The 57,671-nt window shown below is 37.5% G+C and carries 56 protein-coding genes, 2 pseudogenes and 1 riboswitch (1 of these 59 cut by a window edge); of the genes and pseudogenes, 39 read left to right on the top strand and 19 right to left on the bottom strand.

The genetic code is table 11. The annotated features are described in order from the left end of the window. Window positions 1–71 precede the first annotated feature (71 nt). From AN957_RS16980 to AN957_RS16970, 3 genes are all read right to left on the bottom strand, one after another. Window positions 72–1,196: an amidohydrolase gene (locus tag AN957_RS16980; RefSeq protein ID WP_053476628.1), complete on the bottom strand. Its 1,125-nt coding sequence runs from the start codon at window positions 1,194–1,196 to the stop codon at window positions 72–74. 80 nt (window positions 1,197–1,276) lie between these two features. Then, a complete protein-coding gene (gene uptA / locus AN957_RS16975; protein WP_053476627.1) occupies window positions 1,277–1,858 on the bottom strand; it encodes an undecaprenyl phosphate transporter UptA in 582 nt (193 codons plus the stop codon). A gap of 25 nt (window positions 1,859–1,883) precedes the next feature. Further along, window positions 1,884–2,663 carry an undecaprenyl-diphosphate phosphatase gene (locus AN957_RS16970; protein WP_053476626.1) on the bottom strand — a complete coding sequence of 260 codons (780 nt, stop codon included), beginning with the start codon at window positions 2,661–2,663 and terminating at the stop codon, window positions 1,884–1,886. A 241-nt stretch (window positions 2,664–2,904) separates the two neighbouring features. Here AN957_RS16970 and AN957_RS16965 point away from each other — a divergent pair, with 241 nt between their 5' ends. The 5 genes from AN957_RS16965 (at window position 2,905) to AN957_RS16945 (ending at window position 6,166) form a co-directional block, all read left to right on the top strand. Next, a complete protein-coding gene (locus AN957_RS16965; protein ID WP_053476625.1) occupies window positions 2,905–3,228 on the top strand; it encodes a DUF4870 domain-containing protein in 324 nt (107 codons plus the stop codon). A 108-nt stretch (window positions 3,229–3,336) separates the two neighbouring features. Continuing rightward, window positions 3,337–3,546 carry a PLD nuclease N-terminal domain-containing protein gene (locus tag AN957_RS16960; RefSeq protein WP_053476624.1) on the top strand — a complete coding sequence of 70 codons (210 nt, stop codon included), beginning with the start codon at window positions 3,337–3,339 and terminating at the stop codon, window positions 3,544–3,546. After that, the gene (locus AN957_RS16955) at window positions 3,546–4,454 is read left to right on the top strand and encodes an ABC transporter ATP-binding protein (RefSeq protein WP_053476623.1); all 909 of its coding nucleotides are present in this window, start codon (window positions 3,546–3,548) and stop codon (window positions 4,452–4,454) included. Before AN957_RS16960 ends, AN957_RS16955 begins: the two co-directional genes overlap by 1 nt. Then, complete coding sequence (locus tag AN957_RS16950; protein ID WP_053476622.1) at window positions 4,451–5,227, top strand: ABC transporter permease; 777 nt, start codon at window positions 4,451–4,453, stop codon at window positions 5,225–5,227. Before AN957_RS16955 ends, AN957_RS16950 begins: the two co-directional genes overlap by 4 nt. Window positions 5,228–5,323: 96 nt before the next feature. Beyond that, window positions 5,324–6,166: a patatin-like phospholipase family protein gene (locus tag AN957_RS16945; RefSeq protein WP_231690094.1), complete on the top strand. Its 843-nt coding sequence runs from the start codon at window positions 5,324–5,326 to the stop codon at window positions 6,164–6,166. Window positions 6,167–6,224: 58 nt separating this feature from the next. Here the strand turns inward: AN957_RS16945 and AN957_RS16940 are convergent, their stop codons facing one another. Next, window positions 6,225–6,785: a YdcF family protein gene (locus tag AN957_RS16940; protein WP_056685305.1), complete on the bottom strand. Its 561-nt coding sequence runs from the start codon at window positions 6,783–6,785 to the stop codon at window positions 6,225–6,227. Window positions 6,786–6,912: 127 nt separating this feature from the next. Between AN957_RS16940 and AN957_RS16935 the strand changes: the two genes are divergently transcribed. Both AN957_RS16935 and AN957_RS16930 read left to right on the top strand, forming a co-directional pair. Then, window positions 6,913–7,686 (top strand): hypothetical protein, encoded by a 774-nt coding sequence (locus tag AN957_RS16935; protein WP_053476619.1) that lies wholly within the window; start codon window positions 6,913–6,915, stop codon window positions 7,684–7,686. A gap of 122 nt (window positions 7,687–7,808) precedes the next feature. Next, a complete protein-coding gene (locus AN957_RS16930; RefSeq protein WP_056685303.1) occupies window positions 7,809–8,378 on the top strand; it encodes a TlpA disulfide reductase family protein in 570 nt (189 codons plus the stop codon). A 40-nt stretch (window positions 8,379–8,418) separates the two neighbouring features. Here the strand turns inward: AN957_RS16930 and AN957_RS16925 are convergent, their stop codons facing one another. Next, the gene (locus AN957_RS16925; RefSeq protein WP_053476617.1) at window positions 8,419–9,213 is read right to left on the bottom strand and encodes an EcsC family protein; all 795 of its coding nucleotides are present in this window, start codon (window positions 9,211–9,213) and stop codon (window positions 8,419–8,421) included. Between the two features lie 177 nt (window positions 9,214–9,390). Here AN957_RS16925 and AN957_RS16920 point away from each other — a divergent pair, with 177 nt between their 5' ends. From AN957_RS16920 to AN957_RS16890, 6 genes are all read left to right on the top strand, one after another. Further along, window positions 9,391–10,692, top strand: coding sequence for an NCS2 family permease (locus AN957_RS16920; protein ID WP_053476616.1), 1,302 nt, complete (start codon window positions 9,391–9,393; stop codon window positions 10,690–10,692). A 110-nt stretch (window positions 10,693–10,802) separates the two neighbouring features. Continuing rightward, window positions 10,803–10,947, top strand: a riboswitch (FMN riboswitch). A 128-nt stretch (window positions 10,948–11,075) separates the two neighbouring features. Continuing rightward, complete coding sequence (ribD, locus tag AN957_RS16910) at window positions 11,076–12,167, top strand: bifunctional diaminohydroxyphosphoribosylaminopyrimidine deaminase/5-amino-6-(5-phosphoribosylamino)uracil reductase RibD (RefSeq protein ID WP_053476614.1); 1,092 nt, start codon at window positions 11,076–11,078, stop codon at window positions 12,165–12,167. A gap of 4 nt (window positions 12,168–12,171) precedes the next feature. Beyond that, window positions 12,172–12,828, top strand: a complete 657-nt coding sequence (gene ribE / locus AN957_RS16905; RefSeq protein WP_053476613.1) for a riboflavin synthase — start codon at window positions 12,172–12,174, stop codon at window positions 12,826–12,828. Between the two features lie 25 nt (window positions 12,829–12,853). Beyond that, window positions 12,854–14,047 (top strand): bifunctional 3,4-dihydroxy-2-butanone-4-phosphate synthase/GTP cyclohydrolase II, encoded by a 1,194-nt coding sequence (locus AN957_RS16900; RefSeq protein ID WP_053476612.1) that lies wholly within the window; start codon window positions 12,854–12,856, stop codon window positions 14,045–14,047. Between the two features lie 15 nt (window positions 14,048–14,062). Then, window positions 14,063–14,530, top strand: a complete 468-nt coding sequence (ribH, locus tag AN957_RS16895; RefSeq protein WP_053476611.1) for a 6,7-dimethyl-8-ribityllumazine synthase — start codon at window positions 14,063–14,065, stop codon at window positions 14,528–14,530. Between the two features lie 183 nt (window positions 14,531–14,713). Continuing rightward, entirely contained in the window at window positions 14,714–15,958 is a 1,245-nt protein-coding gene (locus tag AN957_RS16890) for an EAL and HDOD domain-containing protein (RefSeq protein WP_056685296.1), read from the top strand. Between the two features lie 41 nt (window positions 15,959–15,999). Here AN957_RS16890 and AN957_RS16885 read toward each other — a convergent pair whose 3' ends face one another. Then, on the bottom strand, window positions 16,000–17,826 hold the full coding sequence (locus AN957_RS16885; protein WP_056685293.1) for a DNA ligase D: 1,827 nt from the start codon (window positions 17,824–17,826) through the stop codon (window positions 16,000–16,002). Between the two features lie 150 nt (window positions 17,827–17,976). Here AN957_RS16885 and ku point away from each other — a divergent pair, with 150 nt between their 5' ends. From ku to AN957_RS16860, 5 genes are all read left to right on the top strand, one after another. Next, the gene (gene ku, locus AN957_RS16880; RefSeq protein WP_053476608.1) at window positions 17,977–18,807 is read left to right on the top strand and encodes a non-homologous end joining protein Ku; all 831 of its coding nucleotides are present in this window, start codon (window positions 17,977–17,979) and stop codon (window positions 18,805–18,807) included. A gap of 125 nt (window positions 18,808–18,932) precedes the next feature. Continuing rightward, window positions 18,933–19,481 (top strand): glycerol-3-phosphate responsive antiterminator, encoded by a 549-nt coding sequence (locus AN957_RS16875; RefSeq protein WP_053476607.1) that lies wholly within the window; start codon window positions 18,933–18,935, stop codon window positions 19,479–19,481. A gap of 164 nt (window positions 19,482–19,645) precedes the next feature. Then, window positions 19,646–20,470 carry an MIP/aquaporin family protein gene (locus AN957_RS16870; RefSeq protein ID WP_053476606.1) on the top strand — a complete coding sequence of 275 codons (825 nt, stop codon included), beginning with the start codon at window positions 19,646–19,648 and terminating at the stop codon, window positions 20,468–20,470. A 35-nt stretch (window positions 20,471–20,505) separates the two neighbouring features. Beyond that, on the top strand, window positions 20,506–21,996 hold the full coding sequence (glpK, locus tag AN957_RS16865) for a glycerol kinase GlpK (RefSeq protein WP_053476605.1): 1,491 nt from the start codon (window positions 20,506–20,508) through the stop codon (window positions 21,994–21,996). A gap of 230 nt (window positions 21,997–22,226) precedes the next feature. Next, window positions 22,227–23,891, top strand: a complete 1,665-nt coding sequence (locus tag AN957_RS16860; protein WP_056685290.1) for a glycerol-3-phosphate dehydrogenase/oxidase — start codon at window positions 22,227–22,229, stop codon at window positions 23,889–23,891. Window positions 23,892–24,071: 180 nt separating this feature from the next. Here the strand turns inward: AN957_RS16860 and AN957_RS16855 are convergent, their stop codons facing one another. From AN957_RS16855 to AN957_RS16845, 3 genes are all read right to left on the bottom strand, one after another. Beyond that, complete coding sequence (locus tag AN957_RS16855) at window positions 24,072–24,866, bottom strand: nucleotidyltransferase domain-containing protein (RefSeq protein ID WP_053476603.1); 795 nt, start codon at window positions 24,864–24,866, stop codon at window positions 24,072–24,074. Between the two features lie 96 nt (window positions 24,867–24,962). Then, window positions 24,963–25,223, bottom strand: a complete 261-nt coding sequence (locus AN957_RS16850; protein WP_053476602.1) for a DUF3006 family protein — start codon at window positions 25,221–25,223, stop codon at window positions 24,963–24,965. A gap of 2 nt (window positions 25,224–25,225) precedes the next feature. After that, window positions 25,226–26,431, bottom strand: a complete 1,206-nt coding sequence (locus AN957_RS16845) for an MBL fold metallo-hydrolase (protein WP_056685287.1) — start codon at window positions 26,429–26,431, stop codon at window positions 25,226–25,228. A gap of 813 nt (window positions 26,432–27,244) precedes the next feature. Here AN957_RS16845 and AN957_RS16840 point away from each other — a divergent pair. From AN957_RS16840 to AN957_RS16820, 4 genes are all read left to right on the top strand, one after another. After that, on the top strand, window positions 27,245–27,445 hold the full coding sequence (locus AN957_RS16840; RefSeq protein ID WP_053476600.1) for a cold-shock protein: 201 nt from the start codon (window positions 27,245–27,247) through the stop codon (window positions 27,443–27,445). Between the two features lie 327 nt (window positions 27,446–27,772). Continuing rightward, window positions 27,773–29,227: a degradosome RNA helicase CshA gene (cshA, locus tag AN957_RS16830; RefSeq protein WP_053476598.1), complete on the top strand. Its 1,455-nt coding sequence runs from the start codon at window positions 27,773–27,775 to the stop codon at window positions 29,225–29,227. A 123-nt stretch (window positions 29,228–29,350) separates the two neighbouring features. Next, the gene (locus AN957_RS16825; RefSeq protein WP_053476597.1) at window positions 29,351–29,551 is read left to right on the top strand and encodes a cold-shock protein; all 201 of its coding nucleotides are present in this window, start codon (window positions 29,351–29,353) and stop codon (window positions 29,549–29,551) included. 129 nt (window positions 29,552–29,680) lie between these two features. Then, window positions 29,681–30,088 carry a hypothetical protein gene (locus tag AN957_RS16820; protein WP_053476596.1) on the top strand — a complete coding sequence of 136 codons (408 nt, stop codon included), beginning with the start codon at window positions 29,681–29,683 and terminating at the stop codon, window positions 30,086–30,088. A 46-nt stretch (window positions 30,089–30,134) separates the two neighbouring features. Here the strand turns inward: AN957_RS16820 and AN957_RS16815 are convergent, their stop codons facing one another. Continuing rightward, on the bottom strand, window positions 30,135–30,422 hold the full coding sequence (locus AN957_RS16815; RefSeq protein ID WP_053476595.1) for a DUF6509 family protein: 288 nt from the start codon (window positions 30,420–30,422) through the stop codon (window positions 30,135–30,137). 587 nt (window positions 30,423–31,009) lie between these two features. On the opposite strand from AN957_RS16815, the gene AN957_RS16810 reads away from it, so the two are divergent. After that, complete coding sequence (locus AN957_RS16810) at window positions 31,010–31,222, top strand: cold-shock protein (protein WP_053476594.1); 213 nt, start codon at window positions 31,010–31,012, stop codon at window positions 31,220–31,222. Window positions 31,223–31,291: 69 nt separating this feature from the next. Here AN957_RS16810 and AN957_RS16805 read toward each other — a convergent pair whose 3' ends face one another. Continuing rightward, on the bottom strand, window positions 31,292–31,471 hold the full coding sequence (locus AN957_RS16805; RefSeq protein WP_053476593.1) for an H-type small acid-soluble spore protein: 180 nt from the start codon (window positions 31,469–31,471) through the stop codon (window positions 31,292–31,294). Window positions 31,472–31,619: 148 nt separating this feature from the next. On the opposite strand from AN957_RS16805, the gene AN957_RS16800 reads away from it, so the two are divergent. Continuing rightward, the gene (locus tag AN957_RS16800; protein WP_053476592.1) at window positions 31,620–32,966 is read left to right on the top strand and encodes an amino acid permease; all 1,347 of its coding nucleotides are present in this window, start codon (window positions 31,620–31,622) and stop codon (window positions 32,964–32,966) included. A gap of 41 nt (window positions 32,967–33,007) precedes the next feature. On the opposite strand, the gene AN957_RS16795 is transcribed toward AN957_RS16800, so the two are convergent. Beyond that, entirely contained in the window at window positions 33,008–33,637 is a 630-nt protein-coding gene (locus tag AN957_RS16795; RefSeq protein WP_053476591.1) for a LysE family transporter, read from the bottom strand. 186 nt (window positions 33,638–33,823) lie between these two features. Here AN957_RS16795 and AN957_RS16790 point away from each other — a divergent pair, with 186 nt between their 5' ends. From AN957_RS16790 to AN957_RS16770, 5 genes are all read left to right on the top strand, one after another. After that, window positions 33,824–34,498, top strand: a complete 675-nt coding sequence (locus AN957_RS16790) for a response regulator transcription factor (RefSeq protein WP_053476590.1) — start codon at window positions 33,824–33,826, stop codon at window positions 34,496–34,498. Further along, a complete protein-coding gene (locus AN957_RS16785) occupies window positions 34,495–35,871 on the top strand; it encodes a sensor histidine kinase (protein WP_056685284.1) in 1,377 nt (458 codons plus the stop codon). The genes AN957_RS16790 and AN957_RS16785 overlap by 4 nt, the downstream gene beginning before the upstream one ends. A gap of 107 nt (window positions 35,872–35,978) precedes the next feature. After that, complete coding sequence (locus AN957_RS16780; protein WP_056685281.1) at window positions 35,979–36,365, top strand: hypothetical protein; 387 nt, start codon at window positions 35,979–35,981, stop codon at window positions 36,363–36,365. Window positions 36,366–36,487: 122 nt separating this feature from the next. Further along, window positions 36,488–37,147, top strand: coding sequence for a TVP38/TMEM64 family protein (locus tag AN957_RS16775; RefSeq protein WP_053476587.1), 660 nt, complete (start codon window positions 36,488–36,490; stop codon window positions 37,145–37,147). A 335-nt stretch (window positions 37,148–37,482) separates the two neighbouring features. Continuing rightward, complete coding sequence (locus tag AN957_RS16770; protein WP_056685278.1) at window positions 37,483–39,144, top strand: peptide ABC transporter substrate-binding protein; 1,662 nt, start codon at window positions 37,483–37,485, stop codon at window positions 39,142–39,144. Between the two features lie 57 nt (window positions 39,145–39,201). On the opposite strand, the gene AN957_RS16765 is transcribed toward AN957_RS16770, so the two are convergent. Then, entirely contained in the window at window positions 39,202–39,708 is a 507-nt protein-coding gene (locus AN957_RS16765) for a DoxX family membrane protein (RefSeq protein WP_056685275.1), read from the bottom strand. A gap of 259 nt (window positions 39,709–39,967) precedes the next feature. Here AN957_RS16765 and AN957_RS16760 point away from each other — a divergent pair, with 259 nt between their 5' ends. From AN957_RS16760 to AN957_RS16725, 8 genes are all read left to right on the top strand, one after another. After that, window positions 39,968–40,195, top strand: coding sequence for a hypothetical protein (locus tag AN957_RS16760; protein ID WP_053476584.1), 228 nt, complete (start codon window positions 39,968–39,970; stop codon window positions 40,193–40,195). A 194-nt stretch (window positions 40,196–40,389) separates the two neighbouring features. Beyond that, window positions 40,390–41,475, top strand: coding sequence for a SpoIIE family protein phosphatase (locus AN957_RS16755; protein WP_056685272.1), 1,086 nt, complete (start codon window positions 40,390–40,392; stop codon window positions 41,473–41,475). Then, window positions 41,476–41,922, top strand: a complete 447-nt coding sequence (locus tag AN957_RS16750) for an ATP-binding protein (RefSeq protein WP_056685269.1) — start codon at window positions 41,476–41,478, stop codon at window positions 41,920–41,922. A gap of 13 nt (window positions 41,923–41,935) precedes the next feature. Continuing rightward, window positions 41,936–43,621 (top strand): methyl-accepting chemotaxis protein, encoded by a 1,686-nt coding sequence (locus AN957_RS16745; protein WP_056685266.1) that lies wholly within the window; start codon window positions 41,936–41,938, stop codon window positions 43,619–43,621. 15 nt (window positions 43,622–43,636) lie between these two features. Continuing rightward, window positions 43,637–43,948 (top strand): STAS domain-containing protein, encoded by a 312-nt coding sequence (locus AN957_RS16740; protein ID WP_197282531.1) that lies wholly within the window; start codon window positions 43,637–43,639, stop codon window positions 43,946–43,948. 226 nt (window positions 43,949–44,174) lie between these two features. After that, window positions 44,175–48,758 carry a glutamate synthase large subunit gene (gltB, locus tag AN957_RS16735; protein ID WP_082446626.1) on the top strand — a complete coding sequence of 1,528 codons (4,584 nt, stop codon included), beginning with the start codon at window positions 44,175–44,177 and terminating at the stop codon, window positions 48,756–48,758. A gap of 16 nt (window positions 48,759–48,774) precedes the next feature. Beyond that, window positions 48,775–50,253, top strand: coding sequence for a glutamate synthase subunit beta (locus tag AN957_RS16730; protein WP_056685264.1), 1,479 nt, complete (start codon window positions 48,775–48,777; stop codon window positions 50,251–50,253). 26 nt (window positions 50,254–50,279) lie between these two features. Then, window positions 50,280–51,581 (top strand): ammonium transporter, encoded by a 1,302-nt coding sequence (locus AN957_RS16725; RefSeq protein ID WP_053476579.1) that lies wholly within the window; start codon window positions 50,280–50,282, stop codon window positions 51,579–51,581. A 14-nt stretch (window positions 51,582–51,595) separates the two neighbouring features. Here AN957_RS16725 and AN957_RS16720 read toward each other — a convergent pair whose 3' ends face one another. Together AN957_RS16720 and AN957_RS16715 are read right to left on the bottom strand one after the other, a co-directional pair. Beyond that, window positions 51,596–52,231 (bottom strand): LysE family transporter, encoded by a 636-nt coding sequence (locus AN957_RS16720; RefSeq protein WP_053476578.1) that lies wholly within the window; start codon window positions 52,229–52,231, stop codon window positions 51,596–51,598. Window positions 52,232–52,383: 152 nt separating this feature from the next. Continuing rightward, a complete protein-coding gene (locus AN957_RS16715) occupies window positions 52,384–53,208 on the bottom strand; it encodes an aldo/keto reductase (RefSeq protein WP_056685260.1) in 825 nt (274 codons plus the stop codon). Window positions 53,209–53,384: 176 nt separating this feature from the next. On the opposite strand from AN957_RS16715, the gene AN957_RS16710 reads away from it, so the two are divergent. Beyond that, window positions 53,385–53,693, top strand: a complete 309-nt coding sequence (locus tag AN957_RS16710) for a hypothetical protein (protein ID WP_056685257.1) — start codon at window positions 53,385–53,387, stop codon at window positions 53,691–53,693. A 117-nt stretch (window positions 53,694–53,810) separates the two neighbouring features. Here the strand turns inward: AN957_RS16710 and narI are convergent. The 4 genes and pseudogenes from narI to AN957_RS16690 form a co-directional block, all read right to left on the bottom strand. Continuing rightward, window positions 53,811–54,481 (bottom strand): annotated as a pseudogene (gene narI, locus AN957_RS16705) (respiratory nitrate reductase subunit gamma). Continuing rightward, window positions 54,457–55,032 carry a nitrate reductase molybdenum cofactor assembly chaperone gene (gene narJ, locus AN957_RS16700; RefSeq protein WP_053476575.1) on the bottom strand — a complete coding sequence of 192 codons (576 nt, stop codon included), beginning with the start codon at window positions 55,030–55,032 and terminating at the stop codon, window positions 54,457–54,459. The pseudogene narI and the gene narJ overlap by 25 nt, the downstream one beginning before the upstream one ends. A gap of 83 nt (window positions 55,033–55,115) precedes the next feature. After that, window positions 55,116–56,171 (bottom strand): annotated as a pseudogene (gene narH / locus AN957_RS16695) (nitrate reductase subunit beta); the annotation flags it as partial. A gap of 94 nt (window positions 56,172–56,265) precedes the next feature. After that, window positions 56,266–56,964 (bottom strand): Crp/Fnr family transcriptional regulator, encoded by a 699-nt coding sequence (locus AN957_RS16690; protein ID WP_053476574.1) that lies wholly within the window; start codon window positions 56,962–56,964, stop codon window positions 56,266–56,268. 184 nt (window positions 56,965–57,148) lie between these two features. Between AN957_RS16690 and AN957_RS16685 the strand changes: the two genes are divergently transcribed. Then, window positions 57,149–57,671, top strand: the 5' portion of a protein-coding gene (locus AN957_RS16685; RefSeq protein WP_053476573.1) for a nitrate/nitrite transporter. It continues 680 nt past the right edge of the window; the window shows 523 of its 1,203 coding nt (coding positions 1–523); the start codon lies at window positions 57,149–57,151; the stop codon falls past the right edge of the window.

Genomic DNA, 57,671 nt, shown 5'->3' with positions numbered 1-57,671 from the left:
AAGGAAATAGTTTTTTTACTTATTTTTATTGCGATTTTGTGGCAAAAATCTACAGCGAATTTCTACAAAATTCAAGCTTCTTCATATTCGAAAGTACCGCTGATCATTGTCCATTTTGGTTTAGCAAGATAATGAAATGGATGATGACTCCAAAGAACTAAATCAGCATCTTTTCCTTCTTCAATACTTCCTAGACTTTTATCAATCCGCAAGTTTTTTGCAGGCAGGATGGTAATTCCTTCTAATGCTTTTTGCTCAGACAATCCCTCACGTACAGCAATGGATGCGCACACATTTAAATACTGAATCGGAATATAAGGATGGTCGGTTGTAATTGATACTTCAACACCATTATTTGTAAGCTCCTGATATGTTTTCCACGTTTTATTTTTCAGTTCAACCTTTGAACGCCTTGTTAATGTTGGACCAACTGAAACCTTTAAATCAAGTCCAGCTAATTCCTCGGCAATGAGGTGCCCCTCTGTACAATGCTCGATCCGCAAATCTAAATCAAATTCCTCTGCGAATCGCAGTGCAGATATGATATCATCTGCACGATGAGCATGGATACGCACAGGAATCTCTTTATTTAATGCCTGTATAATGGGGGCGGTTCTAAGGGAATCGGGGTGATATAATTGACTGGCATCATAGAAAGCTTCCCTGAGCATTCCCATGATTCCCATTCGAGTGATAGAATCCTTATTTCCTTGGCTATGTATACGTTTCGGATTTTCGCCAAGAGCAATTTTTAATCCAGCCGTTTCTTGTACAATCATTTTTTTAATATTCTTTCCAGCGGTTTTAATAACAGATGTAGTACCCCCGATCACATTGGCGCTTCCAGGCATGATATGTACAGTTGTAATCCCATGCTTAACTGCATCGGAAAAGGCTGGATCTAGCGGGTAAACACCATCCATGGCACGAACATGAGGACTCATAGCTTCTGCTGTTTCATTTGCATCATTGCCAGCCCAGCCTGTCCCTTCATCATACAAGCCTAAATGTGTATGAACATCAATAAAACCAGGGAATAAGTAGCTGCAGTTACAGTCAATGATCTTTACATCCGAATCTGTCTTGATAAAATCCCCGATCTTTGAAATTTTACCTGTATCTACTAAAACATCTCCATGAAATGCCGGAGACGTAATTGGATGAATAAAAGCATTTTTTAATAAGATTTTAGTCATGGATTTCCCTTTCTCACTCAGTAATCAATTGTTTTTACTATTTTAACAAGAGATATGTTGATAGGAAATACAAATTTAGTTTACTGTCTTTTTTTATAAAGAAAATAGATGACGACTGATGTAATAGCAAAAATAATGATGGGGAGTAGAACAGGTTTGGCATATTCTTTAATTTCTCGCCAATGATCACCAAGCTGAATGCCTAATAATAGGAATAATACGGTCCAAGGGATCATTGCTGCTATCGTATACATGCTGAAGGTTGATAGCGGCATTTTTGCAATGCCTGCTGGGATGGAGATCGCATGGCGGATGACAGGAACGAAGCGAGCAGTAAAAATAACACCGGTTCCATATTTTTGAAACCATTGCTCGGATGCATCTAAATGTGATTTCTTAATTAATAAAAATTTCCCATATTTATCAAGAAATGGTCTTCCGCCATATAGTCCGATCCAATAAAGAAAAAGCTGGGCAATGGTTCCGCCGATTATACCTGCAGCGAGCGCTCCCCAAAAGTGAATTTTCCCTGTACTTACCAAGTAGCCTCCGTAGCTGAGGACAATTTCACTAGGAATGACTTCAACCATTAATCCTAGGGCAATCCCTATGTATCCAAGCTGGGATAAAACCTCGAATATAGAAAAGAAAAGTTCTTTCAACTTCCTATCCCCTTTATCATAAAAATTAAAAAATGCCTGTCATCTGTAAAATGAGTATGGAAGATCCTAAGATCCAAACATAAACAGCAAATATTTTCAAGGACTTCCGTTTAAGAAAATTAATCATGTACACAACGGCTATGTAGCCAAATATTGCGGAGGCAAGTGTTGCCACGAACAGGCTGCCAATTGAGATAGCTTCGATATGTCCAGCTGCCATTTCCCCAAATTGGAGGATAATTCCGCCTGCAATTGCTGGAATGGAGAGAAGAAAAGAAAAATAAGCAGCGGTCTCTCTGTCTAATTTTCGGATTAATCCTGCCGCAATTGTGAGACCCGATCTTGAAATAGCAGGAAAAATGGCGGCTGCTTGAAAGGTTCCAATAAATAAAGCATCCCCATAACTAATTGTCTCCATTTTCTTTCTGCCGTTTTTAATGCTGTCTGCAAACCATAAAATGAATCCAGTAATTAAAAATTCCCACCCAATTGTAACGCCTGTTTTTGAAATAGAATCGAATAGATCACTGAATAGAAAGCCAACAATAACAGCAGGAATCGTTCCAACGACAAGAAGCATAGAAAGTTTCCCAAAAGGATTCTTTAAAATCTGAAAGAGCTCGTTTTTATAAACCACAAGAACGGCGAGCAAGGTACCAACATGAAGCATCGTATCAAGAAATAAACCTGCATCATCCAGGCCGAATAAATGCCGGCCTAAATATAAATGGCCAGTACTTGATATTGGCAGAAATTCTGTCAGTCCTTGAATGATTCCAAGAATAAAAGCTTCTAATTTAGACATCAAATTCCATCATCCTCTTCATATATGAATATAGGTTGTCTTTACCAATTTTATTCAAGTTGTCCCAAACAAGAACTGAAATTAGATAAAGCAAAGAGAGAAGGAATTTATAAATCCGCTAAAATGTATGAAACTTTATTCAAGTTAGCGCGTACATAATATCATAAGAGAACTCATCCTAGCTTCATATATAAATTAGAACTACTTAAGGAAGTTTTCGAATGAAAAAGGAGGAACGAACATGCCATCAAATGATGAAAGGTTGCTGGCTACAGCTATTTACGTTACAAGTTTCTTTACAACCATTATTGGACCACTGGTAATCTGGCTGTTAAAGAAGGATGAGTCCGAGTATATTAACTATCATGGAAAAGAGTATTTCAACTTCATTATTTCTTATGGAGTATATTCCATCATTAGTATGATTTTAATGATCATTTTAATCGGGTTCCTTACAATTTGGATTGTTGGGATAGCGGCATTTGTCTTTACGATTATTGCAGCTGTGAAAGCTTATGAAGGGAAGGAATATCGTTTCCCTCTCGTCTTCAGACTTATACGATAATCGGAAAAATCCAAGAGATTTCATCTCTTGGATTTTTTTTTGAACGAAATTGAAACTTGTGCGTCTTATAGGTAATTACAGATGAAAGAAGCAAAGGAGGATTTTGAAATGGAACTATCACAGGTTAATTGGGAAGTTATTATACCAATTGTTGCACCTATCATTTTGATTCAACTAATACTTTTGGCCATTGCCATTATTGATTTAGTGCGGATTGAAAAAGTAAACGGGCCTAAATGGGTGTGGATTCTTGTTATCCTTTTCGTAAATATTGTCGGACCCATTCTATATTTTGTAATCGGAAGGAGAAATGATTAATGTCAGTTGTTCATGTGAAGAACCTCAAGAAAAACTATCAAAAGCATGAAGTGATAAAAGGGATAGACTTCGAATTAATGGATAAGAAATGTATCGCATTGCTAGGTGCGAACGGAGCTGGAAAAACAACCACTTTACAAATGCTTTCAGGATTAATGAAGCCAACAAATGGGGAAATCTTATTCTCAGGATCCCGGGAAGGAGATGATTTTCGTCATTTAATCGGTTATCTTCCACAACACCCGGTGTTTTATGACTGGATGACCGGTAGGGAATTTTTAGAATATGCTGGGAAGCTTTCAGGTTTATCAAAAAAGGATTCAAAAAAAAGAACACAGGAATTATTGGAATTAGTTGGCATTGAAGAAGCGAAAAATCGTCGAATTGGGAAGTATTCAGGAGGGATGAAGCAAAGATTGGGGATTGCCCAAGCGATTATACACCGTCCTAAATTAGTTATCCTAGATGAACCGGTCTCTGCCCTTGATCCATTTGGACGAAGGGAAGTACTTGAATTGATGGGAAGATTGAAAAAGGAAACAGCTATTCTTTTTTCAACTCATATCTTAAATGATGCCGAAGAGGTGTGTGATGAAATTCTCTTTCTTCATAATGGAAGATTAGTAGAGTCAGGTACAATGGAACAGCTTCGAGATAAGCATCAGCAGGCAAAAATAGATCTTGAGTTCAAAGAGGACGCTGCACGTTATGCGGACCTGTTCACTGCTCTTGTAAAAGTACAATCACACGCCATTAAAAGAAATAAAATAAGTTTTTTCGTCGAAGATATAGAGCTTGCGAAAATAGGTTTTCTAAAGGTGATTGCAGAGAGGAACCTTCCGCTTGTAAAATTTGAGATTAGCCGCACAAGTTTAGAGGAAGTATTTATGAAGGTGGTAGAGAAATGAAACAGTGGATGACTTTGTTAAATAAAGAGCTGCTAGAGATGACACGAAATTTCAAATGGATATGGGTTCCTATTGTTTTTATTCTAATAGCGGTAATGGAACCGATTACCGCCTATTATATGCCGCAAATAATTGATTCTCTTGGTGATTTGCCAGATGGTGCTGTAATTGAATTACCAGTACCATCTGCGGAAGAGGTATTAGTTGCTTCGTTAAGTCAATATAATACACTAGGCCTGTTAGTGATTATCTTAAGTTCCATGGGGATCATCGCAGGTGAAAGAAAAAGCGGGGTTGCAGGATTAATATTAGTAAAGCCTGTTTCATATACGGCATTTGTAACTGCAAAATGGGCTGGGGCCATGCTATTACTTTGGATATCTTATTTCATCGGGTATTTTGTATCCTGGTATTATGTTGGAATCCTTTTTGACACGATTCCTTTTATAGATTTTATCCAATCGTTTTTCATATACGGTTTATGGCTTTCTTTCGTTCTTACGATTACGGTTTTCTTTAACTCATTTCTTAAATCACCAGGTGCAGTCGGATTTCTTTCGTTCGCAGCTGTTATCGTATTAATCGTTATAAGCGGGACATTTTCGAAATGGTTTGAATGGAGTCCAGCTCAATTACTTTCCTATGCAAGTACGTTTATAATGAGTGGCCCAATCTCTTCTGATGTTTGGGCGGCGATTATCCTATCCGTTTCCGGAATCATTATGTTATTAGGAGGAAGCATTGCCATTTTTCGACGAAAAGAACTTGCATAAGTTCATTCATTTTGTCAAAGCAAAATCTTAACCTCCTCACTAAAAGTTTTGGTAAGATAATAAGCGAAACTGTAAATGAGAGGAAGAAGTTCGGTAATGAATGATATTGGACTCGTTTTGGAAGGAGGAGGGATGCGCGGCGTCTATACGGCTGGTGTTCTAGAATATTTCTTGGAGCAGGAAATAAATTTTCCTTATGTGATTGGCGTTTCCGCTGGTGCCGGTGTAGCTGCCTCCTATTTATCAAAACAAAAGGGACGGAACAAAATTGTAAATATTGAATATGTATCAGATCCCCGCTATATTTCATGGCGAAACTTCATTAAGTCCCGGCAATTTTTTGGGATGGATTTCATTTTTGATGAGATTCCTAACAAATATGTTCCCTATCACTTTGATGAATTTTACGGCAATCATGCGGAATTTGTGATAGGAACGACGGATTGTCAAACAGGGGAACCAGTCTATTTCGGAAAAAAGGACTATGGAGAGGATCTGCTGAAAATTGTTAGAGCTTCCAGCTCATTGCCATTTATTGCTCCTGAAGTGCATTTTAAAAATCGTATTTTGCTTGATGGAGGAATTAGTGATCCAATCCCAATAAAAAAAGCTCAAAATGATGGCTTCAATCGGTCGGTAGTTATTTTAACTAGAAACAAAGGATACAGAAAGAAGCCTTCGAAATTTCATTTTCTTGTCAAAAGAAAATACCCGCAGTATGACGGATTACAGCAAGCATTGGCAAGCCGTTATCAAAAATATAATGATACGGTCCGCTATCTCGAAGAAGAAGAAAGAAACGGCAGAGTTTTAATCATTCAGCCTCTAGAACCTTTAGAGGTAGGAAGAATGGAAAGAGACCCAAATAAGCTGGAAAAATTATATCTTCAAGGATTTGAAGATGCAAAAAGGTATAGAGATAGAATCCTCAATTGGTAAGCAATTATTGTTATTTTATAATGAAAAGCTATCGTTTTCACGATAGCTTTTTTCTATTTTATGAACCAAATACTTTCATTTTAATGACTGCTGCATATTCGCGGATAAAAAGTGTTGCCTTCACTACCTTTGGCGTTTCAGCAGCTAAAGGGTAGCCGATGATGCCAACTTTATTTGCGAAAGTGGTCGCTCGATAGAGATGAAAGTCATTACTGACAATGACAGCTTCATCAATTTCGTAAAGTTCTTTAGTGAATTTTAAGTTTTCGTATGTGGAAGTGGAGCGATCTTCAACCAGGATACGGTTTTCATTAATATGATTCTCAATGAAAAATCGACTAAGTGCTTCTGCCTCTGTAATATTTTCGCCTTTTCCTTTGCCGCCAGTAACAATGACAACGGTGTTAGGGTTGTCTTCTAAATAGGAAAGTGCTGTTTTTGCTCGATAAAGCAGACTTAGAGACATTTCCTCCCCGTTCACTTTTGCTCCGAGAACGATAAGGTACGGAATATTTGCAGGAGGAGTCTGATTCGCGGTTTTGACCATCTGGATATGAATTATCAAAATGATAACAAGCGGGATTATCAGCAATCCACCAAAATAGATGAATTTTTTCATGTTTTTCCTCCTAAAAATCATGTTTGGGAAAGTTCTTTAATAGAATATAAGAGATTCAATTAATTAATAGCATATTTTCAGTTTAGAAGGAAGGATTTTCCTTCTTGCTTAGTTAGGAGTTTTACATATGAATATACAGCAATATTATAGAAGAACAGCATCCCTTTCCTTAAGTGTCAGCCTCGCTACACTGATTCCTCTATTTTTTCTTATTATTTACGGAATTATGATTGCAAGGGATGGAAGAGTTGTCTTGGTTGTTCTTCCCTTTCTCGTATATAGTTTTTTTTGTTATCAACATTATTTGGTCTGTGATCGGCGGTCGAAAGCATTTTCAGAGAACCTGCTGGAAAATAAAAACAAGAATGAAACACTAGTAAAGACAGATTATGTACTGCTTCATTTTTTGCCGGCTCCCTCATTACGAATACTATTCTTTAGCAGTGATGGGCAATTATTGGGAGAGCTTAGAGAAAGGAAACTTCTTTTTTTTAAATGGTTTTTACCGCGTTTTTTGGACAAGCTTTTGGAAAGAAAGTTTGGGCTTTATGATGAATCAAACCATATGTTTGCAATCTTTACATTTAATAAGAATCAGATAGAAATAATGGATAAAGATCAGAACTTAATAAATATCATCAGCGTATTGGATGAAATGCGTTCAAAAACAATTTTTGAAAGTAAGGGAGAGGAAATCGTTGTTACGCGTGCACATATGTATATGGATTATCAGTTTTTCCATAATCAAATAAGGGTTTCTAGGCTCCAAAAGGGCATAATGCCGATAGAGTGGGAGAATAAAATTAAGGATCCGAATACGCCAGTACTTTCTTTCGAAAAAAGTTTAAGTGAAGAACAAAAATTAAACATGTTCGCTATCCTTGCGAATATCCTCCACTAAATAATGGTGTGCCAGGAACTGTTCAGGTTTTTGAGGGTGGAAATTTAATGCACCTTAATAGTCTTTAGGTGAAGGGTCATGTATGATATAGCATATAGGATTCATCTTAAAGAGGTGTGTGTATGAAGAATTGGATTGTAGGAGCAGCAATTGTCACTGTTCTGTTAATCATCGCTGATAGGTATATTTTTAATGACAACAATAATGAGATTGAACAAATAGATAAATATGAGAAGTTAGAGAATGCTAGCGAGCTGCCAATTGGATTAAATGAAGGAAAACGGGCACCTGAATTTGAATTAGTTGATTTAAATGGGAAGTCAGTTCAGTTAAGCGATTATAAAGGCAAGCCTGTTCTTCTTAATTTCTGGGCGACCTGGTGTCCGCCTTGTAAAGATGAAATGCCTCATATGGAAAAGCTTTATAAAAAATATAAAAAAGATGGGTTTGAAATCCTTGCAGTCAATGTGACAACTTCAGAAAAAGACCCAAAGCATGTGGGGCAGTTTGTAGATGAATACAAACTGACATTTCCAATCCCATTAGATGAAAATGGGGCTGTTTTTCATGATTATGCGATCATTGGCTATCCAACAAGCTTTTTCATTGATTCAGATGGGGTCATTCGAAGAAAAGTAATGGGTCCGGTAGAGGAAGACGAATTAGAAAAGGAAATCCTGAAACTTTTATAAAAGAAAACGGTGCTGCCATTTTGAGCAGTACCGTTTTCTTTTATTCAGCTAATCGTTCTTTAATTCTTCTTTTTCGGTACAGCATCATGCCTGCTTCAGCAATATCATTAACAGCTGAGCGATTAATAAAGGCGCCAAATAGCAAACCAGCAATCGGAATCATCTGAAAGAGCTTTTTCCAGCCAACCTGATCTCGATAAGTAAATACGACTTCCCGCCATCCTTGAAGTTCAGAGACCACTTCTCTTTTCGCCTGTTCATCTTCTGGGGAGTCGATGAGAGAAAGCTGATTTAAGATCGCTTTTTTTCCAACAATATCGGAAGAGACAAACTGTAGAACTTTAACAATGTACATTCTTTCTTTTTTATCATTCGGATTATAGCCATAGCATATCGCAATATCCTGAAGGGTTTTTAACTGCATACCAAGCAGTAATGGGATATCGATTGTTAGCGTAAAGATGCCTCCGATTCCCGTACTCGCCCCTTGAACGGTGGCAAGTTTTTTGCGGTTTCCGGTTAGCTTTGTAACTGTTTGATCCATTTCAAGGATCGGTATCGCTGCAACATCCTCTAAATTTTCCACATCCCGATTAGGGTAATACGACTTAATGGAGGAAACGGAGCTTAAATAGCTTCCTCCTGATTGTACATATTGACCTAATTCATCCAAGATAACGCCGATCTTATTTTGCAAAAAAGCAGGGGTAAACTTGTCCAATAATTTAAAGGGCAGCCGGCCGATTTTCTCCCAAAACCATAAATCACTTTGATCCTTTTCCCAATCCTCACTCTTTTTCAATTCAGTTAGCAATTGTTCTTTTGTTTCATTCACAGTCCATGTATCCTTCCATTCCTAAGATATAATTCTATACGTGCCATTGTACAAAAAAGTTTCATACCTATTGGCAAACTGAAAAATTTTTGTTAAAATAATGCCTTGTGGCTCACCTGAAATTTTCAGGGGGAGCGGGTAGGGAGAGGGCTAATTGAATAGTTAGGTCGTTTCATTATGAAGAAAAACTGGTTTACCCATTTCTTTCAGCTTGAGGAAAATCAGACTTCGATTAAACGTGAAGTTTTGGCAGGGATGATTGGATTTTTTACAATCGTATATATTATTGCCGTTAATTCACTTATTTTATCGGAAGCTGGGATTCCACTTGAAGCAGCTATTTTTGCAACGATAATTACATCTGTTGTTGGCTGCCTATTAATGGGCTTATGGGCAAATGTGCCAATTCTTCTTGTACCAGGCATGGGGATTAATGCATTATTTTCCTACACCATTGTTCAATCAATGGGAATGTCTTGGCAGGAAGCGTTAGCCGTCGTCTTTGTTTCTGGTTTAATCTTTACTTTTGTTGCTTTTTCTCGTTTTTCGACTGTTTTAAGTGAATCCATTCCACAATCTTTGAAAGAAGCAATAACAGTGGGACTTGGATTATTTTTAATGCTAATCGGACTAGAGAAGGGCGGAATTGTCGAGAAAGGGACAAATTCAATCATTGCTCTTGGTGAACTTGGAGAACCGCAAGTACTTGCGACCATTCTTACCTTCCTAATAGCCATAATTCTTTTTATGCGCAATACACCGGGGAATTTTTTGATTACGGTGGTTGCAGGCTCAGTAATTGCATGGTTATTTGGCTTGATTGACTTTACACAATCAGAGGAGAAGGCATTCTCATTATCGGATTATATGGAAGTTTTCGGTGCCATGTCATTTGATAATATCCTATCAATTACCTTCTGGATTGCCGTCTTTTCATTAACAATGGTTCTTGTGTTTGAAAATATCGGTTTAGTTCATGGCCATGTTTCATTTATTAATCGTTCAGATAGGTTTACTCGTGCTTTCCAGGCGAATTCGATATCGGCGATGTTATCCGGGGTATTTGGAACAAGTCCAACTGTGGCAACAGTTGAAAGCACAGCTGGTATGGCGGCAGGAGGCAGAACAGGATTAACGACAATCATCACTGGTTTGCTCTTTTTACTTTCTGCGTTTTTTATTCCGGTTATTAAGCTGATCCCTAATAGTGCCATTGCACCGATTTTAATGATTATTGGCGGATTGATGCTGCAAAATATTCGTAATCTAGATTTGAAAGATTTAAGTGAAAGCTTTCCAGCGTTTTTTATTATTGCGATGATTCCGTTTACGTATAGCATTGCAGACGGAATCGCTGTCGGGTTTATCCTTTATCCGATTCTCAAAATTGCGATTGGCAAAGCAAAGGAAGTTTCCTTATCCTTATATGTCATTGCAGGACTCTTTCTTTTTAATTTTGTTTTTCATGTGATAGGTTAATAGATTGTAAATAGATGAAAGAAGTACTTTTGGGTGCTTCTTTTTTTGTAGAAAAAACACTTCAAATTGTAAATTTTATTTACTCGTGATAAAATTCAACTAATCGAATAGGATTCCTTCGGGGCTGGGTGAAATTCCCAACCGGCGGTGATGAGGGTGACCTCTTAGTCCGTGACCCGTTTTCAAATGTTGGAAACGGTGGATTTGGTGAAATTCCAAAGCCGACAGTTAAAGTCTGGATGGGAGAAGGAATGACTAATTTGCGTAAAAATTGTATTGTTTTACGCTTCTTTGGTTATGTTTTTTTTGCCCCGTACATATTTGTGCGGGGCTTTGTTTTTTCTGGAGAAATCAATGGATGAAAGGAGAATAAGAAAACTAGTATGAAAGATGAAGAATATATGAAACTGGCATTAAGAATGGCACTATCTATGAAAGGGCAAACAAACCCGAATCCGATAGTTGGAGCTGTTGTTGTTAAAAACGGCCAAATCATTGGAATGGGCGCTCATTTAAAAGCTGGAACTGCCCATGCGGAAGTACACGCCATTCGTATGGCTGGGAATGAAGCAAATGGAGCGGATTTGTATGTTACCCTTGAACCTTGCAGCCATTTCGGAAAAACACCCCCTTGTACAGCATTAATCTGTAAATCAGGAATCAAAAGGGTTGTTATCGCAGTGCTTGATCCAAACCCTCTTGCAGCTGGTCAAGGGATCGCTCAACTGAAAAGGGCTGGTATTGAAGTAGAGGTAGGCGTTGGAAAAGAAGACGCCTATACAATGAATGAACCATTTTTTCATTTTATTCAGACGAACACCCCTTACGTAACAATCAAATCGGCAGCCTCTTTAGATGGAAAGACTGCTGCAAAAACAGGTGACAGCAAATGGATTACCTCTCCAGAATCCAGATTGGATGTTCATCAACTAAGACACGAACATGATGCTATCCTAACAGGCGTGAATACGATTATTCACGATAATCCACATTTAACCACCAGACTGCCCCGAGGTGGAAAAAATCCCATTCGAATCGTATTAGATACACATCTACGAACACCTGTTGAATCCAATGTCATACAGGATGGAGCCGCAAAAACCATTATATTTACCGGAAGAGAAATAAATGAAAATAAAGTAGAAGCAATCCAGCAATATGGAGTAGAGGTTTTTCCTTTCTCAACACAGACTGTACTTATTCCAGATGTATTAAATGAACTGGGAAGTAGAAACATCATGTCTGTTTTAGTAGAAGGCGGTTCTGAAATTCATGCATCCTTCGTCAAAAATGATGCATTCCAGCAAATCGTTTTGTATATAGCGCCCATAATCATTGGCGGAAAAGAGGCAATTCCTTTTATTGGGGAAACTGGCATTGAATTCGTCAAACATGCAAAAAAGCTTTCATTTGAATCCATTGAGTATGTTGGTAAAGACATAAAGTTATTGGCAAAGCCTATAAAGGAGGGATAACGCTTTGTTTACGGGAATCATTGAAGAACTCGGTACAGTAAATAGTGCCGTCAAGTATGGGAAGACAATTAAGTTAACAATTAAGGCATCTAAAATCTTAAAGGATATTCATTTAGGAGACAGTATTTCCGTCAATGGTGTTTGTTTAACTGTAACAGAAATAAATAGTGATGAGTTTTCCACAGATGTCATGCCAGAAACTTTTAAAAGCACTTCATTATCATCTGTTAAAGAGCAGACAAAGGTTAACTTAGAAAGAGCGCTGGCGGTTAATGGAAGATTTGGAGGGCATTTTGTCACAGGACACGTAGATGGCATTGGACAAATACTAAAAAAGGCTGTTAAAGAAAATGCTATATATTTTGATATTTCAGTCCCTATATCATTCAGTCACCTCCTTTTAATGAAGGGCTCAATCGCAATAGATGGCATATCCTTAACCATATTTGGGGTAACGGATGATTCGGTAACTGTTTCGATTATTCCACATACAGCAAAAGAGACCGTACTAGATATGAAACATGTAGGTGATACAGTCAACATTGAGTTTGATATGCTAGCAAAATATTTGTTTTCATTTATGAAAAGAGAACAAAAAGAAACGAGTCGCAAACAAATTTTGTCAGAAAGCTTTCTACAAGAACACGGCTTTCTTTCTTAAGAAAGGACAATTGGAGGTAAATGAAATGCTTAGTGAAATAGAAGTAGCCATAGAAGATTTAAAGTCAGGGAAGGTCATTATTGTTTGCGATGATGAAGACAGGGAAAATGAAGGTGATTTTGTTTCGATTGCACAGTATGTAACACCGGAAACAATCAATTTTATGGCGAAAGAAGGAAGGGGCCTAATTTGTGTCCCGATTGCAGAATCATTGGCTACAAAGCTGGATCTGCAACCGATGGTAACTAGTAACACGGATAGCCATAAAACAGCTTTTACTGTCTCAATCGATCATAAAGATACCTCAACCGGAATTAGTGCATTTGAGCGTTCATTAACAATTGAGAAAATGCTTGATAAGAGTGTGTCTCCAACAGATTTTAACCGCCCTGGACATATATTTCCCCTTATTGGGAAAGAAGGCGGCGTCCTTAGGAGAGCAGGTCATACTGAAGCAGCCATTGACCTTGCAAGACTAGCTGGAGCGGAACCAGCAGGAGTTATTTGCGAAATTATGAAAGATGATGGGACAATGGCCCGTATGAATGACCTTGAAGCTGTTGCTCAAAAGTACGATTTAAAAATAATAACGATAAAACAATTAATCGAGTACCGATACAAGCATGAAAATCTTGTTAAAAGAGAAGTAGACATTCAATTACCAACAGAGTTTGGATTATTTAGAGCTATAGGTTATTCGAATTCAATTGATGGGAAAGATCATGTTGCATTAGTTAAAGGAGAGATCACTAAAGATGAACCTGTTTTATTGCGGGTCCATTCGGAATGCTTAACAGGTGACGTTTTTGGCTCTAATCGCTGTGACTGTGGTCCCCAATTGGAAGCGGCTCTTACACAAATCGAGAAAGAAGGAAAAGGAATACTTCTTTATATGAGGCAGGAAGGCAGAGGGATAGGACTTATAAATAAGTTGAAAGCTTATAAGCTGCAGGAAGAAGGATATGACACAGTCGAAGCAAACCATAAACTAGGCTTTGCAGATGATTTGCGCGATTACGGAGTTGGTGCACAAATACTAGTCGATTTAGGTGTAAGGAAAATGAGGCTCTTAACCAATAACCCGCGAAAGATTGCCGGATTAGGAGGATATGGTCTTGAAATAACAGAGCGTGTCTCATTGCAAATGCCGACGAAAAAAGAAAATGATTCATATTTAAAAACTAAAAAGTCAAAGCTTGACCATTTATTAACTTTTTAATAGGAGAGATGAGAGATGAAAAACGTAATTGAAGGCCATTTAGTTGGCACAGGTTTAAAAATGGCAATTGTCGTTTCCCGCTTTAATGAGTTTATTACTAGCAAATTATTAAGTGGTGCTGAAGACGCCTTAAAACGTCATGGTGTGAATGAAGAGGACGTAACAATCGTTTGGGTGCCTGGAGCTTTTGAAATTCCTCTTGCAGCGAAGAAGCTCGCTCAATCGGGAGCATATGATGCTATCATTACTCTTGGAACAGTCATTCGTGGAGCGACACCTCATTTTGATTATGTCAGTAATGAGGTTGCTAAGGGGGTTGCATCCACTGGAATGGAAAGCGGCATTCCCATTATCTTTGGTGTTTTAACAACAGATACAATTGAACAGGCGATTGAACGTGCCGGGACGAAAGCAGGTAATAAAGGCTGGGATTCTGCAGTGGGAGCAATAGAAATGGGTAATTTATACAAACAGCTTAAATAGCATTTTGATAGAATAAAGAAGTAATGGGGCACTGAATAATTCAGTGCCCCATTTTAATGACAGAAGAATTAAAATATGAGAGAATATTTTTGTAATCAACATATTTCGACTTTTTAAATATTTGTTTTTATATATAATGAAAAAAGTGTTATATTTTGTTAATTTTTTGTCGGAGGTAAGATAATGGAAGTTTTTGTTGCAAGGCAGCCGATTTTTAATCTTACAGAAGAAGTGTTTGGTTATGAGCTTCTTTATCGAAAGGATAAAAATGAGAATGCTTTCCCTGAGGTAGATGGAGACCAGGCAACCACTGAACTTATTATAAATAGCTTTTTAAGTATTGGGATTGATAAGCTTTCTAATGGCAAACCTTGTTTCATTAATTTTACAGAGAATTTGCTTAAGTTAGGCCTTCCAACGTATTTTAGACCTCGAGAGATCGTCGTAGAAATTTTAGAAACGGTTATCCCGAGTCCGGAATTAATCGAAATATGTATGGATCTGAGAGCACAAGGCTATCTAATTGCACTAGATGACTTCGTACTGAATGAATTAAATCCATATACACATGATCTATTAAAATTTGCGGATTTTATTAAAGTTGATTTTTTGTCTACTCCTTTTGAGGTGAGGGAAAAAATAGAAGCGATTGCGAAAGATTTGAATATTGAATTGGTCGCTGAAAAGGTCGAAACAAGAGAAGAATTTGAAGAGGCAAAGAAACGGGGCTATCACTATTTTCAAGGTTATTTCTTTGCGAAGCCGGTAATTATTTCGACACATGATGTACCGACCTATTTTCATTCATATTATGAAATGATTCAAAATTTGTCGATGACTGAACCGAATATTGATCGAATTACGGAGTTAATTGAACGAGATATTTCTTTATCGTATAAGTTATTAAAATTAATCAATTCTCCCGCTTTTCGACCAAAGCAAAAGATTAATTCAATCCGGCAGGCGGTTGTCTTGCTTGGACTAATTGAGCTTCAAAAATGGATTTATGTACTTGCTGTTCGGGAATCAACAATTGGGGAAAGAGAGATTTCTCAAGAAATGATCCATATTAGCCTTACAAGAGCGCGAATGTGTGAAGAAATCGAAAAAATCAGACAGAACCGGCCATCCTCACCAAGTAATTTTATGACAGGCATGTTTTCTATGGTTGATTCATTATTGAGTATGCCTATGGAAATGATTCTAAGAGATTTACCGCTAGAAGAGGAGATTTGTGAAGCATTAACGGGTAAAGATAATCAGCTAAAAGATGTGCTCGATCTCGTTCTCGCTGTTGAAAAGGCAGAGTGGACGGTTATCAGTGAAAAATGTAAAGATCTAACAATTGATGAGAAGGATTTATTCAAAATTTATGCAGAATCACTTAGCTGGGCGAATGAGCTCAGTTTTGGAGAACAATTGATCTAAATGATAGAAGACCTGCCATATGAAGATTAGGCAGGCTTTTTCTATTTTTTTAAGAAATCAAGGACAGGCTGAAGATTTTGTTTTTCTTTCGCTGCAAAATATTGATGAAAAGGGTCACCATACTGATTAATTCTTTTTAGAATGGCAGGAATTTGAAAGTCAGCGATCCGTAAATGTTCATTTACTTCTTCCCAGTGAAGGGGAGTAGCAACTGTGGCTTCTTTAGTTCCTCTTGATGAATAAGGAGCAATAATCGTTTTCCCTTCTGCATGTTGAATATAGTCGACGTAGAGGCGATTGCCACGATTTTTTTTCATCCGTTCAATTGTAAAGGAATCTGGTTCTTTTGAGACTAAGTAATCGGCAATAAAGGCTGTGAATAGTCTAGTCTCTTCAAACGTATACGTATTTTCCTGGAGAGGAAGGTAAATTTGCAATCCTTTATTCCCGGATGTTTTTACAAAGCCAATTAGTTCAAGCTGATCGAGAATTTCCTTAATATATTTTGCGGCTTTAACGGCAAGTCCAAATGCCTCTCTTGATGGAGGATCAAGGTCAAAAACAATTTCACATGGTCTATGATTATTTATCGTTTGAAAAGGAATATGATATTCAAATGCAAGCTGATTCCCAAGCCACAGTAAGGTTTTAAGATTATTACAAACGATGTAATTAATCCCATCAGCCATTTTAGTTTCAACGAAATCTGGCGCATATTCTGGGCAGCTCTTTTGGTAAAAAGACTCTCCGAAAATTCCATGTGGGTAGCGGATAACTGTTAATAATCGATCTTTTAGAAAAGGAAGCATATATGGGGAAATCTCTCTTAAATAATGGATGAAATCAATCTTTTGTAAAGGAGGCTCTTCCCATAATGGTTTATTTGGATGGGTAATGATCACATCTGGCGGCAGATTCTTCTGTCCCTGAATGAATTGATCATACGTACACGAATCCGGTTTTATTTCAAATTTAAATTGATGGAAATGTGGTTCACGCATCTGTTCCTCATAGATTTCCAAATATTTGATTTCTACACAAATGGCCGGCTCTACATAAATATATTGATTGTCCTCATCTGCTTTATTTTCTTTAATGATTTGGGCAAGTGCTTTCTTCTCATCGGGCTTTATACCAAAGATAAATTGCCCAATAGGAATAATTGTCTGATTCCTGTATACACCAACATAAAAATAACCATTGGATTTTTCATATGAGGTGATAAAACAAGTGGCATATTTCCAATTTTTATATTTAACCCATAAAGAGGTTCTTTTTCCATCTTCCCATCTATTATTTTGCTGTTTGGCTACAATTCCTTCTCCATCATAAAGAGTAACCTTTTCCCAAACCTCGGCGAAATTTTTATAATATGGAAGCATTTGAATGAGTTTAACACTTTTTTCATCGGGTTTAAGGGGGAGATCACATTGTTTAAATAATGCCAGCAATATTGCTTTCCTCGAAAGATACAGTTCATTTACTACTGATTTTCCGCTTAATTCGATTACATCAAATATGAGAAGTCTGCAAGGGGAAGCATTTGCTTTATCCGCAATCCTTTTTTTTGACCGCATTCTTCCCCTAACTTGAATGGAGCCAAAATGTGCCTTATAGGCATTTTCGAGAAAGACCAATTCTCCATCTAAAGTAAGAGGCAGATAAGGGGCAAATTTGTCCTTGTTCGTTTCAAGGAATAATCGTACTTCTGGAAATAATTCCAATAATGATTTGCCGTTTCTGCTCGTAAGCGTTATTTCATTATCGTCCCAATGTAAAATCGCCCGAAACCCATCGTACTTAACTTCATAAAGCCACTCTTTTCCTTCAGGAATCTCAAAAGAAAGACTAGGCAGCATCGGCTTCAAATGGTTAAACCTCCTAAATTGCAAACGTATCTTTTATTTTTTCCAGTTGTATAAAAACTACTCTTTCTAAAAGAAATCTTTCCAACATTTAAAATGTATGCATTAGGTACAGTAACGCAAATTAAGAACAAAAAGATAGGAGCATGCATTATGCATACAATCTGGAAAGGCAGCATTAGCTTTGGACTTGTCAACATACCAATCAAGCTGCATGCAGCCACCGAAGATAAGGATATCAAACTGAGAAATCTGCATAAAGAGTGTCATTCGCCGATTAAATATGAAAAAGTTTGTCCTGTTTGTGATGTAGAGGTTAAGACGGAGGAAATTGTTAAGGCATATGAATATACGAAGGGGAAGTTTGTCGTTCTTGACGAGGAGGATTTGGAAAAGTTAAAGAAAGAGAATGAAGATAAAGCAGTCGAAATTATTGATTTTGTAATGATGGAACAAATTGATCCGATTTATTATGACCGTACGTACTATATGTCACCTGGTGATGGAGGGGGAAAGGCATACTCTTTATTGCGGAAAGCGCTGGAAGAATCTGAAAAAGTAGGGTTGGCAAAAATTATTATCCGCTCTAAAGAGCAGTTAGCTGTGCTCCGTGTGTATGAAAACACACTTGTTATGGAAACCATTCATTACCCTGATGAGGTTCGAAAAGCGGGTGATGTTCCTAATGTTCCTGCTGAAGATAAAGTAACGAAGAAGGAAATTGATACGGCAATTCTGCTAATTGATCAACTAACAACAGATTTCGAGCCCGATAAATATACGGATGAATACCGAACAGCGCTTCTTGAGCTGATTGAATCGAAACGGACTGGAAAAGAAATTGTTACACCGGTTGAAAAAGCACCTGCTACAAATGTGACTGATCTAATGGCAGCACTACAAGCGTCGATTGACAAGACGAAACCGAAAAAACCTGCGGCAAAAAAGAAACGTGTGTCTTCAAAAGCCAAAAAAGAAGCATAAAATTGAATGGATCATGTAAAAGCCGATTTTGAATTAGAAAATCGGCTTTCTTTCAATTTATTATTGAGTTATTTTCTATTTCCTTCTAGTATATGGGATATAGTCATAAACTGGAGCTGAAAAAAATGGAACAAAAAATATTGCCTGCATCGACAACGATGAAGGAGTTTGAGCACTTTTTGAAAAGCCCCTATAAAATTGGTGTCTTTTTGGACATGCATATTGCCCAATTGAAAAATGTAAATCAAATGGCTAAAGCATGTAATAAAAAAATGATTTACCACGTTGATATGATTCATGGAATAAAAAGTGATGATTATGCAACAGAATATATTTGTCAAGAGTATAAACCGTTTGGAATAATTTCTACGAAATCGAGTGTAATTTTAAAAGCAAAGCAAAAGGGAGTTGTAGCGATTCAAAGGATATTTCTCATTGATTCTCATGCGCTTGAAAAAAGCTATAAGCTAATAGAGAAAACGAGGCCTGATTATATTGAAGTCATGCCAGGAGCGATGCCATGGATGATAGAAGAGGTCAATCAGCGGTTAAATACACCCATTTTGGCTGGAGGTCTTATAAGGACGAAGGAAGAAGTAGTAAATGCATTGCAAGCTGGAGCCTCAGCAATCACCACTTCCAAGATAGATTTATGGGAAATATTTAATGACTAAATCTAATTGACAACGTTTTCATAGAGTTGTATACTCAATTTACAAGTTAATTCTATGTGTCGGAGATTAGGAGATTCACACAGTTTTGCCTTTTTAAGGTGTATTCTGTTGTGGATCTCTTTTTTTCGTCTATTTTGTCTTTAAGATGAGAGAGGGGATATGAGATGTCAGCTTTTATGGGAGAAGTTGTCGGAACGATGATTTTGATTTTATTTGGGGGAGGCGTCGTTGCCGGAGCGAATTTAAAGAAAACATTCTCTTTTAATGGAGGATGGATTGTCGTTACAATTGCTTGGGGTTTAGCGGTAACAATGGGGGTATTTGCAGTTGGATCGATTAGTGGTGCCCATTTGAATCCTGCTGTAACCATTGGTTTAGCTTTAAATGGGGATTTTCCTTGGGCGGAAGTGCCTGAATATATTATCGCTCAACTTATTGGTGGATTTTTAGGCGGTGTACTTGTTTTCCTTCATTACTTGCCGCATTGGAAGGCAACGGAGGATCAGGGAGCGAAATTAGCTGTATTTTCAACCAGCCCTGCCATTCCTCATACTTTTTCGAATCTATTAAGTGAAGTGATAGGTACATTTATTCTTGTCCTAGGTCTATTATTTATAGGTGCAAATAAGTTTTCAGAAGGTTTGAATCCGATTGCAGTGGGACTATTGATTGTAGTAATCGGAATGTCACTTGGGGGTACTACAGGCTATGCAATTAATCCTGCACGTGATCTTGGTCCTCGTATTGCGCATTTTGTGCTTCCAATTCACGGAAAAGGGAAATCAGGCTGGGGCTATGCGTGGATCCCTGTTCTAGGACCGATTATGGGAGGATCACTTGGATCTATTTTCTATCAGATTTTCTTTACGGAAAAACTTTCAAACATGTTATGGACAGTTCTAGCTGTTAATATAATAATATTAATCATTGTTTATCTTATGGGTAAAAAAGAAAAAATGAATACAGAATCTTCTAAAGCTGCGGCATGATCGAAAGATTTTAAGATTGAACGGGGGAAGGGAAAATGGAAAAATTTATATTATCACTGGATCAAGGGACAACGAGTTCAAGAGCGATTCTTTTTAATAATGATGGGGAGATTACGCATTCAGCTCAGAGGGAGTTCACGCAATATTTTCCAAAGCCCGGCTGGGTAGAGCATAATGCTAATGAGATCTGGGGTTCTATTCTTTCTGTTATTGCTGAAGTGCTTTCAGAATCAGGGGTCAAACCAGAGCAAATTGCGGGGATCGGGATTACAAACCAGCGCGAAACAACGGTTGTATGGGATAAAGAAACAGGGAAGCCAATCTACAACGCGATTGTTTGGCAATCAAGACAAACAAGTGATATATGTGAAGAATTGAAAGCGGCAGGATATAATGATACTTTCAGAGAAAAAACAGGCTTATTGATTGACGCTTATTTTTCTGGGACAAAGGTGAAGTGGATCTTAGATCATGTGGATGGGGCAAGAGAAAAAGCAGAGCAAGGGAAGTTATTGTTTGGTACAATCGATACTTGGCTCATTTGGAAGCTTTCCGGTGGTAAAGCCCATGTGACTGATTATTCAAATGCTTCACGAACATTAATGTTTAACATATATGAGTTAAAATGGGATGAAGAGTTGTTGAAAATTCTAGGTGTTCCAGCTTCCATGCTTCCTGAAGTACGGCCATCTTCAGAAATCTATGGGCATACAGTTGATTATCATTTCTTCGGCAAAGAAATTCCAATTGCAGGTGCGGCAGGAGATCAGCAGGCAGCCCTTTTCGGACAAGCATGCTTTGAAGAAGGAATGGCAAAAAATACTTATGGTACAGGCTGCTTCATGCTGATGAATACAGGTGAAAAGGCAGTGCGATCTGAAAATGGCTTACTAACTACGATTGCTTGGGGATTAAATGGGAAAGTGGAATATGCCTTAGAAGGTAGTATTTTTGTCGCTGGATCTGCCATTCAATGGCTGCGAGATGGAATGAGAATGCTTCATAATGCCAAAGACAGTGAGGGCTATGCGAAAAAGGTAGATTCAACGGATGGTGTTTATGTTGTTCCTGCTTTTGTTGGGCTCGGAACTCCTTACTGGGATAGTGAAGTAAGAGGGGCAGTATTTGGTTTAACAAGAGGTACATCTAAGGAGCATTTTATCCGTGCTACGTTAGAATCGCTTGCCTACCAAACGAAAGATGTACTGTCCGCTATGGAAGCAGATTCAGGAATTGAATTAAAGACTTTGCGTGTCGATGGCGGGGCAGTAAAAAATGACTTTCTCATGGAGTTTCAAAGTGATATCTTGAATGTGCCAGTTGAAAGACCGACAATTAACGAAACGACGGCTCTAGGCGCTGCCTATTTAGCAGGACTTGCAGTAGGCTATTGGAAAAATGAAGATGAGATTTCGAATCAATGGGCAATTGACAAATCCTTTGAACCAAGCATGGAAGAGGAAAGCCGCAAAAACTTATATAACGGCTGGAAGAAAGCTGTGAAGGCAGCGATGGCATTTAAATAAATGTTTTCAATGATTATAAAGTATGATATAATGAAGATAAGTTAATAGCTCGGCAGGAGAACCGGAGAGACCACAAAGTCATTATCGCTAGTCGATAATGTATTTTGTGGTCTCTTTTTTGTGTTCTTCTCCAGTGCCAAACCATGACCGCATGTGCATTTATTGTTGCGGGCTGTCATTAAAGGGAATAACTTATACTAATTACCTTTTAATAAAGGGAGGACAAAGAAATGAATTTCTCAAATCATAATCGAAGTGATATTATAAATAAACTTAAAAATGAAACGTTTGATGTGTTAGTGATTGGCGGGGGGATTACAGGTGCTGGGATCGCATTAGATGCATCAACTAGAGGGATGAATGTTGCGCTTGTAGAGATGCAGGATTTTGCAGCGGGAACGTCTAGCCGATCAACAAAGTTAGTTCATGGTGGACTTCGTTATTTAAAGCAATTTGAAGTGCAGATGGTTGCAGAGGTGGGAAAAGAACGTGCGATTGTTTATGAAAATGGTCCTCATGTAACAACTCCTGAGTGGATGCTGCTGCCAATGCATAAAGGGGGCACATTTGGTAAGTTTAGTACTTCTATTGGCTTAAGAGTATACGACTTTCTTGCAGGGGTTAAAAAGGCAGAACGCAGAACGATGCTTAATGTGCAGGGAACAATCAATAAAGAGCCTTTAGTTAAGAGAAATGGACTAAAGGGCGGTGGCTATTATGTGGAATACCGTACAGATGATGCCCGTTTAACAATCGAAGTGATGAAGGCTGCAGCGGATAAAGGTGCGATACCGTTAAATTATACGAAGGTTGACCAGTTGCTATATGAAAATGGAAAAGTAGTTGGTGTCCTTGTAGTTGATCAGCTTACTGGAGAAAAATATGAAATTAAAGCAGCGAAGATTGTCAATGCAGCTGGTCCATGGGTTGACACGATTCGTGAAAAGGATGGCTCGAAAAAAGGGAAGACATTAAAGCTGACAAAAGGGGTTCACTTAGTGATAGATCAATCTCGTTTCCCTTTAAAACAAGCTGTATATTTTGATACACCAGATAAAAGAATGGTCTTTGCCATTCCGAGAGAAGGTAAAGCATATGTAGGGACTACGGATACCTTTTATGGGGACGATCCAGTAAGCCCGCACATGACTTCTGAGGACCGTACGTATATTATTCAAGCAATTAATTATATGTTCCCAGAGGTGAAAATGACGGAGGCAGATGTTGAATCAAGCTGGGCAGGTGTTCGTCCGCTTATATGGGAAGAAGGAAAAGATCCTTCTGAAATATCTCGTAAGGATGAAATATGGGAGTCTGAAACGGGCCTGATCACTATTGCTGGAGGGAAATTAACTGGCTATCGAAAAATGGCGGAAACGATTGTTGATGTTCTTGCAAAGAAATTCACTGAAGAACAAAATAGAAATTTCCCAAGCTGTCAAACCAAGCATTTGCCAATCTCTGGTGGGGGAGTTGGCGGCTCAAGTAAATTTAAGGATTTTATTGCTGGACAAATTGAAACAGGCGTTGCTGCCGGCTTAACGAAAGAGGATGCGGCACATCTTGCGGCTATGTATGGTTCAAACGTTTCAGCTTTATTTAAAATGGTAGAAGATCAAGGCAAAAAAGAGGCTGAAAACTATCAATTGCCAGTAAAATTATGGGTTAAATTAAAATATGCTCTTGAAAATGAAATGGCAGCAACACCAATCGACTTTTTCAACCGCAGAACAGGTGCCATCTTGTTTGATATTGAAACGGTAAAAACCTACCAAGAGCAAGTAATTAATTATATGGCAGACTACTTTGAATGGAATCAGGATGTAAGATCAAAATTTGAAGCGGGGTTACACCAAGCACTAAAAGATGCTACAATTCCATCTGATTTGCAATAATATTTTTTGAGGGAAATGAATATTTAAGAAGAGTGAACCAGACCCAATCGTTTTCGATTAGGTCTGGTTTTTGTTGAAGAAATAATGACTGTAAACGTTGAAAAAGTGCAATGGCTGTAACCAAGTGGTACATATAGTGAACAGAAACAGCCCTCTACATCTTAGATTTTCTAAATCTGCTTAACCCCATACTTCCTCTAAAGTTTCTCTGAAAATCTCATTCAAATATTGAGTTGGATCTGTAATGTGTACGTTCAAACTCCTAGCATAATCCTCTAAATGGTTGATTTCTTTGTCTAAAAAAAGATTAATTAGATCAATTCTCGGTTCCAAATCCAACTCATCACCAGACATTTTTCTTTTCAATAAAATATCGATTTCGTTCCTAAGCGCGCCCGAAGGCAATAGATCCTCAACTAAGCTCTGAAACTCAATAGGTGGAAGAGTATTTTTCTTTTCGATCCATTTTGCTGCTAAGATTGGCCTAAGCACATAAAAATATTTTTTTATTTTTACATGTTCACCTTGTAGATACTCTCGATAATTGCCTTTTGCCATATTGAGGTAATGATATGTACAGGATGCTGGTGAAAACACCTTCTCTGCTAAGGTTTTTAATTTTTCCTTTGTTGAGAATGCCTCATAATAGTCGATGTTTGAATGTAACCATTCCAAAAGTGGCGGATTTGACTTTCTAAACAGTCTCAAGGCTTTCGTTAACTCCCAGCCACTTACATCTAAGAGTTCATCAATTGGAATGGAAATCGGGTCATTTTTGGGTATTTCAATCACATCTCGACCACGGTCAATGGAAAGATACCAATTTTTTTGATGAATATAAATAAACCGAACATCATAATCACTGTCCTTAGAAGGGAAGCCCCATGCACGACTGCCAGATTCACAGGCATAGAGTATTTTTATTTTGTGATCAATCTCTATTTGTTTTAATACTTCCTGAATATGTTTTTCCAACATTCATCCTCCATTTTTATAGACCTCTTTAATTATTTTCTCCAATAATTATAAACCTGCACCAAAATGAAGGAGAGGCAGGTATTATAACTCTACTTATTGTTTATATTTACTCCCTTTACTTTTTAGACGAATCTTTTCCATTAAGTCATTCGTATTCTGTTTTTCAGAAAAGGAGGTTTGATTGCTGTGCTGAATAGAAATTAGGTCTCTATCTTTAATCGTTAAATCAAACCACATACCTGGTTTGCTTCCAAATGGTAACTTCGCTTGTTTAATAACAAATTGTTCGTTTATTTCTTCGACAAGAATAACGGCAAGTTGTTGATCTTCTATTCGATCGAAATAACCTTTCATCTTCATCCTCCCACACAGGCTATGCCCTCTGATTGAATCTCTTTTATTCTTGCAGGACCAATTCCTTTTATTCTTGATAAATCTTCAACAGATTCGTAAGGTCTTAGTTTGATTAAGTCATCGGCTCGCTCAGGTCCAATATGAATAATTTTTTCTACTTGTTCTTGTGATGCATGGTTTATATCAATACAGCTATTATTTGGTTGTTTTTGTTTTATTACAGGAGGCTGTTCATCAGGACTTTTCATAGTCTCTGTTTTTTTTTGAGCAGATGGGATAATTTTACCTTCATGCTCCGCTTTTATTGAATATGAACTGCCATCAGTTGTAACAATAATCGTCCCATGCACATTTGTCCCGTATAAATCGATGCCAGATTTCTGAATTAAGCTAACGACTTCTTGATGCGGATGCCCATAGGAGTTATCAACTCCTGCACTATATATTGCTGCTTGCGGTTTCACAGCCTGTAAAAATTCCTTGCTAGTTGAGGTAGAAGATCCATGATGCCCAAGCTGTAAAATATCAGCTTCTACATTTATTCCACTAGCAATCATTTCTAATTCGTTTTCTGCTGCAGCATCTCCTGTGAAGACAAAGCGGACATCTCCATAGGTTAGTTTTAATGATATGGATTCCTCATTTGTTTTTCCAGTTAGCTCTTTTGGATATAGCACATCTATTTTCAATGGCCCAACTTCATAATGATCACCCATTCTAGGCTCTTCATACTCAGCTCCAGTTTCATCAATTGCTTCTAAAACCCTTTGGAAGGTCTGAGAACTACTTGGATTACCAGAAAGCCATACTTCACCAACGGTAAATTGAGTAATTACCTTATCTAATTGACCAATATGGTCGGCATCAGGGTGTGTCCCGATCGCGATATCAATATCTGTAATATTTTGCGAGTGTAAGTATTGTATGACATCATTCGCATTAAAATCCCCAGCATCAATGAGGATGGCGTGGTTTTTGCCACCATCGGTAAATTGAAGGAAGGTTGAATCCGCTTGTCCTACATTTATATAATGGACGGTCAATTCATTTTCCAGTTTGTTTTGTCCAACTTCTTCTGAAATCGTTTTTGTTGCTTGTGAATGTTCTTCTAGTCCCTTGTCATTAATGAATGTGGGATTTGTTGCACATCCTCCTAATATAATGAATACTAGGAAAAAAATAAGGAATTTGCGAATATTTATTAACATAACTTTCCCCCTCATTCTTATATTAACACAAGGATTAGATAGGGAAGGGTGCATCAATTCAGGCAAATAATTGGAAAATGTAATATTTATTTATTAAAGGTTGACATCAATTGCTATTTTTGTTATATTAATTATCGATGTATTTGGGATGTAGAGGTAAGTCGTGAGTTCAGACAAAATGTCACAGTTGGAGACGTCTCATTTTGTAGAGAATACGACTTTTTATTTTTTATCGATAAGTTAAATTATGCTCTTTTTGATTAAAGTTGCGCAATAGGTTTGGAATTAAGAATAATTTTGTGGACAACAGATTATGTTGAATTTCTTCTTAAATCATCCTCTGACAAACAGAGAGGACCTCGCTTTTTACACTTCAGTTTTTACACATAACTTGAAAATCACGAGAGAGTGAACATTTCCCTTATAATTTTTGTAATACCTGATTCCCGCTGGCACGGCCTAGGAGCCGTAAGGATGGAAGAGAGGAAGGGCTTTCATTGTTTTAGGTTTAAGAATTTGCGAAACGTCTTTGCGAACATTACTTTGACGCTTACGCTAGACTAGAAAATGAAATCTCGAATATATCGAATGGAATGACTCGATGTCATGAAATAAAAAAGGTTTGACAAATGAGGGGTATGCCCTTATGATTAGGGTAACGCTAAAGTTCGTTATATATTTTATGGATAAGTGGTCGTAGCTGCAATGAAATGTAGGCGATTTTTATTCCCCCATTTCATTGTACTACGACTTTATTATGTTTAAGTTTATATAATAAAGACTTATAGTGAACACATTTTTGGAGGTAATCTCATGAACACAGGTAAAGTAAAATGGTTTAACGCAGAAAAAGGTTTCGGATTCATCGAATCTTCAGAAGGTCAAGATGTATTCGTACATTTCTCAGCTATCCAATCTGAAGGCTTCAAAACTTTAGAAGAAGGTCAAGCTGTAACTTTCGAAATCGTTGAAGGTAACCGTGGACCACAAGCTGCTAACGTAGAAAAAGCATAATCATTGAAAAATGAGGTGATGCATGTCAGTCATGCATCACTTTTTTACGTTTAAAAAATATGATGCTTACACATTTGTTCGAGTTCTCCACTTTGTATTCTTCATTTATTCCTCAAAAGAGAATCCAATCACTGTTTGCTTTTTCGGAATTGTAATTTCACTTTTTCCTCGGGAGCGATTTGGAAAAAAGGCTCTAATGAATGTTGTTTAAATGGAAAAATAAATAAAGCACATGTAAAAAAGATGCAAACTGGAAAACCTATTAACGTAACTATTGATTTTAGAAAAAACCTTGAAATAGATAAGAAATAAGGAGGAACAACTACTTTGACAACTTTTTCAGATTTTGGTCTTAGTAATGAATTAGAAAAAGCATTATCGAATATGGGATTTGAGGAGCCAACTCCGATTCAGGCACAGGCGATTCCAATTGGCCTGCAAGGGAAAGATATGATTGGACAGGCACAAACAGGAACAGGGAAAACAACTGCATTTGGTGTTCCGTTGTTAGAGCAAGTTAGCAAAGAAGAAGGCGTTCAAGGACTGGTACTTGCGCCAACGCGTGAACTTGCAGTCCAGGTTGCGGAAGAATTAAATCGTATTGGCCAAGTAAAGGGAATTAAAACCTTGCCAATTTATGGTGGGCAGGATATTAACCGTCAAATTCGCGGATTGAAAAATAGACCGCAAATTATTGCTGCAACACCTGGAAGATTAATTGACCATATTGAAAGAAAAACAATTCGTCTTGCCGACTTAAAAATGGTTGTTTTAGATGAAGCGGATGAAATGCTCAATATGGGCTTTATTGAGGATATTGAAAGAATTCTTGGTGAGATTAAAGGGGAACGCCAAACAATGCTTTTCTCTGCAACCATGCCAAAAAGAATTCAATCACTTGCAGAAAAATTCATGCAAGAACCTGAATTAGTAAAAATCAAAGCAAAAGAAATGACTGTAACAAATATTGAACAGCATTATATGGAAGTACATGAAAAACAAAAATTTGATGTGCTTTGCAGCCTCTTAGATATTCAATCACCTGAGCTTGCGATTGTATTTGGCCGGACAAAAAGACGTGTAGATGAAGTGGTTGAAGGCTTAATCAAGCGCGGATACTCGGCAGAAGGAATTCATGGTGATATTCCGCAATCAAAGCGTGATCAAGTGATCCGCCGTTTTAAAGAGCAAACAATTGATATTATGGTCGCAACGGATGTAGCAGCAAGGGGTCTAGACATTAGCGGGGTTTCTCATGTATACAATTTTGATATTCCTCAGGATCCTGAAAGTTATGTCCACCGGATTGGAAGAACTGGACGTGCTGGAAAGAAAGGGCTTGCAGTTACATTTGTATCACCAAGAGAAATTGATCATTTGAAAATTATCGAAAATGTAACAAAAAGCAAGATGGCGAAAATGCCAGTTCCATCTATTAAGGATGTGCTAATTGGAAATCAGCAGGCAACGATTAATCGCTTAATGACAGTAATTGAAAATAATGATCATGCGGATTATAAGAGGATTGCTGAGTCATTGCTTGATGATACAGATTCTGTTTCATTACTAGCAGCTGCGTTAAAATTGTTAACGAAAGATCCTGATGTCACTCCGGTTAAATTAACGGCTGTTGAACCAATTCGCGTAAGAAAGCCTAGAGGCGATCGTGGCGGAGATAGAAAACGTTATAATGACCGTGGCAGAGATCGTGGAAGAACTGCTGGCGGTGGCGGCGGCAGAGACAGAAGAGATAGAAGCAGAAATAGAACAAGAAGCAAATAAAACTTCTGTTTTCTATTCATTTTCATCTATTTAAATGGATAAGATCCGAAATAAATAGCTATACTAATTGATGCAGGATAACTATCGTGTTCTGTTAGCGTTAATATTTAGGAGGATTTGAAAATGGCAACAGGTAAAGTAAAATGGTTTAATTCGGAAAAAGGCTTTGGATTCATTGAAGTTGAAGGTGGAGAAGATGTATTTGTACACTTTTCCGCGATACAAAGTGAAGGCTTTAAAACACTTGATGAAGGCCAAGAGGTTCATTTTGACATAGAAGAAGGCCAACGTGGCCCTCAAGCTGTTAATGTAACGAAAGCATAAACCTTAAACCATAAACAAAAAAGAGCCCGCTTAGGGTTCTTTTTTATTTGGATTCATCTATGAGATGTAGGTAATAATATGAATGCTTCAATATTTGTGTTAGATTAGTAAAGAAAAGGGGGAAAGACCATGAAAGAATTTACAGTTCAATTTCATAAAGAAGATCAAGTGGATGCAATGAAGGTGCAAAAGTTAAGTGAAGAGGATTTTGAAAGGCTAACCGAAGGCGGGACAAGACATTTATTTGAGTTAGATACGAATATCGGATTTTTTATTTACTTTGATGCAGTTGATGCGAATGGGAACGAATCTTATATGGTTCTTCAATATGAAGAAGAAAATGAAGACCCAAGTGCTTGCTATGCATTTGAACTGAAAGATTTCTACCAATTTGCGGCTTTGCATTTAAATGATCTTGAGTTTAATGAGGAGTATGAGGATGAAGAGGAAGATGCTGAGGAAGCGTATAGTCCGATTCATCATCTAGCACACCTTATGTACCACATTGCAGAAGATGGAAAGAATATCGAAGTTTAAATGAGGAATTTTCAAGATGAAAAAAGAGCAGGAAATCCTGCTCTTTTTATTCTTCTGCATCTGACAGATGTTCATAGCAAAATTTTGTAACGATTTGTTCTTCTTCCTCATCAAGTGCAAATTCTAATATTTTTTCGGAAGCAAGAAAATGATAGTTCAATATTCGACAATCTTCGTCATTCTTATAAAAAAGCACTCGAAGCTGTATACCATTTTCTGAAAACAATTCATCTTCTTCATCTACTTCGATATCTAAAAAGAATTCAAAACGCTCTCCTATCAAAATGCCAGTTGGATCATTTAATTGTTCAACGGAGTAGCCTGTGATCTTCATAGGTTTCACCCTTCCTTTTAAAGCGTAAACAGAACTTAACTAAAACATTATACACCTTTCCCATAAGGATAGGATAGTATTACATATAATTTGAAAAAGGTTTTCACTTTTTGATATATTATTGTGGCATGGAGGAATATTTGTCCTATTTGCACAATATAATAAAGTATCTGAAATAAGATTTTGACGATGTAGGGAATTTATGTTATACTAATAAATGAACTGAACATTGAAAATAAGTTGCCCATAATTCACTTGTTATTTAGAGTTGATATTTTTATGTCCCTTTATTTAACAAGTGTTTTTATTTTTTTTGCGAATAAAAGTCAAGGTTTTGTCCAGCTACAGCGCCTACCCTGACGTACAGGACGTACTAGTGTCGATAAAGCGGCAAGACAAGGAAAGCATTGTCAGCGATACATCGCACGACTAAATGTGAAGCTTATAGATGGACGTCGCGGCATTGTCGGCCTTGAGATCAAAAGCTAATCAACCCAAAATGGTAAAGAACACCATTCCGGGAGGCTTGTCTCCTGCTTGTCGCGGGTGAAAAGGCGCTTGCGCATTTCTAATAGGAGGTGCCTAATATGGCAATGGGTTTTGGGAGAAAAAACACTGAAGAAGTAAAATTGGAAGAAGTAAAGGTGTGGGAATGTACTTCAGAGAAGTGCAATTGCTGGATAAGAGACAATTTTAAAAGCAGCCAGACACCAGCATGTCCAATCTGCAAGAGTGAGATGAGAGAAACAACGAAAGAATTGCAGGTTGTCAATAATAATAGCATTTATGCGAATAGCTGATATACAAAAAGTTAAGAAATAGAAATTACAATGCCACCCACATTTAATAAAAGGGGTGGCATTTACTTTTTATCCTTCTTTTAATTCTGTAATATCAACTTCAGATCGTTCCTCAAGTGGTCCCCGTAAATGTACGGTAGCTGTTTTTCCATCTTCATTTAACTGGTCAATCCAGACGGAAGCACCATTATATGTTACTTCTATTTCTGCAGACGAAGATAGGATTTGTTTGACTCGTCTTATATCCACTGATATCACTCCTCATCAATTATCATTATATTTTTTGTTAGATCCCACGTTTTATACGTAAAAAACATTTCTTCGCCATTTAGCAAATATGGCACATAAACTTATGTCCTTCGTTCAATAATAATTTGGATTGAATGGAGGGAAAATGATGGAGATACCAGTGCGTTCTGGCGGACAAGGAGATAAGAAAAACGACAAAAAATTATCATGGTGGCAGCTTTCATTAATAGGGGTTGGCTGCATTATCGGGACAGGTTATTTTCTCGGATCAGGTATTGGAATTAAAATGACAGGTCCTTCGATTTTGATCTCCTTTATTCTCGCTGGTTTAGGTACTTATATTGTCGCTGATGCCCTTGGGAAGATGTCTGCACAGGATCCACAAGAGGGATCATTTCGCTCTTATGCAAAAAAGGCTTATGGTCCTTGGGCGGGTTTTAGCAGCGGGTGGGTATATTGGTTTTCAGAAATGCTTATTACTGGAAGCCAGTTAACAGCTCTTTCAATTCTTTCGCGGTTCTGGTTTTCAAATGTTCCTCTGTGGATTTTTGCTTCAGGGTATGCCGTTCTAGGTATAATCGTAGTCATTATTGGAACAAAGGGATTTGAACGTGCACAAAATGTGTTTGCAGTTATCAAGATTGCTGCCATTTTGATGTTTATTATTTTAGCAATTTCTGTTTTATTTGGTTTGTTCGGTGGAAGCAGTAGGGATTTTACGATTCCAAATGAAATGAATGAATTTATGCCAAAAGGTGTAAAAGGTTTATGGTCTTCACTCATCTATGGGTTTTACGCATTTGGCGGAATAGAAATTATGGGCATAATGGCACCGAGATTAAAAAATAAAGAAGATGCACGAAAATCTGGAACGATTATGTTAATGATCTTAATGACTATCTATTTAATCTCCCTTGCGTTGGCAACTGGGCTAGTAGCAGTGAATAAATTTAATACGAAAGAAAGTCCATTTGTCATTGCTCTAGATAAATATAATTTAGACTTTTTTCCTCATGTCTTTAATGGCGGGATAATTATTGCTGGATTTTCAACGATGGCAGCATCTTTATTTGCTGTGACAAGCATGCTTGTCACATTATCAGAGGACGGGGATGCACCGAAAATCTTTTCGAAAAAAGGAAAGTTGAAGGTACCGCCTCTTGCATTAAGTTTAACAATCTGCGGGCTTATTACATCGATTGTTCTTTCGCTCGTTATGCCAGATAGTATTTATGAATATATTACGACTGCCGCAGGATTAATGCTTCTATATAATTGGTTCTTTATTCTTGTTTCATTTCCAAGACTAATTAAGGCAACCGGGTTCGATCACTTTAAAAGGTTTGCCGGGATGGCCCTTATTTTAACAGCGGTTAGTGGGACATTATTACACAAGTCAAGCAGACCAGGTTTTTTCGTCAGTATATTAATTGTCGGTCTCGTTCTAATTGTCCTTACTATTATGCATTTTATAAAAAAAAAGAAAGCAAGCTAAAAAGTGAAGAACTCCACTTTTTCGAAAATGGAGTTCTTTATCTAGATAGGAAATATTAGAATTAGAGCTTGATATCCAAAGTAAAAGCCAAATCCAATCAAAGACAGTCCAGATAACATGGAAATCGCTGTAAGAACCTTCATGGATAAAAATCTCCTGAAACTGCTGGAAACACCTGCCATCGTGATATCCCACAGCAATAATCCGATAATGATAGCGAGACTGTAGATGGCTACTTGTGTTTGGTTATACTTAGTAGCTGTTTCTGCCAGAACTGAACCATAGATGCCGAGCCAGAAAAGGATAGTTAGCGGGTTTGATATCGACATGAAAAATCCTGAGAAAAAAGACTTTATGGCTGATTCCTCGTTATTCCTAGTACTAGAAACGATTTTGCCTGCACTGATTAAACTTTCTATCCCTGTGTAAACGAGAACAAAAAAGCCAAATGACCACAGGAATGCCTTCATAAATGGGATTTCTAGAAAGTGAACGATACCAAGAAAAACGGCCAACATATAAATAATGTCTGCAATCATAGCGCCTAGGCCAACTAGCCAAGCGTGGAAAAATCCGCTTTTAATCCCCTTATCCAATTGTGCTGCATTCACTGGTCCGATAGGTGCGGCGAGGGATAGTCCAAGAAAGATATAGCCAATAAAAATACTCATAAGTACCTCTCCTTATATTGCTGTTTCGTTCTTACCTATTTTATTCATAGTGGAAGGCTTGTACGACAATAATTTCTACCATAGCAGCTAATAATGAAGCGTAGTTGCATTGAAGAGTGAATTCCTAATGGAGTAAAGTGAATATTTTCTTTAAAATAGAAGAGATGATTAGAAGAGGGTGAGAAAATGCAATCGGTGCTAGTAACTGATGATGATCAGCATGTGCGTTATTTAGTGAAGGAGCTTTTAATGAGAGAAGGATTTAAGGTTATTGAGGCTAGCAATGGGGAAGAGGCTTTAGAATTACTCCAGCAGCATGCATGTGTTATAGCCGTTGTCGATATTATGATGCCTTATATGGATGGTTACACTTTAACAGAAGAAATAAGAAGAATTTATGATATTCCTATTGTTTTACTGACTGCAAAAAGTCAAATTGAAGATAAGGAAAAAGGATATTCATCTGGTACAGACGATTATTTAGTTAAACCGTTTGAACCAAAAGAACTCTTATTTAGAGTGAATGCTTTACTAAGAAGATACGGAAAAGCAGGTGAATCAAATATAAAAATCGGTTCCATCCTTATTAATAAAAAAAGCTATGAGATTGATTGGAACGGCAAAACATTCATTCTGCCATTAAAGGAGTTTGAACTTTTGTATTATTTAGCATCACGTCCAAATCAAGTGTTTAGCAGGGGCCAATTGATTGAACAAGTGTGGGGAATGGATTATGTGGGGGACGAAAGGACAGTCGATGTACATATTAAACGTTTAAGAGAGCGTTTTTCGAAAGCATTCGATGATTTTTCAATAAAAACGATAAGAGGCATTGGCTATTCTCTTGAGGTTCATAAATGAAGTCACTTTACTCAAAATTTGCTGTCACAACGATTTTAATTATGTTTTTTAGTGGAATTCTTTCATTTTTGTTTACTAATATGTATTATCAAAACCATTTAAAAAAGCAAAATGACCTCAAAATGGTAAAAATAGCAGCTGAAATTTCAGGCTTTCTTCATTCACATGAACAGATAAATTTGAATGAATACCTAGAACATCTTGGATCAATTGGCTATCAGTTGTACCTAACCGATGGTCAAGGAATGAACGAGTTTTATGGTGCAGAATTCAGAGAACGTGAACTATCGAAAAATGCTGTAAACAAAGTGTTAAATGGCAAAACCTATCATGGGATCATTCATTTCCCACATAAAACTTTTGTGACTGGTTTTTTTGCAAATGAATTAAAAAATACAGTAGGAGTCCCGATAGAATATGAAAATAAAACCTATGGGCTCTTTCTCCGTCCTGATATTAAACTATTATTTAACGAAATGCATTTTATGTTTGGCTGGCTTGTAGCTGGTATGATACTAATTAGCATGATTTTCGTATTAATTAGTACAAAATTTCTAGTGAATCCAATCAGTAAACTGAACAAAGCTACAAAATTAATAGCAGAAGGGGATTTTGGGATTCAGCTTTCTATTCATCAGAAAGATGAAATTGGTGCCCTTGCAGCAAGCTTTAAAAAGATGGCAAGCAAGCTTGAAAATGTAAATGAAATGCGTAAAGAATTTATTTCAAATATTTCACATGATATTCAATCTCCTTTATCAAATATAAAGGGATATATAAAGCTATTGAAATCAAGGAAATTAGATAATGAGGAGAAGCATTATCTCGAAGTAGTCGAATCTGAAGTAACTCGTTTATCCAATTTGACAAAGCAGCTTTTATTATTATCCTCCATCGATAGTAAAAAGGATTTAATGGATGTAAAGCGTTTTGATGTAAGTGAGCAAATCAAAACCGTCATTAGGCAGTTCCAATGGAATTTAAGTGAGAAAGAAGTAATGATGAGTTATACTTTGCCGGAAACCTATGTCTCTGGCGACCCATCTTTGCTTTACTCAGTCTGGGAAAATTTATTAACGAATGCAATAAAATATAATGTCGACAATGGAGAGATTGACATTTCTCTCACGGAAAGCGATTCGTGCTTTGTGATTACATTTAGGGATACTGGTATTGGAATGGATGAAGGAGAGGTAAAGCGCATTTATGATCGGTTTTATAGGGTTGATTCTTCTAGAACGCGTGCTGTTGAAGGAACTGGACTGGGCTTAGCCATTGTTTATTCAATCATTGAGATGCACCACGGTGAAATAAAAGTAGAGAGTAAAAAAGAAAGAGGGACTGCGTTTACTATTTATTTACCAAAAAGTTAAGGGAAAACAAAAAGAATTGTAATGTTACATTCATCATCTGTTCATATTCATTATATAAATTAACATTATGGAGATAGTGATAATTTATATTAAGGGAGAATCGTTTGATGAACAATAATTACAGTTTGTTATTGCTAAGATTATCAGCTTTGTTTGCATTAATTGGTGCATTCTTAGGTTCACATATGGCAGGCTCAGGCAGTTATGCCTTTAGACCAATTCATGCGCATATTTTAGTTGTTGGCTGGTTAACAATATTTGCGTGGGCCGTTTATTATAAAATATTTACACCCAAAATAGGACTGCTAGCAAAGCTTCATGTATACTCAGCTATTGTAGGTTCAATAGGGTTAACTGGGGGAATGACTATATTTATATTTAAACCTGCGTTCCTCCCTCCTATGATGAATACAATCCTAAATATCACTGGCGGCTCTGTATTATTACTAAGCTTTTTATTCTTTTTTTTATTAACCTTTACTAAAGAAAAATAAGGTAGAAAAGTACTTGGATGACCAAGTGCTTTTTTATCTTTTTTTCACATCGGTTTCATCCAAATTTGATATGATGATAGTAAGACATTTTAGAATTATTTGGGGGTGGCGTTATAAAATCTTTGTATAAAATAATCATTCTATTGACAGTGCTTATCGTCGCCATTTATTTCTTGTTTCATTCAAACTTATACCACGTGTTAAAATCTGGCGAAATTGAAACAATAACAACCTTTCTCGGTGAAAATTTATATTATACACTGGGCATCACCTTTATTATCATGATCATTCAAAATTCATTTACCATTATTCCGCTTATCCTAGTTATTTCTTTAAATATTGCTTTGTATGGTTTGTATTATGGCTTTTTATGGAGCTGGATAACGAGCATAATTTCAAGCATTTTCGTTTTTCTTGGCATTCGGTTCGGTTTTCAGGATTGGATATTGAAAAAATTAAAACCAGAACTAGTAAATTTAGGAGAAAAGCATGGGTTTTTATATGTTCTTCAAGCAAGAGTCATTCCCTTTATTCCGACGAGCATTATTAATATTACTGCAGGATTAAGCCCCATTCGATTGAAGGAATTCATTACAGCTACTTCTATCGGTAATTTTATCTATTTTATCATTTTATCCCTTATTCCAGCGGGATTATTTTCAGGGAAAATAAACGAATATGTATTAGGAATTCTAGCATTCTTCTTCATATTACTTTTTTATTTAATTAAGAAATTCTATCACAAAAATAATAGGAATACAGCAGGAGAAAAGCAAGAATAAGCTTCACAAGTGCATATAATCCAAAGGTCATGAATAATATTTCTGTCAGTTTTTATTCAGAAAAACAGAAGATGAGACTGACAGATGTTTCAAAAAATTGAAAACTACTTGCATAAAGTTTTCCGACTATTTATAATAATCTTAACAGACGGAGTTTTACAAAATTGTTACAAAACTTAATCCTTTGCGACTATTTATTTACATTCGTGCTTAAAGCTAGTAATCTTCGGGACTAAACTACTAGTGAATAATTAAAATACATAAGGCATATGGTCGCGTATTAAGTGATAGCAAAGTGTAACATCCGTTTGAGATAAATTATAGGGGGGAAAATTGTGAATAAGAGATTATCGTTCTTTTTTAGTATGCTTCTTATTCTTAGTATGTTTCTCGCTGCATGTAGCGGCGGCAAAAGCAATGAACCAGCTTCGGGGGGCGAAAAGGCTGAAGGCAATGAAAATGCTGAGGCAAAACCTGATGTACCACAAAATTTACGTGTAAACATTAATACTGAACCACCTTCACTGCATCCTGGATTAGCAAAAGATGCTACTTCTGGAACAGTACTTCGTCAAACATTCGAAGGTTTGACTAGAATTAATAAAGATGGTGCGCCTGAAGAGGCTGCTGCAGAAAAAATTGATGTTTCTGAAGATCAAACGGTTTATACTTTCACTTTACGTGATGCTACATGGTCAAATGGCGATCCTGTTATTGCAAAAGACTTTGAATATGCTTGGAAATGGGCATTAGATCCGAAAAACCAATCCGAGTATGCATACCAGCTTTATTATCTTAAAGGTGGGGAAGATGCAAACTTAAATGGCGGATCACTTGATGATGTAGGTGTTGTTGCAAAGGATGACAAAACACTTGAAGTTACTCTAGCAAATCCAACTCCTTACTTTTTAGAGTTAACAGCATTCTATACTTATCTGCCAGTTAACAGCAAAATTGCTGAAGCTAACCCTGAGTGGGCAAATGATGCAGGTGAAAACTATACGTCTAACGGACCTTTCGTTATGACTGAATGGTCTCATAGTGATAAAATCCTTCTTGAAAAGAATGACACATATTGGGATGCAGACACAGTAAAATTAGAAACAATTGAAATGATTATGATTAATGATCCAAACACGGAATTATCCATGTTCGATAACGGTGAGCTTGATTGGGCAGGTGCTCCAACAGGTGCCCTTCCAACTGATGCAATGCAGGCACTTAAAGATGATGGACGTTTAATTACTCAACCAATTGCGGGTGTTTATAACTATAAGTTCAATACAACTGAAGGACCAACTGCTAACGTAAATATTCGTAAAGCTCTTGCACATGCAATTAACCGTCAGGAATTAATTGATAATATTACTCAAGGTGCACAATTGCCGGCAATGGGGATTGTACCGCCATCTATGTTCCCTGAAAATGAAAAAGGACATTTCCCTGATAATGATGTTGATGCTGCAAAAGAATTTTTACAAAAAGGTTTAGAAGAGCTTGGCTTCAAAGATCCTTCTGAGCTTCCGGCTATTGTGCTTTCATACAACACATCTGAGGCACACCAAAAGATTGCTCAAGCAATTCAAGATATGTGGAAGAAAAACCTTGGTATTGAAGTAACTCTTGATAACCAAGAATGGGCTGTATATTTAGATAAAGTACATGCGTTAGATTACCAAGTTGCTCGTATGGGCTGGTTAGGTGACTTTAACGATGCTATCAACTTCCTCGAAATGTATCGTGATGCTGCAGGTGGTAACAATGATACAGGGTGGGAAAGCAAAGAGTTCCAAGATTTATTAGCTAAATCTGCAACTGAAGGCGACCATGATGCACGTCAGCAGTTATTAAAAGATGCTGAAAAAATATTTATGGAAGATATGCCAGTTGCACCTATCTATTTCTACACAAATAACTGGGTACAAGCTGACAATTTGAAAGATGTGGCTGTTTCTGGTCTTGGTGATGTTCAGTATAAATGGGCTTATTTCGAATAAGCACAAATGTAATAAAAGTAAAAAGGCTGTCGAGATGTCTCGACAGCCTTTTTCTTATTAAGAAGCGATAGATTCACCGGAAGAGAATCTTCCTTTCGATTGTTTACGAATAAATGGGATAACGTAACGATCGAGACCGATTTTTCCAGCGTTGAACCCAGCAATTAAGATGAAAAATGTTAACAAAACCATTTGGGCATTTGTGCTGACAGTTCCTGAGAAAAGGAATGAGAAGTTCATAAATATTCCAAAGAATGCGGCAGCAGTAGTTAAACATCCTAGAATAAGTCCAAGTCCAACTAATAGCTCACCCCACGAAACAAGGAAACTGAATAAACCAGCATTTGGTATTGCAATCCCTTCTAAGAAGCTCGCCCACCATGCTTGCACCGCAGGATGATCTCCAGTGGCGTTAGCAACTGCCCCTTGTAAGAAACCTGAAGCATCAAACCCCCCTGTCAATTTACCGTAACCAGCAGTTATCCATGAATAGCCAACATATAAACGAATAATCGTTAATATCCCTGCAGCAATTTGACTTTCTCTAATCCATTTGATAAACATAAAGATTGCTCCTTCCAAAACATATTTAAAGATTACATCTAAAAAATACCATAAATATGAATCTCGAATTAATCTTTGTGATAAAATTCACACATACGTAAAATTGTTATGAACATATTATGAACATTTTAATTTAATGATGAGAAATAAAAATCAATAGAGAAAATTAAAAAAAAATGACAATTTAGTGAGCTAAATCATTTAGTATATGCTGGAAATAGATTATAATAATTATAATTAGATGAAGGGAGGGAAAAGTTTGATACGGATAACAGCTGCTGGGATTGGGGGATTTATCCTCGTTTTCATTGAAGCCTATATAGTCTTGTTATTAAAAAGCTACCAAACAATCGATTTTGGTGGCATTGGACCGTTTGTATCTGTATGGGCGATGAACTTTTTTCTTCTATTTTCGATCTTCACTCACTTAAAGCTATGGTATGAAGAACGTGAAAAAGCAAGAGGAGAAGTAGTCCAAGAAAAATAATTGGAAAACTTTAATAATTATTTTGTTTAAGGCACTAACAGTCGTTAGTGTCTTTTTTTCACTTGTTATACATAATTTATTGAAATGATTGTGAACTCTGTTTGTAAAGATATGAAAAATAGGTAAAAAGTAATAAAATAATTTAATGGGAAAAATCGACAAAGAAGGTGTAGGAAATAGCAATAGAAAAAAACATGGATCATAGAGGGAATAATGATGATTTACATAAACTGCTTACTTCCTCAAATGTCGTTTATTCAGTATTCCAAGGAATGAAAGAAGGCCTAGTTATTACAGATATAAATGCAAATATCCTAAATGTCAATCAAGCATATTGCACGATTACAGGCTATTCTGTACAAGAATTAATAGGGAAAAATCTTAATATTATTAAATCTAACCTTCATGATCAAGCCTTTTACCGTGAATTATGGAAGAGGATTACTTCGGAAGGGAGATGGGAAGGAGAGATATGGAATCGGCATAAAAGTGGTCGTTTGTTTCTTCAAAAGCTAAGCATCATTGCTGTTAGAGATAAGCAAGATACTATTAACCAATACGTGGGGGTTGTGTCCGACATCTCAGAGGAAGAAAAATTGCGTAAGGATATCGTAAGAACCGGTATGCTGCAAAGAACCTTGCTCCCTTCACCAATGAATATAAAAATGCTAGAAATCGAAACTGTTTTCAGGCCGTTAAATTATCTTGGAGGCGATTTCTTTGATTATTACTGGGACCCTGAAAAAAGGATTTTATCTGGTTATATCATCGATATAATGGGTCATGGGGTAACTGCTTCTTTCCAAAATTCAGTATTACGAGTCTTGTTCCGTCAAAACTTTGATCACAATCGTACGCTAGTAGAGGTACTGAAGACCATTAACCAAGAGTCAATGAGCTATTTTTTAGAAGATACTTTTGCTGCGGCTCTTTGTTTCAGAATTAATTTAGAAGATGGTCTATTGACATATGCCTGTGCAGGAATAAATAAATTTATTAAATGTCAATCAAATGGTAAATTAAAGGTTATCAAACAGCCTGGCCCATATTTGGGAATATTGAGTGATCCTGTTTTTGATGAGATAACAGAGGAGATTAAAATGGGAGAATTACTGTTTTTCATGACTGATGGTTTTATGGATATTTTTGAAATGAATAATCCATTATATGCAAATGACTTAAAAGGATATATGAACAAGTTAAGAAGGATTAGCATTTCCGATTTAAAAGATGATGCATCCGCCATCGGAGTCTTGGTAAAACAAGTTGGAGGGGGATGAATGAATACACTTCAGCTTAGATTTCGTACACATGAAGAATTTCGTCAGCTTCGTTCTTTAATTAAAGCAGATGTGCAGCACATTTTTGGTGATAAAGATTCTTTTCTAATGGAAGTGGCAATTAATGAAGCGGTAAATAATGCCCTATGTTCTACCCATTCGCGGAAACCAATTACATTGAGTATGAGAGTTACCGCTGGCAATCGTCTCGTTATTCGAATTAAAGATTCAGGTGCGGGTTTTAATGTTAGAAAAGCACTAGAAGAGATGGCAAGTTGCCCAGAGTTATTATTTGAGAAAAATTTAACGAGTGAATGTGGGAGAGGGCTTAGCATCATAAGAATGGCTACTGATAAAATGATTTATAATCGAAAAGGTAATGAATTGCTTCTAATGAAATACATAAGACAGAATGTAATAAAAAAGTCCAAAACAAAAAAGCGTTGAGGTGCTCAGATAGATGTCGAAGTTAACCAAGAAACTCCTATTTTCGTATTTTATTATTGTTGTTATGATGGCCGGACTTGGCGTTACAGCAGTATCGACACTCTCTTCAGTAAATGATAATGGAATATTAATGCATGAGGACAGTGTTGTTCCGTTAAGTCAAATTGCTGAAATAGCCAAGTATTCAGAGAATACTAGAGTTCAAATGGTAACAGCCGGAAATACAAAGGATCCTGCTCTAACAACGATTGCTGAGGAAAATATTGCCTATATAAGTGAACTAATTAGTGAATACGAAAAAGGCAGCATGAAGTCAATTGAAAAGAAAAAGTTTGATGAGTTTCAAACGAATTGGACGTTGTTTACAGATCGTGTCACAAAAAATATTTCCCTTATTAGAAATGGGAAGTATGAGGAAGCAAATGAAGGATTAAAGCTAGGTAGGGAACCTTTTACTCTTGCTAGTGAGAACTTAAAAGAGCTGATCGTAATCAAGAAACAAGTTGCTGAAGATTTAATTAGGCAAAGTGAGAAAGAATATGTTCAATCAAGAATAACATTATTAATTATTGTTTTATTTGCTGTTGTATTAGCAATTGGAATTGGATTATTTGAAGGGAAAATGATTGCCCAGCCAGTAAAAAAAATATCTGAAAGAGCCTTCAAGATAGCTAATGGAGATTTGACGGGTGAAGCGATTCAAGTGAAAAATAAGGATGAAATTGGTGATCTTGCACGCTCGTTTAATGAGATGAATACTTCTTTGAGAAGAGTAGTTTCTTCTGTTTATCAGTCTTCGAATGAATTATCAGCATTTTCAGACGAAATGGCAGCATCAAGCGAACAAGTAGCTGCTTCAGCTACAGAGGTGTCAGTTTCAATGAATCAAGTAGCTGAGAACACTGAAAAAGGAAACCGATCAGTCATGGATGTAACGAAGGTTTTGTTAGAGCTATCCTCTCTCATCCAAATTGCTAAGGGAAAAGCTTCATCAGCTTTACTCAATTCAAAATCTACCTATGAGACTGCAAGCGAAGGCAAGGAAATTGTAAATGAATCCATTCATAAAATGGAAACCATTAAAAGAAGAACAATAGAAACAGAAGGACTTATTCAGCGATTAGATCAGTATTCCATCGAAATCGGACATATAACGCAAATGATAACAAGCATAGCTGATCAAACGAATCTTCTAGCGTTAAATGCTTCCATTGAAGCTGCAAGAGCAGGGGACCAGGGACGTGGGTTTGCAGTTGTTGCAGAAGAAGTACGTAAATTGGCAGAACAATCCAATGATGGAGCACATCAAGTAGGAGAGCTTGTAAGGAAAATCTCTGGCAGCACGGGTGAAGCGGTACAAGCAATGCAGCAGAATAGAATGGAGGTTGAGCATGGGGTGAAAATTGTAGCTAGTGCCGGTCATGCACTAGATCGCATACTTTCAGCTGTTTCTGTCACATCAAAGGAAGTAGATGGGATTACAGATGTAACAGATGAAGAAGTGGCAAGCTCTGAAAAAATTGTTTCACTTATTGATGAGCTATCAACCGTAATGGAAAATACTACTGCGAAAACAGAAGAAGTCTCCATTGCGACCGAAGAATCGACAGCGGCAATTGAGACATTATCGGGGAGTGCAGAGGAAGTAAGTGCGATGGCCATGGAACTAAAAACATCCGTACAAATTTTTAAAATATAAGGAGATTAACCGGCCATGATGAAGAATATGGAGATTTCATCAACTACACCAACTAGGATAAAGGTTGTTTTGGAAGGGGATTTATATGTTGAAGAGGCGGCAGAATTACGTGAACGACTTCTTCGGCAGCTAGATAAAGGTATTCATACGATGGATATAGAGATAGGCGGATTAAACTATATAGATAGTTCAGGCTTAGGTGTGCTCATTGCTCTTCATAAAAGATGTACACAAAAGGGAGGGGCATTGACAATAAAAGGTGTCCGCGGGAAAATAAAGGAACTGTTTGAACTAACTAGATTAAATAAAGTATTTGATATGGAATAAAAAAGCTGTGATGGATGATTGTGTAAGAACAATTCATCCAACACAGCTTTTTTTATTGAAAAAGTTAATTAATCTAAAAATTAGATTGATTTCATATAAAATACGTATTGATTAGATTGATTGTAGAATATACAATGTAAAAATAAGAAAATTATAAATGTTTAATCAGATTATTAATTAAAAAGTAATCTTTTATTTTTAATAATCATCAAGAAAGGGTGAAATGATGAAAAATAACATGATTCCTTTGAAACAAGGTTTATATGATCCAGTGTTTGAACATGATGCATGCGGAATCGGCTTTATTGCCAATGTAAATGGCTGTATATCCAATCAAATAATTAGGCAGGGATTATCGATGCTTAACCGGTTAGAGCATCGAGGAGGTCAAGGAAGTGACCCGGCCACTGGAGATGGGGCAGGTATCATGACTCAGCTTCCCCATCAGTTTTTCTTAACGAAATGTGTGAAGATGAGCATTCCTGAAATCGGAAATTATGGGGTTGGAATGATCTTCTTACCGCAAAAGCCACAATGGCGAGAGCGCTGTGAACATGTATTAAAAGAAATCATTGAGGAAGAAGGCCAACAATTATTAGGGTGGAGAACGGTGCCAACCGATGATTCTACTCTTGGGACTTCTGCGAAAAAAAGTCAGCCATATATTCGCCAAGTGTTTATTGGGAAATCGGATAAAGAAATGGAAGATGCTTCATTCGAAAGAAGGCTCTATGTTATCCGAAAAAGAACGGAAAAAGCCATTCAAGAAAAACAATTGGCCGGAAATGAAATATTCTATTTTTCCAGTCTCTCTTCCCGTACGATTGTTTACAAAGGGATGCTGACTCCCGAACAGCTGGATACTTATTATGTTGATCTGCAAGAGGAAGCGTTTGAATCATCCTTTTCTCTTGTCCATTCAAGATTTAGTACGAATACCTTTCCAAGTTGGGAAAGGGCACATCCAAATCGATATTTAATTCATAATGGAGAAATAAATACGGTAAATGGGAACGTCAATTGGATGAAGGCACGTGAAAAAATAATTGAATCTTCAGTTTTTGAAACAGAAATAAGTGAAATATTGCCTATTATTGATTTAGAAGGCAGTGACTCTTCATCATTTGATAATTGTTTAGAATTTTTAGTGTTATCTGGGCGCTCCCTACCTCATGCAGCATTGATGATGGTACCTGAACCTTGGGAAAAAGACGAAGGAATGGAGGATTCATTAAAAGCATTTTATGAATATCACAGCCATTTGATGGAGCCATGGGATGGACCTGCAGCTTTTGCTTTTACGGATGGTAAGCAAATCGGCGCGATGCTTGATCGCAATGGTCTTCGTCCAGCACGCTATTATGTAACAGCAGATGATTCGATCATATTCTCATCTGAGGCAGGAGTCATTGATATAGAGCCTGATTTAATTATTCAAAAAGGCAGATTAAGTCCTGGAGAAATGCTATTAGTAGATTTACAAAAAGGTCGAATTCTATTGAATGAGGAAATAAAACGAAACATGGCTAAGAGCTCTCCCTACCGCAAATGGTTAGATGAGAAGCAAATTCATTTGAATGAGCTCATGGAAGTGAAAGAGTCTCACCAGAAAAACAGCTTTAAGCTGTCACAGTTTCAACGAGCATTCGGATACACGTATGAAGAATTGACAAAGCATATTGAACCAATGGCGATAGAAGGAAAAGAGCCTGTTGGTTCTATGGGAAACGATACACCATTAGCTATTCTCTCCAATCGATCACAGCTTTTGTACAATTACTTTAGACAGCTGTTTGCCCAAGTGACGAATCCTCCAATTGATGCCATACGTGAGGCATTTGTTACCTCAACAATCACTCTGCTAGGTGGTGAAGGGAATTTGCTTAATCCAACATCAGAAAGCTGCCGCCGCATTCGGATGGAGACGCCCATTTGCACGGAGGATCAGCTTAACCGGCTACGCCATAATCCCTTTGATTCATTTAAAACCGAAACATTTCCTATTATATTTGATATTAATAATGAGGAACGAGGCTTAGAAAAGGCATTAAATCATTTATTTTTTTCGGTTGATCAAGCGGTTAAAAGTGGGGTCTCCATCATTATTTTGTCTGATCGTAATATGGATAAAACTGCTGCAGCCATTCCAGCACTGCTTGCGGTTAGCGGGCTTCATCATCATTTAGTACGACAAGGAACTAGAACAAAAGTAAGTATTATCGTAGAAACAGGGGAGGCGCGAGATGCTCATCATTTTTGTATGCTGATCGGATATGGGGCTGATGCAGTTAATCCTTATCTTGTATTTCAGACGATTAGAAATATGCTAGATAGCAGGAAAAATCAAACACTAGATACCTTTGAAGCAATAGAGAACTATATTCAAGCTGCAACGAATGGAGTGATAAAGGTCCTATCTAAAATGGGGATTTCTACTATTCAAAGTTATCGAGGGGCACAAATTTTTGAGTCTGTTGGGATTGATTCTCACGTTATTGATAAGTATTTTACTGGAACACCAGCAAGATTAGGTGGATTGAAACTTGAAGCAATTGCGAAAGAAACGCTGCTTCGACATGCTGAAGCATTCCATCTGAAGAATAAAAAAGATTCATTAGAGAGCGGCAGTGACTTTCAATGGCGTCAAGGAGGGGAAGCCCATGCTTTTCGTCCAGAAACCATACATCTTCTGCAGCATGCATGCCGTACAAATGATTATCAGCTTTATAAAAAATATGCAGAACTGGCCAATGAAGAACAACTTATATTCTTGCGTGGGATGTTGGGATTTAGAAAGTCTTCACCGATTCCTATAGATGAAGTGGAAAGTATTGAATCCATTTGCAGACGTTTTAAAACGGGGGCGATGTCATACGGTTCTTTAAGTCAAGAGGCACATGAAACAATCGCAATTGCAATGAACCGGATTTGCGGCAAAAGCAATAGCGGGGAAGGGGGAGAACATCCTGATCGCTGTATTCCTGATGAAAATGGCGATAGAAGAGGAAGTGCGATTAAGCAAGTCGCTTCAGGAAGATTTGGTGTATCAAGTCATTATTTAGTTCATGCCGAGGAAATTCAAATTAAGATGGCTCAAGGGGCAAAGCCGGGTGAAGGAGGCCATTTACCTGGGAGCAAAGTATATCCATGGATTGCAGAGGTGCGAGGTTCTACACCAGGTGTTGGTCTAATTTCACCACCGCCGCACCATGATATCTATTCAATAGAAGACCTCGCCCAGTTGATTCATGATTTAAAAAATGCCAATCCGCAGGCAAGAATTAGTGTCAAGCTAGTCTCGAAGGCGGGTGTTGGCACAATTGCAGCAGGTGTTGCAAAGGGGCTGGCAGATGTCATTTTGATCAGCGGATCTGAAGGAGGTACGGGTGCTGCACCGAAAACGAGCATCAAGCATACAGGTATCCCTTGGGAGATTGGACTTGCAGAAACGCATCAAACCTTGATACTAAATGGACTAAGAGACAGGGTTGCAATAGAAGCGGATGGGAAAATGATGACAGGCCGTGATATTGTCATAGCAACTCTTCTAGGGGCAGAGGAATTCGGTTTCGGAACAGCGCCCCTCGTTGTCCTAGGCTGTGTTCTTGTTCGAGCTTGTCATTTAAATACTTGTCCTGTTGGGATTGCTACCCAAGACCCAGAACTGCGCAAAAAATTCCATGGGGAAGCGGAATATCTCGTTAATTTCATGCGATTTATTGCGAAGGATGTTCGTGAAATTATGGCAGGGCTTGGATTTAGAACAATTAATGAAATGGTTGGGCAAACAAATAGACTAATGCAGATAGATAAATCAAAAATACATTGGAAAACAAAAGACTTGGATCTTTCAACAATATTATATGAGCCAAATGATTTAAATAATGGGGGATCGTATAATCAAAGGCGACAAAATCACAAGCTTGAACATTCTCTTGATCAGAAAGAGCTTCTCGCTGTTTGTCAGCCTGCAATTACACAAAAAAAGAAAGTAAAAGCAAGTTTTCCCATTAAAAATATTCACCGGACAGTGGGCACGTTAGTAGGAAGTGAAATAACAAAACAATATGGGCAAGCTGGTCTTCCCGAAGATACGATTGATTTGCAATTTTCGGGAGCTGCTGGTCAAAGCTTTGGTGCCTTTTTACCGAAAGGGGTTACGTTAACTCTTGAAGGCGAAGCGAATGATTATGTCGGCAAAGGGTTATCTGGTGGAAAAATCATTGTAAAGCCATCAGTAAAATCTGTTTTTATCCCTGAAGAGAATATGATTATCGGAAATGTTGCCTTCTATGGAGCGACATCTGGTGAAGCGTACATTCGTGGTTTAGCAGGTGAGCGTTTTTGTGTGAGGAATAGTGGTGTACATGCGGTTGTAGAGGGAATGGGCGATCATGGCTGTGAATATATGACAGGGGGGCGTGTTGCTGTCCTTGGTCCGGTTGGCAAAAATTTTGCAGCTGGAATGTCTGGCGGGATAGCTTATGTCTTTGCGGAGGAGTATGAAAGCTTTTATAAAAAATGCAATCGGTGTTTAGTTTACTTGGAGCCGCTTGATAAATGGGAAGAAGTAGATGAGCTTAAGCAGCTGATTCAAAACCATCACATGTATACCAATAGTTCACGAGCTCAATATATTCTCCAACATTGGAATGACCTATTATCGACATGGGTAAAAGTGATCCCGAAGGAATATAAACGTGCTGTTCAAAAAGAGGACCGAAATCAAAAGAGGGCAGAAAGATTAGCTGATGTTTTTAATCCGAATCAAGCAGATCCGATATCAAGAACTTTAAGCTTAATGAATTAAAGAAAGGAGTGCATCGATGGGGAAGCATACTGGTTTTATTGAATATGACAGGAAAGTCCCGATAGAAAGAAAACCAAGCGACCGCTTGAACGACTGGAGTGAATATCAGCTGCTTCTTTCGAAAGAAAACTTGGAAATACAAGGTGCACGATGTATGGATTGTGCTACTCCGTTTTGTCATACAGGGATTCAATTAGGAAGATCAATGATAGGGTGCCCAACAAATAATTTAATTCCAGAATGGAATGATCTTATTTACCGTGGAAGATGGAAGGAAGCACTTGAGAGGCTAGTCAAAACAAATAATTTTCCCGAGTTCACAGGTCGTGTATGCCCAGCTCCATGTGAAGGATCCTGTACAGTTGCTATCAATGATTCAGCCGTTGCCATAAAAAGCATTGAACGGGCAATTATTGATAAAGGTTTCGCAGAAGGGTGGATTACTCCAAACCCGCCAGCAATCCGCACTAGTAAGACAGTTGCAATAGTCGGTTCAGGTCCAGCAGGGCTTGCATGTGCAGATCAATTGAACAAAATGGGGCATTCAGTGACTGTTTTTGAACGTTCAGATCGGATAGGCGGATTGCTCATGTATGGCATCCCGAATATGAAGCTTGAAAAAGATATTGTTGAGCGAAGAGTGTGTTTATTAGAAGCTGAAGGCATACTGTTTGTTGCAAATACGGAAATTGGAAAAGACATTCAAGCAAACGAATTACGCGAGAGTTTTGATGCAGTTATACTATGTACCGGAGCACATAAACCAAGAGACTTATTTATAGAAGGAAGAGAGCTAAAGGGAATTCATTTTGCGATGGATTATTTAACAGCAAATACGAAAAGTCTGCTAGATTCTCATTTTGCGGATCAAGCTTATCTTTCGGCAGAAGGAATGGATGTCATCGTCATTGGCGGGGGTGATACAGGGGCAGACTGTATCGCAACTGCCTTACGCCATAAATGTAAAAGGATTGTACAGTTCGGGAAGCATCCGCAGCTCCCAATGGGGCGTACAGATGCTAATCCGTGGCCCGAATTTCCAAATACCTTCTCATTGGATTATGCATATGAAGAAGCAAGTGTACAAACGGGTAAAGATCCAAGGGAATATTCAATTTTAACGAAGAGATTTATTGGCGATGGCAGCGGGCGTGTAAAAGAACTGCACACAGTACAAATTGAGACAAGAACGGACCAGCATGGAAATACTTTTATTCATGAAATCCCCGGGAGTGAAAAAATATGGCCCGCTGACCTTGTATTAATTGCCATTGGATTCAGTGGCCCAGAAGAGGAAGTGCTTAAAGCATTTGCGCTCAAACAAGATAAACATCAGAAAATAAAGGCAACGAATGAAAAGTATGCAACAAATATAGAAGGGGTATTTATGGCTGGAGATGTAAGAAGAGGCCAAAGTTTAGTAGTCTGGGCAATACAAGAAGGGAGGGAGGCTGCTATAGCATGTGATAGTTACATGATGAGCAAGATAAAATAGTTATATAAAAAAATGGGGGAATGGGAATGGCTGAATTATTTTTAGTAAACAGTTTATGGATTATGTTAGGTGCAATTTTGGTCATTTTCATGCAAGGTGGGTTTATTTTATTAGAAGCAGGCTCCACAAGAATGAAAAATGCTGGTCATATTGCAGGTAAGACCATATTTTCTTTTGGTATTGCCTCTATTATTTTTTGGGCAGTTGGCTACGGTTTTATTTTTGGCAGCAATGGAAACTTTTTTGTAGGTATGTCTGACTTTTTCTATTCAGGACAAGAAACGGGAGAAGCTAGTTATTCTAAGGCTGCATTCTTCGTTTTTCAGCTTGCGTTTGCAGGAATTGCCTTAACCATTGCATTTGGCGGCTTTGCAGAGCGGGCGAAGTTATCGGTATATCTTATTTTCGCCCTTATTTTTTCAAGCATCATTTATCCGATTGTTGCACATTGGATATGGGGAGGAGGCTGGCTGGCAGAGCATGGGAAACAAGATTTTGCTGGTTCGACAGTTGTTCATTTAACAGGGGCGATGGCTGCTCTTGCAGCAACCATTCTATTAAAGCCGCGTATTGGAAAATACAATAAGGATGGCTCTGCAAATAATCTTCATGGTCACAACCAGGTATTCACTGCTTTAGGCGTACTGATTTTGTGGATTGGCTGGTTTGGCTTTAATGCAGGAAGTACTTTAGGAGTTGAAGGAGGATTCTTTGGATTTATTGCATTAAATACAAATTTGGCTGCAGCTGCAGGTGCTATCAGTGCTTTGCTTATTTCATGGGCAATGATGGGAAAATCGGATGTTCCGACAATGTTGAATGGGGCATTGGCAGGACTCGTTGCCATTACAGCCTCATGTGCATTTGTTGAAACATGGGCAGCGGTTGTTATTGGGATCATTGCCGGATTATTAGTTTTTTACGGAGCCAGGCTTGTTGAAAAACTAAAGATTGATGATCCGATTTTTGCACTTTCCGTCCATGGCATAGCAGGTATATGGGGAACTTTATCTACAGGATTGTTTGCTACACCTGAATTAGCATCAGTTGGCAAACCAGGCTTGTTTTATGGTGGCGGGCTTTCACAGCTATGGGTCCAACTAATGGGTGTGACTGTATCAGCGGTTTTTGCTTTTACTGTCTCATTCACTGCATTATTTGTAATGAAAAAAGTAATGAATGGTATCCGAGTGACAAAAGAAGAAGAATTAATGGGCTTAGATTTAAGTGAACATGGCAGTTACGGATACCCTGAAGAATTTACAAAAAAGGAACAAAAAAACTCGAATGATTTAATTGTGCAACCAACATTGAATACTCAGTCTTAAAAAGTTATATTGGATTAGCCTGTAAGTAAACTCACTATTCCTTGATAGCCAAAATAAAGTCCAAAACCAATTAAGGAAAAACCAGAAATAATTGAAATCATTTTAAGGCTTCTGCTATTTAGAAATCTTCTAAAACCAGTAGTCAGCCCAGCAACAAGAATATCCCAAAGTGTTAAACCGAGAAATATCATACTGCTGTAAATTAATAGCGATGCGGTTCCATTCGTTTGCGCCGTTTTTGCCAAGACTGAACCATAAATGCCTAGCCAAAAGAGAATCGACATAGGGCTTGTAATTGACATAATAAATCCTGTAAAAAAACATTTCATAATTGATTCTTTTCCTCTGCTATCAGCTAGAGTAATTGAGCCTGCTCCGATGATACTTTCAATGCCAGAATAGAAAAGGATAAATCCGCCGAATAACCAGAGAAAGATTTGGACGATAGGAATCTCAAGAAAATGAACCATTCCTAAATAAACGATCATCATGAAGATGCCATCCGCGATCATTGAACCAGCACCAACCATCCATGCATGCCAAAATCCGTTTTTTATCCCTTTATCTAAACGTGCAGAATTTACCGGACCAATCGGAGCTGCTAGGGTAAATCCTAATAAAATATAGCTAAGTAAGATACTGCTATTCAAACATCCACCACTCCACTCAGAATAGAGTTCTATAACTTGTACATTTTATGTGTCAATTCGGACGATATGACAACTAGTCCAACAAATATTCATGAAAAAAAGACCTTACGTTGAAGGTCTTTTTTCATTGTGTTTAGCATTTATTTTATTTTTTATCTCATATTCATTTCGCTTGGTTTTGGTCCTTTGCGTTCTTTGCGATTTAGCTTATTGATTTCTTCCATTTCGTTTGCAGAAAGTTCAAAATCAAATACATTGAAGTTTTCCTCAATTCTAGCTGGTGTTACAGATTTTGGAATGACAATGGTGTTATTTTGTAAGTGCCAGCGCAAGACGATTTGTGCTGGTGATTTCCCATGGTCTTTTGCAATTTTTTGAATGATTTCTTCGTTTAGCACTTCGCCGCCTTGTTGTAATGGACTCCATGCTTCGACAAAAATTTCATGCTTCGCACAAAAGTCTTTCAGCTCTTTTTGATCAAGGTACGGATGACACTCAATTTGGTTAAGGACTGGCTTGACATCACATTCTTTTAAAATACGCTCTAGATGTTCGATGTCAAAGTTACACACCCCAATCGCTTTCACACGTCCAGCATGATAAAGTTTTTCTAAAGCCTTATATGTATCAACATATTGATCGAACTCTGGCGTTGGCCAATGAATCAAGTATAGGTCAACATAATCAAGGCCAAGCTTTTCTAAGCTTTCATCAAATGCACGTAATGTATTTTCATACCCTTGATCACTATTCCAAACTTTTGTAGTAATAAAAAGCTCTTCACGTGGAACAGAGGAAGCTTGAATGGCTTTTCCGACCCCACTTTCATTCTGATAAATCATTGCAGTATCAATAGACGTATAGCCCACTTCAATTGCCTTGGCTACGGCAACCTCTGCTTGTTCATTTTCCACTTGCCATACACCGAAACCAAGCTGCGGCATTTTTAATCCATTATTTAAGGTTACAAAATTCATCAAAATGTCTCCTTTATAACTTATTTCCCTTCAATTGCAGTATTAGGATAACAATTTGGGATAGAAATATCAAATAATTGAAACGATAAAAGGAGTAAATATTTCAAGTTTAGGATGAAGAAAAAAGCGCAAATTAATATTGCCTTGTTAAAAATATGATTAGGAGGGCGCTTGTTATGAAGAAAAAATTACTAGCTACAGTTGTAACTGCTGTATTTTCATTAGGTGTATTATCTGCTTGTGGTGTAAATAACAACAGAATGAACGATACAGAGGATGTAAACTATCGACCTGTTCGATATGAACAGAATAATAATGATCGATTGGATCCTGCAGACTCAAATATGAATCCGGCTAGAGATAATACAAATAATAGGGATAACAACCGTGGATTGTTAAATGATGTACAGCAAAATGACCGGTTATATAATGATGGCAGAAACCATCAAAATCCTGGGACAGGCGGTACGATGAGAGGGCAATAAACGTATGGGAGCTGTGGAAAGAACTCGGTGAGAATTGTAGGCTAATTGAAATGAATAAACAGGTTTTAATTAACCTGTTTATTCATTGGTTTTCTATTGGCCAACATGAATATTTTTCTACATATGTTCATGTCTCGGTCTGCGTTTACGATAAATAACATAGCTTCGAGTTAAATATCGAACCGGCACACTAAATACATGTACAAGACGTGTGAATGGCCATGCGGCAATTAAACCAAATACTGCGAGCAAATGAATTTTGAACCAAACGGGAACATCTATTAATAGGCTTGAATCAGCACGGAAGATGGTCCAATTGTTGTCCGATAATCAAATCCGTGGGAATTAATATTTGAAAAAGTGGCAGACATGCCTGATAAAATGACAATAAGTAAACAAAAAAGAGAAACCCAATCACCTTTTGTACTATTTGCAATAAGTCTGTGTACAGTCATCCGGCGGTAAAGGAGAATGAATATCCCAAAGGTAGCAGCAATTCCAGCAGGGATTCCCCCTATAAGAGCAATCGTATGGTACTGATGCATAGAAATCCCCATAGTTTCATACACACCAATAGGAATTAACAGCCCCATTACATGCCCGCCGAAAACAAGGATGATTCCCCAATGAAATAGATTGCTGCCAAATCGAAGGAGTCTCTTTTCCAACAATTCGCTTGATTTGGATGTCCATCCAAATTGGTCGTTTTGATAGCGATAGATATGTCCGCCGATAAATATAGTCAGAACAATATAGGGGAGGACTATCCAGAGAAACTGGTCGAGCATAGTGCTGCACTCCTTCTTGCAGTTTTGGTAATTCCAATCGCCTCAAGAGCTAATATAATGGCTTTCATTATGTGCCCATAATGATTATCTTCTGGGTTAATATTTTCAGAAATTTCCTTTATGCTTGCAAAGTATCTGGAGAAAACAGGCATTATTGTTTCTTGGTCTACATGGCTTGCAAATTCAAGCATAATCGGCAGATAGTCTGGAAGTTCTTGATCAGTTATATCAAACCCATGTATTTTGTAATAATTTTTTAAAAAAAGGAGATCCATTCCTCGTTCACGTTGTTCTCCATTTGACATATACGTGACATATAGATTGGTTTTCTTGCCAAAATCAAACGTATTTATATACACAGAAATCAGTTCAGACGGCGACATCTGTTTGCATTTTTGAATAAACTTTAATAACTCCTCTTTAATAAAAGGAAAAGTGGGGGAATCAATATCCTCGTTTAGGTCATCAATAGAATCAAGAAATTCTTTATTCGGATAGCTTAATAAATAGGAACAAACTTGAAAAGTTTGTTGAATTTCATGAAAAATCATTTGTTTGCCACCTGCTTCCTATTAAATATAATCGTCAGACCTGCTAAAAAAGGGAGGGAGATGAAATACCTTCATCAGAATTCCTAGAGCGTTCCACAAGCTCCTGGTCCACCAGCAAATGCAAGGCCGCAGCTTCCTTGTTCATCATATAGATCTGCCACCTCTTCACGATGGGAAGCTGGGATTACAAAACGATCTTCATATTTAGCAATGGCTAGCAGACGGTACATATCTTTAATGTCTTGTTCTGTTAATCCTAGCTGTTCAATTAGGGAAGTGTTAGGCAGCTTTTTTGTTTGTACACTTCTCATATAAGTTCTCATGACAGCCATTTTCTTCAAGACCTTCCGAATATGTGATTCATCACCTGCCGTAAGTAAATTGGCTAAGTATTGGATTGGAATCCGCATTTCATCAATTGCAGGGAAAATGTCCTCTGCATTTGATGAACTGCCAACTCCTTCAAACATATTCATAATTGGGCTTAGTGGCGGAATATACCATACCATTGGCATCGTCCGATATTCAGGGTGAAGCGGCAGCGCAATTTTCCAATCTATAATCATTTTATAGAGAGGTGATTTTTGTGCTGCTTCAATGAATTCCAATGGGATGCCTTCATTCTTAGCAGCTTCCACGACATCAGGATCATTAGGGTCTAAAAAGATGTCTAATTGTGCATGATAAAGATCTTTTTCATCAGATAAAGCGGCTTCTTCGACCTTATCTGCATCATAAAGCATAACTCCGAGGTAGCGAATACGGCCAACACAAGTTTCAGAGCAGATTGTTGGCAGTCCAGCCTCAATTCTTGGGAAACATAAGGTGCATTTTTCTGCTTTATTTGTTTGCCAGTTGAAATACACCTTTTTATAAGGACAAGAAGTCACACAGTGTCTCCATGCACGGCAAGCATTTTGGTCAACAAGAACAATCCCGTCCTCATCCCGTTTATACATAGCACCTGACGGGCATGCACTCACGCAGGATGGGTTGATGCAGTGCTCACATATTCTTGGCAAGTACATCATGAATACCTCTTCAAATTCAGTGCGAATTTGATTTTCCATTGCGACAACTTTCGGATCCTGTAACCCAGTGATATGACCACCAGCAAGGTCATCCTCCCAGTTTGGACCTGTGATTTGCTTAGAAAAAGAAATTTGTGTGAAATAGAAAGGCTGACATAAAAAAAGACTGACAATTTTATGTCAGTCTTTTTTATTATGATTCTTATTCAATACTGCAATAAGTAGCAGGGCAATTTTCACAGCCAATTTCTTCTTTAAGGAATTTGAGATTATGGACTGTAATTTTCCCTTTCTTAATGGAGATAATTCCTTCTCGCTTTAATTCATTAAGCATTCGGTTCGTGCTTTCTCTTGATGTTCCACAAAAATTCCCTAGCTCTTGGTTTGTTAAAGGAAGATCAATTAGAATGCCATCACTTTTTTTTATCCCATAGCTATTCGTCATACGAATAAGAGTAGAGAATAATGCTCCTTTTTTCCCGTTTAAAACAAGGTCACGAAATTTTGTTTGCGTTTTACGAAAATGATCACTCATCCATTTCATAAATTCGAATGCTAGTGCACTATTTTGGAAGATTTCCCTTTCAATGACTTCTTTCTTGATCGCTGCTATTTCGCCATCTTCTAGTATTAGGGCACTTAGCAAATATCTTGGTGCATGTGTAAATAAAGTTAATTCCCCACAAATATCATTATCTCCACAAATTCGTAAGGCAAGCTCTCGGCCATCCTTAGAAATTTTACTTATTTGGACTTTACCGGAAATGATTAGGTAAAGTTCCTCTGCATGTTCTCCTTCTTGAAATAAATATTGTCCTTTAGTCGTTTTTATTGTCCGATCTGCTAGCTGAAGCAATTCTTTTATCTCAATTGAATGTGTTGGTTTCATTGATTGCACCATATGCTTATCACCCTTTATTTTAACATCCATGTTGTTAACTATATTCTAACACTAAGGGGTGGAAAACTGTCTGTTTTAAACTGTGAATTATTTATGAACTTCATTTGAAATGTGAAGATCTTCACATCTTATCACATCCAAATTTTTTACGATGTACTCAAATAACCGAAAGGGGAATTTTAAAATGAAATCGAAAGCGATACAATTACCTCTTCAAACACTTAGTTTAGTTGCTGGATTTATGGTATGGGTCATTTTATCAGCATTAATGCCTTTTATTAAAGAAGAAATCCAATTATCAGCCAATCAATTAGCACTAGTAACAGCGATTCCAGTAGTCCTAGGATCAATATTAAGGATACCGATAGGATATTGGACGAATCGTTTTGGGGCAAGAAAATTATTTTCTATTAGCTTTATTCTGTTGCTTTTTCCAATTTACTACATCAGTATATCTAGTTCATTCACTGACTTACTCATCGGAGGACTATTCTTAGGGATTAGTGGAGCAGTATTTTCAGTGGGAGTTACTTCTTTACCTAAATACTATCCAAAGGAGAAGCATGGATTTGTTAACGGTATCTATGGTGTAGGGAATGTCGGAACTGCGATTACTACATTCTCAGCACCGGTCATTGCCACTCAATTTGGATGGCAGACAACTGTTCAGCTATTCTTAATCATTGTATTAGTTGTGGCGGTAGTGA

It is taken from the genome of Cytobacillus solani, assembly GCF_001420595.1.
Classification (GTDB): domain Bacteria; phylum Bacillota; class Bacilli; order Bacillales; family Cytobacillaceae; genus Cytobacillus; species Cytobacillus solani.
The sequence above is the reverse complement of the archived record's forward strand: the minus strand, read 5'-3'. Positions and strand labels throughout refer to the sequence as shown.

Coding starts and splice junctions, on each gene's coding strand:
- AN957_RS16980 (WP_053476628.1), bottom strand. CDS start 1,196: ATGACTAAAATCTTATTAAAAAATGCTTTTATTCATCCAATTACGTCT.
- AN957_RS16800 (WP_053476592.1), top strand. CDS start 31,620: ATGGAGATACCAGTGCGTTCTGGCGGACAAGGAGATAAGAAAAACGAC.
- AN957_RS16690 (WP_053476574.1), bottom strand. CDS start 56,964: ATGGTGCAATCAATGAAACCAACACATTCAATTGAGATAAAAGAATTG.
- AN957_RS16870 (WP_053476606.1), top strand. CDS start 19,646: ATGTCAGCTTTTATGGGAGAAGTTGTCGGAACGATGATTTTGATTTTA.
- AN957_RS16875 (WP_053476607.1), top strand. CDS start 18,933: ATGGAACAAAAAATATTGCCTGCATCGACAACGATGAAGGAGTTTGAG.
- ribD (WP_053476614.1), top strand. CDS start 11,076: ATGAAAGATGAAGAATATATGAAACTGGCATTAAGAATGGCACTATCT.
- AN957_RS16825 (WP_053476597.1), top strand. CDS start 29,351: ATGGCAACAGGTAAAGTAAAATGGTTTAATTCGGAAAAAGGCTTTGGA.
- AN957_RS16900 (WP_053476612.1), top strand. CDS start 12,854: ATGCTTAGTGAAATAGAAGTAGCCATAGAAGATTTAAAGTCAGGGAAG.
- AN957_RS16725 (WP_053476579.1), top strand. CDS start 50,280: ATGGCTGAATTATTTTTAGTAAACAGTTTATGGATTATGTTAGGTGCA.
- AN957_RS16845 (WP_056685287.1), bottom strand. CDS start 26,431: ATGTTAATAAATATTCGCAAATTCCTTATTTTTTTCCTAGTATTCATT.
- AN957_RS16710 (WP_056685257.1), top strand. CDS start 53,385: ATGAAGAAAAAATTACTAGCTACAGTTGTAACTGCTGTATTTTCATTA.
- AN957_RS16920 (WP_053476616.1), top strand. CDS start 9,391: ATGAAGAAAAACTGGTTTACCCATTTCTTTCAGCTTGAGGAAAATCAG.
- AN957_RS16795 (WP_053476591.1), bottom strand. CDS start 33,637: ATGAGTATTTTTATTGGCTATATCTTTCTTGGACTATCCCTCGCCGCA.
- AN957_RS16815 (WP_053476595.1), bottom strand. CDS start 30,422: ATGAAGATCACAGGCTACTCCGTTGAACAATTAAATGATCCAACTGGC.
- AN957_RS16955 (WP_053476623.1), top strand. CDS start 3,546: ATGTCAGTTGTTCATGTGAAGAACCTCAAGAAAAACTATCAAAAGCAT.
- AN957_RS16945 (WP_231690094.1), top strand. CDS start 5,324: ATGAATGATATTGGACTCGTTTTGGAAGGAGGAGGGATGCGCGGCGTC.
- AN957_RS16745 (WP_056685266.1), top strand. CDS start 41,936: ATGTCGAAGTTAACCAAGAAACTCCTATTTTCGTATTTTATTATTGTT.
- AN957_RS16810 (WP_053476594.1), top strand. CDS start 31,010: ATGGCAATGGGTTTTGGGAGAAAAAACACTGAAGAAGTAAAATTGGAA.
- AN957_RS16935 (WP_053476619.1), top strand. CDS start 6,913: ATGAATATACAGCAATATTATAGAAGAACAGCATCCCTTTCCTTAAGT.
- ku (WP_053476608.1), top strand. CDS start 17,977: ATGCATACAATCTGGAAAGGCAGCATTAGCTTTGGACTTGTCAACATA.
- AN957_RS16790 (WP_053476590.1), top strand. CDS start 33,824: ATGCAATCGGTGCTAGTAACTGATGATGATCAGCATGTGCGTTATTTA.
- AN957_RS16890 (WP_056685296.1), top strand. CDS start 14,714: ATGGAAGTTTTTGTTGCAAGGCAGCCGATTTTTAATCTTACAGAAGAA.
- narJ (WP_053476575.1), bottom strand. CDS start 55,032: ATGATTTTTCATGAAATTCAACAAACTTTTCAAGTTTGTTCCTATTTA.
- AN957_RS16960 (WP_053476624.1), top strand. CDS start 3,337: ATGGAACTATCACAGGTTAATTGGGAAGTTATTATACCAATTGTTGCA.
- AN957_RS16965 (WP_053476625.1), top strand. CDS start 2,905: ATGCCATCAAATGATGAAAGGTTGCTGGCTACAGCTATTTACGTTACA.
- AN957_RS16850 (WP_053476602.1), bottom strand. CDS start 25,223: ATGAAAGGTTATTTCGATCGAATAGAAGATCAACAACTTGCCGTTATT.
- AN957_RS16820 (WP_053476596.1), top strand. CDS start 29,681: ATGAAAGAATTTACAGTTCAATTTCATAAAGAAGATCAAGTGGATGCA.
- AN957_RS16940 (WP_056685305.1), bottom strand. CDS start 6,785: ATGAAAAAATTCATCTATTTTGGTGGATTGCTGATAATCCCGCTTGTT.
- AN957_RS16860 (WP_056685290.1), top strand. CDS start 22,227: ATGAATTTCTCAAATCATAATCGAAGTGATATTATAAATAAACTTAAA.
- gltB (WP_082446626.1), top strand. CDS start 44,175: ATGAAAAATAACATGATTCCTTTGAAACAAGGTTTATATGATCCAGTG.
- AN957_RS16780 (WP_056685281.1), top strand. CDS start 35,979: ATGAACAATAATTACAGTTTGTTATTGCTAAGATTATCAGCTTTGTTT.
- AN957_RS16970 (WP_053476626.1), bottom strand. CDS start 2,663: ATGTCTAAATTAGAAGCTTTTATTCTTGGAATCATTCAAGGACTGACA.
- AN957_RS16740 (WP_197282531.1), top strand. CDS start 43,637: ATGATGAAGAATATGGAGATTTCATCAACTACACCAACTAGGATAAAG.
- glpK (WP_053476605.1), top strand. CDS start 20,506: ATGGAAAAATTTATATTATCACTGGATCAAGGGACAACGAGTTCAAGA.
- AN957_RS16750 (WP_056685269.1), top strand. CDS start 41,476: ATGAATACACTTCAGCTTAGATTTCGTACACATGAAGAATTTCGTCAG.
- ribH (WP_053476611.1), top strand. CDS start 14,063: ATGAAAAACGTAATTGAAGGCCATTTAGTTGGCACAGGTTTAAAAATG.
- AN957_RS16765 (WP_056685275.1), bottom strand. CDS start 39,708: ATGTTTATCAAATGGATTAGAGAAAGTCAAATTGCTGCAGGGATATTA.
- AN957_RS16715 (WP_056685260.1), bottom strand. CDS start 53,208: ATGAATTTTGTAACCTTAAATAATGGATTAAAAATGCCGCAGCTTGGT.
- AN957_RS16930 (WP_056685303.1), top strand. CDS start 7,809: ATGAAGAATTGGATTGTAGGAGCAGCAATTGTCACTGTTCTGTTAATC.
- AN957_RS16755 (WP_056685272.1), top strand. CDS start 40,390: ATGGATCATAGAGGGAATAATGATGATTTACATAAACTGCTTACTTCC.
- AN957_RS16950 (WP_053476622.1), top strand. CDS start 4,451: ATGAAACAGTGGATGACTTTGTTAAATAAAGAGCTGCTAGAGATGACA.
- AN957_RS16785 (WP_056685284.1), top strand. CDS start 34,495: ATGAAGTCACTTTACTCAAAATTTGCTGTCACAACGATTTTAATTATG.
- AN957_RS16840 (WP_053476600.1), top strand. CDS start 27,245: ATGAACACAGGTAAAGTAAAATGGTTTAACGCAGAAAAAGGTTTCGGA.
- AN957_RS16730 (WP_056685264.1), top strand. CDS start 48,775: ATGGGGAAGCATACTGGTTTTATTGAATATGACAGGAAAGTCCCGATA.